Annotated in this window: 46 protein-coding genes, 2 pseudogenes and 1 riboswitch (1 of these 49 cut by a window edge); of the genes and pseudogenes, 28 read left to right on the forward strand and 20 right to left on the reverse strand. The window is 74.9% G+C overall.

What is annotated here, in order from left to right:
* Positions 1-10 precede the first annotated feature (10 nt).
* The 5 genes from AB0B20_RS15820 to AB0B20_RS15840 form a co-directional block, all read right to left on the reverse strand.
* Positions 11-1,468, reverse strand: coding sequence for a glycine hydroxymethyltransferase (locus tag AB0B20_RS15820; RefSeq protein ID WP_357471259.1), 1,458 nt, complete (start codon positions 1,466-1,468; stop codon positions 11-13).
* An 18-nt stretch (positions 1,469-1,486) separates the two neighbouring features.
* A riboswitch (ZMP/ZTP riboswitch) is annotated at positions 1,487-1,576 on the reverse strand.
* Positions 1,577-1,757: 181 nt separating this feature from the next.
* Positions 1,758-2,258 carry a hemerythrin domain-containing protein gene (locus AB0B20_RS15825; RefSeq protein WP_357387693.1) on the reverse strand — a complete coding sequence of 167 codons (501 nt, stop codon included), beginning with the start codon at positions 2,256-2,258 and terminating at the stop codon, positions 1,758-1,760.
* Positions 2,259-2,364: 106 nt separating this feature from the next.
* Positions 2,365-3,849: a S8 family serine peptidase gene (locus AB0B20_RS15830; protein ID WP_357387691.1), complete on the reverse strand. Its 1,485-nt coding sequence runs from the start codon at positions 3,847-3,849 to the stop codon at positions 2,365-2,367.
* A gap of 148 nt (positions 3,850-3,997) precedes the next feature.
* Complete coding sequence (locus tag AB0B20_RS15835; protein WP_357387689.1) at positions 3,998-4,861, reverse strand: NAD(P)H-hydrate dehydratase; 864 nt, start codon at positions 4,859-4,861, stop codon at positions 3,998-4,000.
* Entirely contained in the window at positions 4,845-5,576 is a 732-nt protein-coding gene (locus AB0B20_RS15840) for a histidine phosphatase family protein (protein WP_357387687.1), read from the reverse strand. The genes AB0B20_RS15835 and AB0B20_RS15840 overlap by 17 nt, the downstream gene beginning before the upstream one ends.
* 262 nt (positions 5,577-5,838) lie before the next feature.
* Between AB0B20_RS15840 and AB0B20_RS15845 the strand changes: the two genes are divergently transcribed.
* Genes AB0B20_RS15845 through AB0B20_RS15870 form a run of 6 tightly spaced genes read left to right on the forward strand, consistent with a single transcriptional unit; the run spans position 5,839 to position 17,110 of the window.
* Positions 5,839-9,513 carry a DUF4132 domain-containing protein gene (locus AB0B20_RS15845; RefSeq protein ID WP_357471263.1) on the forward strand — a complete coding sequence of 1,225 codons (3,675 nt, stop codon included), beginning with the start codon at positions 5,839-5,841 and terminating at the stop codon, positions 9,511-9,513.
* On the forward strand, positions 9,510-10,613 hold the full coding sequence (locus AB0B20_RS15850) for an AAA family ATPase (RefSeq protein WP_357471267.1): 1,104 nt from the start codon (positions 9,510-9,512) through the stop codon (positions 10,611-10,613). Before AB0B20_RS15845 ends, AB0B20_RS15850 begins: the two co-directional genes overlap by 4 nt.
* Positions 10,610-12,934, forward strand: coding sequence for a DUF5682 family protein (locus tag AB0B20_RS15855; RefSeq protein WP_357471270.1), 2,325 nt, complete (start codon positions 10,610-10,612; stop codon positions 12,932-12,934). Before AB0B20_RS15850 ends, AB0B20_RS15855 begins: the two co-directional genes overlap by 4 nt.
* Entirely contained in the window at positions 12,931-14,043 is a 1,113-nt protein-coding gene (locus AB0B20_RS15860) for a VWA domain-containing protein (RefSeq protein ID WP_357471273.1), read from the forward strand. Before AB0B20_RS15855 ends, AB0B20_RS15860 begins: the two co-directional genes overlap by 4 nt.
* Positions 14,044-14,052: 9 nt before the next feature.
* Entirely contained in the window at positions 14,053-16,095 is a 2,043-nt protein-coding gene (locus AB0B20_RS15865; protein ID WP_357471276.1) for an SWIM zinc finger family protein, read from the forward strand.
* A 34-nt stretch (positions 16,096-16,129) separates the two neighbouring features.
* Positions 16,130-17,110, forward strand: a complete 981-nt coding sequence (locus AB0B20_RS15870) for a DNA primase small subunit domain-containing protein (protein WP_357471278.1) — start codon at positions 16,130-16,132, stop codon at positions 17,108-17,110.
* A 5-nt stretch (positions 17,111-17,115) separates the two neighbouring features.
* On the opposite strand, the gene AB0B20_RS15875 is transcribed toward AB0B20_RS15870, so the two are convergent.
* Positions 17,116-17,622, reverse strand: a complete 507-nt coding sequence (locus tag AB0B20_RS15875) for an Lrp/AsnC family transcriptional regulator (RefSeq protein ID WP_013286599.1) — start codon at positions 17,620-17,622, stop codon at positions 17,116-17,118.
* Positions 17,623-17,694: 72 nt separating this feature from the next.
* Here AB0B20_RS15875 and pdhA point away from each other — a divergent pair, with 72 nt between their 5' ends.
* The 4 genes from pdhA (at position 17,695) to AB0B20_RS15895 (ending at position 23,034) form a co-directional block, all read left to right on the forward strand.
* Complete coding sequence (pdhA, locus tag AB0B20_RS15880; protein WP_357387838.1) at positions 17,695-18,894, forward strand: pyruvate dehydrogenase (acetyl-transferring) E1 component subunit alpha; 1,200 nt, start codon at positions 17,695-17,697, stop codon at positions 18,892-18,894.
* Positions 18,894-19,898, forward strand: a complete 1,005-nt coding sequence (locus tag AB0B20_RS15885; protein ID WP_357387673.1) for an alpha-ketoacid dehydrogenase subunit beta — start codon at positions 18,894-18,896, stop codon at positions 19,896-19,898. The genes pdhA and AB0B20_RS15885 overlap by 1 nt, the downstream gene beginning before the upstream one ends.
* A 53-nt stretch (positions 19,899-19,951) precedes the next feature.
* Positions 19,952-21,301 carry a dihydrolipoamide acetyltransferase family protein gene (locus AB0B20_RS15890; protein ID WP_357387836.1) on the forward strand — a complete coding sequence of 450 codons (1,350 nt, stop codon included), beginning with the start codon at positions 19,952-19,954 and terminating at the stop codon, positions 21,299-21,301.
* Positions 21,302-21,759: 458 nt separating this feature from the next.
* Positions 21,760-23,034: an Ig-like domain-containing protein gene (locus AB0B20_RS15895; RefSeq protein ID WP_357387671.1), complete on the forward strand. Its 1,275-nt coding sequence runs from the start codon at positions 21,760-21,762 to the stop codon at positions 23,032-23,034.
* Between the two features lie 61 nt (positions 23,035-23,095).
* Here the strand turns inward: AB0B20_RS15895 and AB0B20_RS15900 are convergent, their stop codons facing one another.
* Positions 23,096-24,115, reverse strand: a complete 1,020-nt coding sequence (locus tag AB0B20_RS15900) for an SMP-30/gluconolactonase/LRE family protein (protein ID WP_357471283.1) — start codon at positions 24,113-24,115, stop codon at positions 23,096-23,098.
* A gap of 184 nt (positions 24,116-24,299) precedes the next feature.
* On the opposite strand from AB0B20_RS15900, the gene AB0B20_RS15905 reads away from it, so the two are divergent.
* A complete protein-coding gene (locus tag AB0B20_RS15905) occupies positions 24,300-24,677 on the forward strand; it encodes an STAS domain-containing protein (protein WP_357387667.1) in 378 nt (125 codons plus the stop codon).
* 124 nt (positions 24,678-24,801) lie between these two features.
* On the opposite strand, the gene AB0B20_RS15910 is transcribed toward AB0B20_RS15905, so the two are convergent.
* Both AB0B20_RS15910 and AB0B20_RS15915 read right to left on the reverse strand, forming a co-directional pair.
* Positions 24,802-25,170: an FKBP-type peptidyl-prolyl cis-trans isomerase gene (locus AB0B20_RS15910; RefSeq protein ID WP_018784126.1), complete on the reverse strand. Its 369-nt coding sequence runs from the start codon at positions 25,168-25,170 to the stop codon at positions 24,802-24,804.
* Between the two features lie 154 nt (positions 25,171-25,324).
* A complete protein-coding gene (locus tag AB0B20_RS15915; protein ID WP_357390401.1) occupies positions 25,325-25,897 on the reverse strand; it encodes a hypothetical protein in 573 nt (190 codons plus the stop codon).
* Between the two features lie 227 nt (positions 25,898-26,124).
* On the opposite strand from AB0B20_RS15915, the gene AB0B20_RS15920 reads away from it, so the two are divergent.
* Positions 26,125-26,823: a CBS domain-containing protein gene (locus AB0B20_RS15920; RefSeq protein ID WP_357390398.1), complete on the forward strand. Its 699-nt coding sequence runs from the start codon at positions 26,125-26,127 to the stop codon at positions 26,821-26,823.
* Positions 26,824-26,848: 25 nt separating this feature from the next.
* Here AB0B20_RS15920 and AB0B20_RS15925 read toward each other — a convergent pair whose 3' ends face one another.
* Together AB0B20_RS15925 and AB0B20_RS15930 are read right to left on the reverse strand one after the other, a co-directional pair.
* Complete coding sequence (locus tag AB0B20_RS15925) at positions 26,849-27,577, reverse strand: helical backbone metal receptor (protein WP_357390396.1); 729 nt, start codon at positions 27,575-27,577, stop codon at positions 26,849-26,851.
* A gap of 21 nt (positions 27,578-27,598) precedes the next feature.
* Positions 27,599-28,690: a DICT sensory domain-containing protein gene (locus AB0B20_RS15930; RefSeq protein WP_357471287.1), complete on the reverse strand. Its 1,092-nt coding sequence runs from the start codon at positions 28,688-28,690 to the stop codon at positions 27,599-27,601.
* A 107-nt stretch (positions 28,691-28,797) separates the two neighbouring features.
* On the opposite strand from AB0B20_RS15930, the gene AB0B20_RS15935 reads away from it, so the two are divergent.
* Complete coding sequence (locus tag AB0B20_RS15935; protein ID WP_357471290.1) at positions 28,798-29,664, forward strand: DUF2726 domain-containing protein; 867 nt, start codon at positions 28,798-28,800, stop codon at positions 29,662-29,664.
* A gap of 258 nt (positions 29,665-29,922) precedes the next feature.
* Positions 29,923-31,215, forward strand: coding sequence for a hypothetical protein (locus AB0B20_RS15940; RefSeq protein ID WP_357471293.1), 1,293 nt, complete (start codon positions 29,923-29,925; stop codon positions 31,213-31,215).
* A 203-nt stretch (positions 31,216-31,418) separates the two neighbouring features.
* Here AB0B20_RS15940 and AB0B20_RS15945 read toward each other — a convergent pair whose 3' ends face one another.
* The gene (locus AB0B20_RS15945) at positions 31,419-31,766 is read right to left on the reverse strand and encodes an Lsr2 family protein (protein ID WP_357390387.1); all 348 of its coding nucleotides are present in this window, start codon (positions 31,764-31,766) and stop codon (positions 31,419-31,421) included.
* A gap of 234 nt (positions 31,767-32,000) precedes the next feature.
* Between AB0B20_RS15945 and lon the strand changes: the two genes are divergently transcribed.
* Positions 32,001-34,337 carry an endopeptidase La gene (gene lon / locus AB0B20_RS15950; RefSeq protein WP_357471296.1) on the forward strand — a complete coding sequence of 779 codons (2,337 nt, stop codon included), beginning with the start codon at positions 32,001-32,003 and terminating at the stop codon, positions 34,335-34,337.
* A gap of 67 nt (positions 34,338-34,404) precedes the next feature.
* Here the strand turns inward: lon and AB0B20_RS15955 are convergent, their stop codons facing one another.
* On the reverse strand, positions 34,405-36,162 hold the full coding sequence (locus tag AB0B20_RS15955) for a DEAD/DEAH box helicase (RefSeq protein ID WP_357390383.1): 1,758 nt from the start codon (positions 36,160-36,162) through the stop codon (positions 34,405-34,407).
* A 117-nt stretch (positions 36,163-36,279) separates the two neighbouring features.
* Positions 36,280-37,107 carry a DUF6010 family protein gene (locus AB0B20_RS15960; protein ID WP_357471299.1) on the reverse strand — a complete coding sequence of 276 codons (828 nt, stop codon included), beginning with the start codon at positions 37,105-37,107 and terminating at the stop codon, positions 36,280-36,282.
* Positions 37,108-37,239: 132 nt separating this feature from the next.
* Here AB0B20_RS15960 and AB0B20_RS15965 point away from each other — a divergent pair, with 132 nt between their 5' ends.
* The 3 genes from AB0B20_RS15965 to AB0B20_RS15975 are packed head-to-tail and all read left to right on the forward strand — an operon-like array spanning position 37,240 to position 39,595.
* Positions 37,240-38,385 carry a histidine kinase gene (locus tag AB0B20_RS15965; protein ID WP_357471301.1) on the forward strand — a complete coding sequence of 382 codons (1,146 nt, stop codon included), beginning with the start codon at positions 37,240-37,242 and terminating at the stop codon, positions 38,383-38,385.
* Complete coding sequence (locus AB0B20_RS15970; RefSeq protein WP_357471303.1) at positions 38,382-38,987, forward strand: response regulator transcription factor; 606 nt, start codon at positions 38,382-38,384, stop codon at positions 38,985-38,987. Before AB0B20_RS15965 ends, AB0B20_RS15970 begins: the two co-directional genes overlap by 4 nt.
* Before the next feature lie 44 nt (positions 38,988-39,031).
* Positions 39,032-39,595 (forward strand): 2'-5' RNA ligase family protein, encoded by a 564-nt coding sequence (locus AB0B20_RS15975; RefSeq protein WP_357471305.1) that lies wholly within the window; start codon positions 39,032-39,034, stop codon positions 39,593-39,595.
* On the opposite strand, the gene AB0B20_RS15980 is transcribed toward AB0B20_RS15975, so the two are convergent.
* Complete coding sequence (locus AB0B20_RS15980; protein WP_357471307.1) at positions 39,570-40,244, reverse strand: HAD family hydrolase; 675 nt, start codon at positions 40,242-40,244, stop codon at positions 39,570-39,572. The genes AB0B20_RS15975 and AB0B20_RS15980 overlap by 26 nt on opposite strands.
* Before the next feature lie 86 nt (positions 40,245-40,330).
* The gene (locus tag AB0B20_RS15985) at positions 40,331-42,526 is read right to left on the reverse strand and encodes a family 43 glycosylhydrolase (RefSeq protein WP_357471309.1); all 2,196 of its coding nucleotides are present in this window, start codon (positions 42,524-42,526) and stop codon (positions 40,331-40,333) included.
* A gap of 125 nt (positions 42,527-42,651) precedes the next feature.
* Between AB0B20_RS15985 and AB0B20_RS15990 the strand changes: the two genes are divergently transcribed.
* From AB0B20_RS15990 to AB0B20_RS16010, 5 genes are all read left to right on the forward strand, one after another.
* Entirely contained in the window at positions 42,652-43,395 is a 744-nt protein-coding gene (locus AB0B20_RS15990) for a winged helix-turn-helix domain-containing protein (protein WP_357471312.1), read from the forward strand.
* A 69-nt stretch (positions 43,396-43,464) separates the two neighbouring features.
* Positions 43,465-44,412, forward strand: coding sequence for a cytochrome P450 (locus AB0B20_RS15995; protein WP_357471315.1), 948 nt, complete (start codon positions 43,465-43,467; stop codon positions 44,410-44,412).
* Positions 44,409-45,203, forward strand: a complete 795-nt coding sequence (locus AB0B20_RS16000) for an isocitrate lyase/phosphoenolpyruvate mutase family protein (RefSeq protein ID WP_357471319.1) — start codon at positions 44,409-44,411, stop codon at positions 45,201-45,203. The genes AB0B20_RS15995 and AB0B20_RS16000 overlap by 4 nt, the downstream gene beginning before the upstream one ends.
* A gap of 103 nt (positions 45,204-45,306) precedes the next feature.
* Complete coding sequence (locus AB0B20_RS16005; RefSeq protein WP_357390362.1) at positions 45,307-46,266, forward strand: hypothetical protein; 960 nt, start codon at positions 45,307-45,309, stop codon at positions 46,264-46,266.
* Between the two features lie 3 nt (positions 46,267-46,269).
* Positions 46,270-47,880: an asparagine synthase-related protein gene (locus AB0B20_RS16010; protein WP_357390360.1), complete on the forward strand. Its 1,611-nt coding sequence runs from the start codon at positions 46,270-46,272 to the stop codon at positions 47,878-47,880.
* Between the two features lie 45 nt (positions 47,881-47,925).
* On the opposite strand, the gene AB0B20_RS16015 is transcribed toward AB0B20_RS16010, so the two are convergent.
* Positions 47,926-48,801: a transglutaminase domain-containing protein gene (locus AB0B20_RS16015; protein WP_357471323.1), complete on the reverse strand. Its 876-nt coding sequence runs from the start codon at positions 48,799-48,801 to the stop codon at positions 47,926-47,928.
* A 122-nt stretch (positions 48,802-48,923) separates the two neighbouring features.
* Here AB0B20_RS16015 and AB0B20_RS16020 point away from each other — a divergent pair, with 122 nt between their 5' ends.
* Both AB0B20_RS16020 and AB0B20_RS16025 read left to right on the forward strand, forming a co-directional pair.
* A complete protein-coding gene (locus tag AB0B20_RS16020; protein ID WP_357471326.1) occupies positions 48,924-49,397 on the forward strand; it encodes a DUF1203 domain-containing protein in 474 nt (157 codons plus the stop codon).
* A gap of 48 nt (positions 49,398-49,445) precedes the next feature.
* A complete protein-coding gene (locus tag AB0B20_RS16025; protein WP_357471329.1) occupies positions 49,446-50,438 on the forward strand; it encodes a carcinine hydrolase/isopenicillin-N N-acyltransferase family protein in 993 nt (330 codons plus the stop codon).
* A 4-nt stretch (positions 50,439-50,442) separates the two neighbouring features.
* On the opposite strand, the gene AB0B20_RS16030 is transcribed toward AB0B20_RS16025, so the two are convergent.
* The gene (locus tag AB0B20_RS16030; protein ID WP_357471332.1) at positions 50,443-51,810 is read right to left on the reverse strand and encodes a CoA transferase; all 1,368 of its coding nucleotides are present in this window, start codon (positions 51,808-51,810) and stop codon (positions 50,443-50,445) included.
* Between the two features lie 116 nt (positions 51,811-51,926).
* Complete coding sequence (locus tag AB0B20_RS16035; protein WP_357471335.1) at positions 51,927-53,378, reverse strand: hypothetical protein; 1,452 nt, start codon at positions 53,376-53,378, stop codon at positions 51,927-51,929.
* Between the two features lie 138 nt (positions 53,379-53,516).
* Between AB0B20_RS16035 and AB0B20_RS16040 the strand changes: the two genes are divergently transcribed.
* The 3 genes and pseudogenes from AB0B20_RS16040 to AB0B20_RS16050 all read left to right on the forward strand — a co-directional run.
* Positions 53,517-54,212, forward strand: coding sequence for a DUF305 domain-containing protein (locus AB0B20_RS16040; protein WP_357471338.1), 696 nt, complete (start codon positions 53,517-53,519; stop codon positions 54,210-54,212).
* A gap of 40 nt (positions 54,213-54,252) precedes the next feature.
* Positions 54,253-55,470, forward strand: a pseudogene (locus tag AB0B20_RS16045) (histidine kinase).
* A 32-nt stretch (positions 55,471-55,502) separates the two neighbouring features.
* Positions 55,503-56,520, forward strand: a pseudogene (locus AB0B20_RS16050) (FtsX-like permease family protein); the annotation flags it as partial.
* A gap of 67 nt (positions 56,521-56,587) precedes the next feature.
* Here the strand turns inward: AB0B20_RS16050 and AB0B20_RS16055 are convergent.
* Positions 56,588-57,487, reverse strand: partial view of a protein kinase gene (locus AB0B20_RS16055; RefSeq protein ID WP_357471340.1) — the 3' portion only. Its footprint extends 492 nt past the window's final position; 900 of the gene's 1,392 nt are visible here — the last part of the coding sequence; the start codon falls outside the window, past its right edge; its stop codon occupies positions 56,588-56,590.

Here is a 57,487-nt window from a genome sequence, read left to right on the forward strand (position 1 = left end):
CGACGGCCGGCTACTCGCGGGACCTGTTCCCGCACTGGATCACCATCACCGGCACCTGCAACACCCGGGAGCAGGTCCTCAAGCGTGACGGCACGACGGACTCGGCGACGGCCGGGTCCAGCACGTACTTCGCCTTCGACGCCGCGCCGTCCGGCCCGGTGCCCGGCGTGGTCTGGCTGAGCACGGTGTGGATCAGCTCGGCGGTGGCGTCCATCTCGGCGGCGCCGAGCCCTCGGGTGGTCAGCGCCGGGGTGCCGATGCGGATGCCGGAGGTGTACCAGGCGCCGTTCGGGTCCTGCGGCACCGAGTTGCGGTTGGTCACGATGCCCGAGTCCAGCAGCGCCTGCTCGGCCTGCCGGCCGGTCAGGCCGTACCCGGACACGTCGATGAGCACCAGGTGGTTGTCGGTGCCGCCGGTGACCAGCGTGGCGCCGCGCCGCAGCAACCCGTCGGCGAGCGCCTGCGCGTTGTCCACGATCCGCTGGGCGTAGTCGGCGAAGTCGGGGCGGCGTGCCTCGGCCAGCGCCACGGCCTTGGCGGCCATCACGTGCGGCAGCGGCCCGCCGAGCACCATCGGGCAGCCCCGGTCGACCTGGTCGGCGAGCTCCGGGCCGCAGAGCACCATGCCGCCGCGCGGGCCGCGCAGCGACTTGTGGGTGGTGGTGGTGACGATGTGCGCGTGCGGCACCGGGTCGAAGTCGCCGGTGAAGACCTTGCCGGCGACCAGCCCGGCGAAGTGGGCCATGTCGACCATGAAGGTGGCGCCGACCGAGTCGGCGATCTCCCGCATGATCCGGAAGTTGACCTTCCGCGGGTACGCGGAGTAACCGGCGACCAGGATCAGCGGCTTGAACTCGCGGGCCGCCTCGGCCACCCGGTCGTAGTCGATCAGGCCGGTGGCCGGGTCGGTGCCGTAGCTGCGCTGGTCGAACATCTTGCCGGAGATGTTCGGCCGGAAGCCGTGGGTGAGGTGCCCGCCGGCATCAAGCGACATGCCGAGCATCCGCTGGTTGCCCAGCTCGCGGCGCAGCGCGAACCAGTCCGCCTCGGTGAGGTCGTTCACCTGCCGGGCCTGCGCCTTGCGCAGCGCGGGGGACTCGACCCGGTCGGCCAGGATCGCCCAGAAGGCGACCAGGTTGGCGTCGATGCCCGAGTGCGGCTGCACGTACGCGTGGGACGCGCCGAACAGCTCCCGGGCGTGCTCCGCGGCGAGCGCCTCGACGGTGTCGACGTTCTGGCAGCCGGCGTAGAACCGGCGCCCGACGGTGCCCTCGGCGTACTTGTCGCTGAACCAGTTGCCCATGGCCAGCAGCGTCGCGGGGGAGGCGTAGTTCTCGCTGGCGATGAGCTTGAGCGACTCGCGCTGGTCGGCCAGTTCCGCGGCGATGGCGTCGGCCACACGCGGCTCGACGCCGCGGACGACCTCGAGCGCGCTGCGGAAGGCGGTGGACTCGGCGTTGCGCGACATGCGACCTCCAGATGACGTGCGGAAGGCCCAGGCGCTCGGCATGCGTCCTCATGACGAGGCCGCTCCCCGATGGTGCTCCATCTCCACGCGCCAGTCACGGCCCGTGCCGATCCTACCGGCCCGGCCGGGAGCTGCGGGGTTGGGCCGCCCGTCGGCCCCGGCCCGGCCCGGGGAGAGGAGACACGACCATGACCACACCGAGCACCGGACGGCCGCTCGCCGTGGTGACCGGCGCGTCCGGCGGCATCGGGTACGAGCTGGCGGTCCCGCTAGCCTCGCGGTGCCGGTGTCAGGCGACCACGGCGTCCAGCGACTTCTTCAGCGCCTTGGGGGCGGTCGGCGTCTTCGGGGCCTTCGGGCGCAGGTCCAGCATCCGCTGGCCGATCTCCTGGAGCTGGTTACGGCCGAGCGCCTCGCGGACCTTCGGGAACCACTCCTGCTCCTCCTCCTCGATGTGGTGCAGGACGTTCTCGATCAGCACCGTCGTCTTGGCGTTGTACCGCTCGTCGTCGGCGTCCATGGTGAACAGCTCGAAGCAGAGCACGTCGGCGACGTGGTGCTCCTCGTACGACTCCAGGACGTCGTCCTCGACCTCGGGCACCAGCTTGCGGACCTCCGGGTACATCACCTCGTTCTCCAGGTAGGTGTGCACCGTCAGGGCTTCGAGGATCTGCTTGACGATCTTCCCGCGCTTGCTCGCCGGTCCCTCCTCGGCCTCCTGGAAAGCCTTGAACAGACGGCGGATCTCCTTGTGGTCCTCCTTGAGCAGGACGATCGCGTCGGTGGACACCGGTTACCTCCTAAGTCGGCTGACGGTGCCCCCCTACCCGGCACCCGACCAGGACAAACGGACCGGGCCCGGCGTGCTCGCCGGGCCCGGTCCACGCGGGTTCGGGTTACTTGACCGCGTTGTACGCGTCGACGACGCCGGCGCCGTAGAAACCGTTGCGGTTCCCGCCGGAGCAGGTCGCGTCGTACGCGTTTGGGCCCGCCGGGATCAGCGGCACCGGGTTGTAGACGCCCGACGGGCAGGGCTTCGCCACCGCCGTGCGCTCCAGGAAGGAGGAGAGCTGACCCGGGGTCATGCCCGGGTGCGCGGACAGCGCCAGCGCCGCGACGCCGGTGGCGTGCGGGCCGGACATCGAGGTGCCCTGCTTGTAGCCCCACCCGTTGGTGCGGGTGACGGTGTTGAAGGTGGTGGACAGGATGCCGTCGGTGGACGTCGAGCGGGCGCCCTGGGTCCGGAACCGGGTGTCGCCACCCGGCGCGGTCACGTCGATCACGCCCTGGCCGTACGAGGAGTAGTAGCTCTTCTCACCGGTCGGGCCGACGGCGGCGACGGTCACCACGCCCGGGGCCTCGGCCGGCAGGTCGAGGCAGGCGTTCGTCAGGTTCTCCCGCTCCTCCGGCGTGCCGTTGTTCGGGCTGCCGGTGTCGGTGATCTTGTGGGCCAGGTCGTAGTTCGAGTTGCCGGCCGACGCGACGTGCAGCACACCCTGGGACTGCGAGTAGCGCAGGGCCCGCTGCACGGCCTTCCACACCGGGCGCTGACGCGCGTCGTTGCGGCAGTTCAGCTCCCACGGGTCGATGTAGTAGCTGTTGTTGGTGAGCCGCATGCCGTGCTCGGCGGCCCACATGAACCCGCAGACCGCCGCCTCCGGGAAGATGTAGCCGTCGTCGTTGACCACCTTGACGGCGGCCACCTTGACGCCCGGGGCGACACCGGTGACCCCGACGCCGTTCACGGCGGCGGCGATGGTGCCGGCGACGTGGGTGCCGTGGTCGCTGGTGGTGGGGTTCCACGCGGCCTCGGCGGTGTTCGGGACGCCGCCCACGCAGGAGGCGCTCTTGTCCCTGGCGATCTGGGTCGCCAGGTCCGGGTGGCTGCTGGAGATGCCGCTGTCCAGCACACCCACGACCACCGACGGGCTGCCGCCGGTGACCGAGTGCGCCTGCGGGACGCGGATCATGTCCATGTCCCACTGCTGGCCGTAGAGCGGCTCGGCGGTCGGGTCGCCGGTGGCCGCGGCGACGGCGGCGGCCGGCACCTCGACCGTCTCGCCCTCGTTCAGGGCGGTGCCCAGGCCGGCGGTGGAGGCGACCGACTCGACGCCGGCGCCCGCCACGCGGGTGGCGAAGTCCGGGGCGGACGAGCGCACGACCAGCACGCCGATCTTGTCGTACGCGGCCACCACGGTGCCGTCGGCGGCCGCCACGCGGGCGGCGGCCTTGGCGGTGCTGTTGCCCTGCGGGGCGAGCACCAGATAAGAGGTTTCCGGGCCGACGGCCGCGGCCGGTGCCGTGCCGCCCACGAGGGCGAGCCCGGCGCCGAGCGTCACTGCCGACGCCGCGGCGAGTGTCTTGCGACGGAGGTTGTTCACACAGACTCCCAGGGGTTCGTGCGGGTGGACCGCATCCCTCGGCGGGCTGCGGTCCGGGCGGAGGCACGGCGAAGTACCGGCCTCGCCCGGACCAGCGCCGCCACCCTCCGGGGTGTTACACGCCGCGCGAGCGGGGTGAAGTGGATCGTCAGACGGTGGCGATCGTGTAGGGGATCTCGTCCAGCAGCTCCCGGGCCAGGAAGCCGATCCGCCCGTACCGGGGAACCAGCCGCTGACCGCTCACCGCGTGCGCGAACGCCGCCCAGCAGGCCGCCTGCGCCGGGTCGGCGCCCCGGGAGAGCAGGCCCGCGAGCAGGCCGGACCGCACGTCGCCGCTGCCCGAGGTGCCCAGGCCGGCGTCCCCGCTCTCCTCCCGCCAGGCCCGGCCGTCCGGGGTCGCGATGTGGCCGTACAGCGAGACGACCGCGTCGTACCGGCCGGCCAGTTCCACCGCCTCGGCGTCGAGGTCGTCGCCCGGGTCGCGGCCCAGCAGGTGCCGGGCCTCGGTGAGGTTGGGGGTGAGCACCACCTTGCGGCCGGAGCCGGCCAGCAGGTCCGGCGCGTGGCTGAGCGCGCCGAGCGCGTACGCGTCGAGCACCAGCGCGGTCTCCCGGCCGGCCGCGTCCAGGACCAGGTGCAGCAGCTCTCCGGTGGCGTCGATGTCCCTCAGCCCGGGGCCGACAGCCACCACGTCCGCCTCGGCGACCAGGCCGCCGAGGCGGTCCCCCGGGTCACCGCGCACCGCGCCGTCGTCGGTCTCCGGCAGGCCGACCACCAGTGCCTCGGGCACCTGGATGCTCAGCGACGCCGCAGTGGACTCGGCCGCGGCGAGCTGGAGCACCCCGGCCCCGGCGCGCAGCGCGGCCACCCCGGCGAGCAGCACCGCGCCGGGGGTGAACCGGGAGCCGCCGACCACCAGCACGGTGCCGCGCGCCTCCTTGCCGCCGGTGGGCACCGGCAGCGCCCAGTCCCGCAGCAGCGCGGGGGTGATCACGTCAGACCGGCTCGGCATTTACCTCGTCCTCCCTGGTGGGCTTCGCCCCCTGCCGGTGCAGGTGGTCGATGTCGTTGAACACGTCCGGCACGAGCCGTCCCGCGTCGTCGGCGTGCCAGCCGGTGACCGAGCAGTTGGCGATCACGTGCTCGCGGGTCAGCGCCATCAGCTCCGCCTCGGTGAGCCCTTCCACCAGATAGCGCAGCAGGAAGACCAGCGCGTCGTGGCCGAACAGCAGCACCCGGCCCCCGTCGTGGTCGCGGCGCAGGTCGCCGAGCAGCGCCCGCAGCCGCAGCGCCACGTCGGTCCACGACTCGCCGCCGGGCGGTCGGTAGTAGAACTTGCCCAGCCGGGTACGCCGCTGCGCCTCCTCCGGGTGGCGCCGGGTCACGCCGTGGGCGGTGAGCCCGTCGAGGATGCCCAATTCCCGGTCGCGCAGCCGCTCGTCGACGCGGGCCGGGATCCCGGTGCCGTCGAGCGCCAGCTCGGCCGTGCGCACCGCCCGCAGGTACGGCGACACCACCGCCACTTCCGGCCGCCTCGATTCCGGCAGCCCGGCCAGCCAGCGGCCGGTCGCCCGCGCCTGCTCCTCGCCGGTCGTCGACAGCGGCACGTCCGCGTCCCGGTGGGTGAGGTCGATCAGCTCGGCGCCGGACGTCTCGGCCGCCGTGGCCGCCACGTTCGCCGTGCTCTCGCCGTGCCGGATGATCCAGAGCGATGCCAACTCCGCCATGCGGCACCCGGTACCCGGGCTCGACCGGGGATAACCGTGCCGGACGGGTGGCGCCGCCCGGCCGTTCAGTCCTCCGGCGAACCGGGACTCACGAGGCCCGCGGGCCGCTGACGGCAGTGCTGGGAGCACTGCTGCCGGCCGGGTGGGCGGCCCGGACCCGGACCGCGACGCCCAGCGCGGCGAGTAGCGCGCCCGGCGGCGTCACGGGTGTCGGTGGGGCCGGTTATGGTCCCCGCACACTGCGGGCGATCAAGGAGACGGTGTGCGCAGATTCGAGTTCGTGGGCGGCGGTTCGGCCAAGTTCTGGGCGGTCGGGCAGCGCGACGCGACGGTGACGGTCCGCTATGGATCCCTCGACGCGCAGGGCCGCACACAGGTCAAGGAGCTGGGTTCGCCGGCCGAGGCCGCCGCGCACGCCGACCGGCTGATCGCGGAGAAACTGCGCAAGGGGTACGCCGAGACGAGCGCCGCGCCCGCCGCCGGGCAGACCGGAGTGCCCGCCGCCGAACCGACCGAGCCGAGCCACGACCCGGAAGCGGCCGGTGTGGGTTCGACCGGTGGCGGCCCGGCCGGGGCGTCGCCGGCCACGTCGCCCGCAGGCGGGCTGCCGGACGAGGACGTGTTCGAGGTTCCGGCCGCCTGGCGGCGGATGCTGATCCCGCGCCGGGGCGGCACGCCCGGCCCGGCCCTCCCGTCCGCCGCGAAGGGTCGCGCCGCCGGCCGGAAGGTGCTGGACTCGGTGGCCGACCCGGTCGCCGTCACCGCGCGGGACACCGACGACCCGGAGCTGGGCCCGGCGCTGCGCCGCTACCTCGACGGCGAGCCCGGTCCGCTGGGCGGGGCCGCGCTGGTGGTGGCAGTGGTCGCGCGGCTCGGCTACCACGGCCGCAGCCAGCAGGGAGTGGCCCTCGCCGACCTGCTCGTCGCCGATCTCGGCCCGGCCGGCGCGGCGGTCGCCGCGACCGAGCAGATCACCGTGAGCATGGTGACAGGCGGGTCGACGCCCTCGCTTCCGCTGCGCCGCGCGGAGAAGAAGGATCCGGAACACTTCGGCCACTGGCACCTGCGCCAGGCCGTGCTGCGCCGGGTCCGCGCGCACCTCGCGGCGGCCGGCGACGCCGACTACGCCGCGGCCCGCGCCGCGCTCGCCCCGTACCGGTCCGGCTCGTTGCCGCAACGGGTGGTCACGTCCTTCCTGCTGCCCACCGAACGGGAGTGGGTGGCCGACGACGTCGCCGCCGTGTCCCGGGCTGGCGGGCAGACGCTGGCCGGGCTGCTGGTGTGCGCCGTCGACGACGCGGACGCGATCCACGCCCTCGCCGACTCGCTGTCGGTGTACCGGTTGACGCAGGACCACGCGTTCGCGGTCACCGCCACGGAAGCGGTCGGACCGCCGATAGCGCCTGTGCTGGGCGGGTGGTTCGACCACGAGCACACCCGCTCGGACGGGCACAGGATGCTCGTGTCGCTGCTCGCCGCCCTGCCCGGCGACGAGCCGATGACGGTGCTGCTCGACCGGCTGGACCGCAGATACGTCCCGCCCGCCGTACTGGAGATGGTGCGCCGCTTCCCGGTGCGCGGCGTACGCCTGCTGGCCGCCGCCGCCGAGGGGCGCAGCCCGGCCTCGCGGGAGGCCGCCACCCTGCTGCGTGCCCACGTGCTGGCCAATCCGGCCGCCGTCGAGGCGGCGCTGCCAGCGCTGGATCCGGCGCGGCGGGAACTCCTCAAGAGGGTCCGTGACGAGGCGTCCGCGCTGCCCGTGGCCGGGCCGGACCGGCTGCCGCCGGTGCTCGTGTCCCCGCCCTGGACGGTGCGGCGTTCACGAACCACCCCGCCGGTGGTGGACGGGCTGGGCCGGCCCGCCGGGTCCGCCACGGCCTGGCTGCCGGGCGAGCGGGAGCGGTGGGCCGCTGTCGTGCCCCGCTGGTCCGGCTGGTGGCGGGGCGACGACCTGAGCGTGCTGGCCGCCGAGGTCGCCGCCGGGCGAGCCGGAGGGCACGCGATGATCCACTTCTTCGTCCGGGCCACCGAGGAGCTGGCCCGGCCGCTGCTGCCGGCCTGGCGGCCCACCGAGTCCTGGGGCGCCGACGAGTGGATGTCCCGCCTCGCCGGGCGCTACGAGCTGGACGCGCTGCCCACCGCGCTGCACCTGGCCCGTACCGCGCCGAAGAGCGTCGGCGAGGTGCTGCTGCCGTACGCCGACGGTGAGGTGGCCGACCTGATGGCCGACTGGCTCGATCGGCTCAAGACGGCCCGCCCGGTCGCCCGGGCCTGGCTGCGGCGGCACCCGGAGTACGCCACGCGGGCGCTGCTGCCGGCCGCCCTGGGCACGCCCGGGCCGCGCCGTCGGGCCGCCGAGCGGGCGTTGCGCCTGGTCGCCGCGGAGCACCGCGACGTGCTCCTCGGCGTGGCCCGGGAGCACGGCGAGGAGGCGCTCGCCGCCGCCACCGCGATGCTCGACGCCGACCCGCTGGCCCAGCTCCCGGCCCGGATGCCGAGCCTGCCGGCGTGGCTGGACCCGGCGGTGCTGCCGCAGGTGCTGCTGCGGGACCGCTCGGCGGCGCTGCCCGCCGAGGCGGTACGCCATCTCTGCACCATGCTCGCCATCTCCGCGCCCGGCGAGCCGTACCCGGGAGTGGAGGTCGTCCGCGCGGTGTGCGACGCCGACTCCCTGGCCGAGCTCGTCTGGGGGCTGTTCGAGAGCTGGCAGGGCGCCGGCGCGCCGTCGAAGGACGGCTGGGTGTTCACCGCGCTGGGGCTGCTCGGCGACGACTCGACCGCCCGGCGGCTCGCGCCGCTGGTGCGGGCCTGGCCGGGCGAGAGCCAGCACGCGCGGGCGGTCACCGGCCTTGAGGTGCTGGCGCAGATCGGCACCGACGTGGCGCTGATGCACCTCTACAGCATTTCGCAGAAGGTGAAGTTCCGTGGCTTGCGGGAGCAGGCGGCGCGCAAGGTCGGCGAGGTCGCCGACGGGCTGGGCCTGACGCCCGAGCAGCTCGGCGACCGGCTGGTGCCCGACCTCGGGCTGGACGCCGACGGCAGCCTGGTCCTCGACTACGGGCCGCGCCGGTTCACCGTCGGCTTCGACGAGCAGCTCAAGCCGTACGTGGTGGACGGGGCGGGCGCCCGCCGCAAGGACCTGCCCAAGCCCGGCGCCCGGGACGACGCCACGCTGGCGCCCGCCGCGCACAAGCGTTTCGCCGGGCTGAAGAAGGACGTGCGCACGCTCGCCGCCGACCAGATCCGCCGGTTCGAGACGGCCATGGTGACCGGGCGGCGCTGGCCGGCCGCGGACTTCCGCCGCTACTTCCTGTCCCACCCGCTGCTGTGGCACGTCGTGCGCCGGCTGGTGTGGGCCACAGTGGACGGCGCCGGGCAGGTGGGCACCGCGTTCCGGGTGGCCGAGGACCGCACGCTCGCCGACGTCGACGACGAGACGTACGCGCTGCCGGACGACGCCACTGTCACCATCGCGCACCCGCTGCGCCTCGGCGCGGCGGTGCCGGCCTGGGCGGAGGTGTTCGCCGACTACGAGATCCTCCAGCCCTTCCCGCAGCTCGGCCGCGAGGTGTACCGGCTGGACGAGGCCGAGCGTAAGGAGAAGCTGCTGCACCGGCACATGGGCGTCACCGTCCCGGCCGGCCGGCTGCTCAGCCTGGAACGGCGGGGCTGGCGGCGCGGCTCACCGCAGGATGCCGGCATCCAGAGCTGGCTGGAACGCGAGGTCCCCGGCGGCCGGGCCGTGGTGATCGATCTCGACCCCGGCATCGCGGTCGGCCTGGTGGACATGTTCCCCGACCAGAAGATCGAGGCGATCTGGGTCAACGACGTGCCGTACGGCGACTGGTTCCAGCGCGGCGGCAAGGTCCGCCTCCGCGACCTGGACGACGTCACCGTCTCCGAGGTGCTGCGCGACCTGGCGGAGGTGACCCGGTGACCGCGCTCGACCCGGCCGTCGAGCGGGCGCAGCGGCCCCCGGCCGAGGTGCGGTACGCCGACGAGCTGGCCGCGCTGGCCGCCGCCGACGGCGATCCGCGCCCGCCGGGCTGGCGGCTGAGCCTGCGCGCCGCGCGCCGCTTCATCCTCGGCGACCCGGCGGCCGGGATCCGGCGCAAGTTCGTCGGGGACCCGTCGCTGATCGACCGGGCGCTGGTGGCGCTGGCGACCAGCCGCGGGCTGATGCTCGTCGGCGAGCCGGGCACCGCGAAGTCGCTGCTGTCGGAGCTGCTCGCGGCAGCGGTGAGCGGCGACTCCACGCTGACCATCCAGGGCGGCGCGGCGACCACCGAGGACCAGATCCGCTACTCGTGGAACTACGCGCTGCTGGTGGCGGACGGACCGTCGCCGCGCGCGCTGGTGCCGGCGCCGCTGCTGCGCGGCATGGCCGAGGGGCGGGTGGTCCGCTTCGAGGAGATCACCCGCTGTCCGCTGGAGGTGCAGGACTGCCTCCTCTCCCCGTTGTCCGACCGGGTGCTCGCCATCCCGGAGCTGCCGGGCGCCGACGCCATGGTCTTCGCCCGCGAGGGGTTCAACGTGATCGCCACCGCTAACACCAGGGACCGGGGCGTCAACGAGATGAGCGCCGCGCTGAAGCGGCGGTTCAACTTCGAGACCGTCTTCCCGATCCCCGATCTCGGCACCGAGCTGGAGCTGGTCGAGGCCGAGGCGGGCGAGTTGCTGCGGCGCTCCGGCGTGACGGTGCCGCCCCGGCGGGACCTGCTGGAGGTGCTGGTCACCACGTTCCGGGAGCTGCGGACCGGGATCACCGAGCGCGGCGACGCGATGGAACGGCTGTCCGCGGTGATGAGCACCGCCGAGGCGGTGTCGGTGGCGCACGCGGTCGGGCTGCGCGGCTGGTTCCTGCGCGGCGAGCCCGGTGACGCCGCCGACCTGGTCGCCTGCCTGGCCGGCACCGCCGCGAAGGACGACGCGGAGGACCTGGCCCGGCTGCGCCGCTACCTGGAGCAGCAGGTGTCCCGCCGCTCCGGGGCGCAGTGGCGGGCGGTGCACGACGCCCGGCACCTGCTGCCCGGGTGAGCGCCGTCGAGGCGCCCGGCGGCGTCACGTTCCTCGGCGTCCGGCACCACAGTCCGGCCTGCGCCCGGCTGGTCGCCGAAACCGTGGCCCGGCTGCGGCCGGCGTACGTGCTGGTGGAGGGGCCGGCGGACCTGAACGGGCGGATGGACGAGCTGCTGGGAGACCACGAGCTGCCGATCGCCGTGTTCACCGCGTACCGCGACGGCACCCGGCGGCACGCGTCCTGGAGCCCGTTCTGCGCGTACTCGCCGGAGTGGGTGGCGCTGACCGCCGGTCGGGAGGTGGGCGCGCGGGTGCGCTTCATCGACCTGCCCGCGTGGCATCCCGCGCTGAGCGACCGCGCCAACCGGTACGCCGACGCCGACCAGCGGTACGCCGAGGCGGTGCGCCGGCTCTGCGCCACCCTGGCCGTGGACAACGTGGACGCGCTCTGGGACCACCTGTTCGAGATCGGCCCCGACGACGGGCTGGCCGAGCGGCTGGACACGTACTTCGACGTGCTGCGCGGCGAGTCGGCGGCGGGGGAGGACGACACCGCCCGCGAGGCGTACATGGCCCGCTGGGTACGCGCCGCCCGCCGCCGGGCCGCCGGCCGTCCGGTGCTGGTGGTGACCGGCGGCTTCCACCGTCCCGCCCTGGTCCGGCTGACCGCCGGCCCGGACAGCGCCGGCCCGAACAGCGCTGGGCCGGAGGAGGACGACTGGCCGGAGGTGCCCGCCCCGGCGCCTGACGCGGTGGCGGGCAGCTACCTCGTGCCGTACTCGTTCCGGCGGCTCGACGCGTTCGTCGGCTACCAGTCCGGGATGCCGTCCCCGGCGTACTACCAGCGGGTCTGGGAGGACGGCCCGCGCCGGGCCGCCGAGGCGCTCACCGAGGTGGTGGCGGCCCGGCTGCGCGCCCGGCGGCAGCCCGTCTCCACCGCCGACCTGATCGCCGCCCGGACGATGGCCGGTGGTCTCGCCCGGCTGCGCGGCCACGCCCACCCGGGCCGCGTCGACGTGCTCGACGGGCTGGTCTCCGCGCTGGTCACCGACGCGCTCGACCAGCCGCTGCCGTGGGCGACCCGGGGCACCCTGACGCCCGGCGCGCACCCGGTGGTCGTGGAGATGGTGGCCGCGCTCAGCGGCGACCGGGTGGGCCGCCTGCATCCGGACACGCCGCTGCCGCCGCTCGTGCACGACGTCGACGCGGAACTGGAACGGCACCGCATCGATCCGCACGAGGCGGTCGAACTGGACCTGACAGTCGCCGACGACCTGGCCCGCAGCCGCCTGCTGCACCGGCTGCGGCTGCTGGACGTACCCGGCCACACGCGCGAGCACGGCCCACGCGTGGGCGCGGACGCGCTGCTCACCGAACGCTGGTCGCCCGCGCCGTCGGCGGACCGGCTGGCCCGGGTGATCGAGGCCGGCGGGTACGGGCCGACCGTCCTGGACGCCGTCACCGCCCGGATCGAGGAGCGGGTGACGCTGCTCGGCGCCGACGTCGACGCGCTCGCCACGACGCTGTTCGACACCGCGCTGGCGGGGCTGCCCGAGCACTCCACCCGGACGCTCACCGCGATCGCCCGCGCCACCGGCTCGGTCACCGACCTGCGGGCGCTGGGCCGGGCGCTGGCCGTGGCGCTGGCCCTGTGGCGGCACGACGGGCTGCTCGGCAGCGCCGGGACCGCCCCGCTGGGCGCGCTGATCACCGCCGCCGTACGCCGCGCGCTCTGGCTCGTCGAGGGCGTGCGGGCGGCTGCCGCACCGGCCGACCCGGGACGGCTGACCGCGCTCGTCGCGGTCCGCGACGCGGTCCGCCACGCCGGACCGGCGCTCGGGCTCGACCGGGACGGCGCGCTCGCAGTGGCGGGGCGGGTGGCGGCCGACGCGGCGGCCCCGCCGGACCTGCGCGGCGCGGCGCTGGGCCTGGCCTGGTCGTTGGGGGACGTGCCGGACGCGGCCCGCGCGGTCCGGGCCGTGGCCGCGCCGGACACGCTCGGGGACTGGCTGTCCGGGCTGTTCGCGCTGGCCCGGGAGGAGGTCGTGTCCGGTGACGCGGCGCTGCTGGCAGTGGTGGACGAGCTGCTCGCCGCGATGGGCGCGCACGACTTCCTGGTGGCGCTGCCCGCGTTGCGGCAGGCGTTCGGCTGGTTCCCGCCCCGGGAGCGGGCGGAGGTGGCCCGGCACGTGCAGGCGCTGCACGGCGGAGACGCGCCCTCCGGTGACCTGCTGCGGCTGGACGCCGACCCGCTGCTGGTGGCCGCCGCCCGCGCGGTGGAGGAGCGGGTCGACGCGGTGCTGACCCGGGAGGGGCTGTGGGAGGGGGACCGGACGTGACCGACCCGATGCGGGAACGCTGGCGGCTGGTGCTCGGCGACGCCGCGCAGGACAGCCTGGGCGGCCTGTCGGCCGAGGCGGCCGGCCGGGACGCCGCGCTGGACTGGCTCTACGGCCGGGACGCCGAACTCGGCCGCCGCGACGTGCGGCGCGGCGGGTCCGGCCCGTCCAGCCTGACCACAGTGGACTGGCTGGACGGCATCACCCGGCTGTTCCCGAAGGAGACGGTGCAGCGGCTGGAACGCGACGCGGTCGAGCGGTACGGCATCCACGAGGTCGTCACCGACCCGGCGGTGCTGGCCCGGGTCGAGCCGAACCCGACGCTGCTGCACGCGGTGCTGCGCACCAAGCACCTGATGGACCCGCAGGTGCTGCGGCTGGCCCGCAAGCTGGTCGAGACGGTGGTGCGGCAACTGGTGGAGCGGCTGGCCGCCGAGGTGCGGCAGTCGTTCGCCGGGCCGCGGGCGCGACGTCCCAGCCGGTTCCGCCAGGCCCGCAACTTCGACGTACGGCGCACCATCCGGGCGAACCTGGCGCACTGGCGGCCGGACGAGCGCCGGCTGCACGTACGGCAGCCGCACTTCTTCTCCCGCACCCGCCGCCACCTGGACCGCTGGCAGGTGATCCTGCTGGTGGACCAGTCCGGTTCGATGCTCGGCTCGGTGATCCACGCCGCGGTGACCGCCGCCTGCCTGTGGGGGCTGCCGGGCGTGCGGACCCACCTGGTCGCGTTCGACACCGACGTGGTCGACCTGACCTCCGACGTGGACGACCCGGTAAAGCTGCTGATGAAGGTGCAGCTCGGAGGCGGCACCGACATCGCCCGCGCGGTCGCGTACGGGGCGCAACTGGTGGAGAACCCGCGCCGGGCCATCGTCGCGCTGGTGTCCGACTTCTACGAGGGCGGCGACGCCGGGCGTCTGGTCCGGTCGGTGCGGCAGCTCGTGGAGCAGGGCACACACGTGCTGGCCCTCGCCGCGCTGGACGAGGAGGCCGACCCGGCGTACGACAGGGCCACCGCGCAACGGCTGGCCGACGTGGGTGCGGCGGTAGGCGCCATGACGCCGGGTGAGCTGGCCGCGTTCGTGGCCGAACACGTGGGCCGGTAGGGGGACCGGATGACCCGTGACGACCTGATCGCGCTCACCCCGGACGTGCTTGCCGCGCTGAGCAATCGTGGCCTGGTGAAACGCGCCATCCGGGAGGTCGACGCCGGTGAGCGGCCGGCGCTCACCGAGGACGCCGACGGCGCGGTGCGCGCCGCGTACCCGGACGGGGTGACGCTGACGCTGCCCGTGGGCGGTGGCCTGGCGGCCGGGACCTGCTCCTGCCCCGCGCCGGGCGTGTGCCGGCACCTGCTCGCCGTCGTGCTGACCTACCAGCGCACGCACGCCGACGCCCCGGGTCGCGGGGCCGCGCCCGACCGGGTTGCCGCGCCGGGCCACGACGCCGCGCCGGGCCGGGAGGTCGCACCGGGCCGGGAGGACGCCGGGGCCGGGAGCGAGCCGTGGCGCTGGTCGCCGGGCGATGTCACCGACGAGGAACTGGCCGCCGCGATCGGCGCCCCGGCGCTCACCGCCGCGAGACGACGGCTGCGGCGCGGCTACACCGCCGTGGTCCACCGGCCGGACGCCGCCGACCCGGTCCCGCGCGTGGAGCTGCCCGCCGGCACCGTCCGGTTCCTGGTGCCCGGCCAGATCGGGTACGCGCGCGGCGACGCGGCCGACGACGGCGGCGAGTCGATCGCGCTCGCGGTGTGGGCGTGCCGGGCGGCCGACCGGGAACACCCGGCCCGTCAGGAGGCCCAGGTACGTGTCGGCGGCACCGTCACCGTGACGGAGCATCCGGCGCTGGACGCGGCGGTGGCGCTCGCCTCGGATGTGCTGCTGACCGGGGCCGCGCACCTGGGCTCCGGCGTGGACGCCCGGCTCGCTGCGGTCCGGCGTGACCTCGACGCGGCCGGTCTGCGCTGGCCGCTGCTGGCGGTGGAGGACCTGGCGGGGCAGCTGGAGGCGTACGCGGCACGCGGCGCCCGGTACCGGCCGGAGACGTTCGCCGACCTGCTCGCCGAGCTGCCCGCCCGGCGGCGCGCGGTGGTGAACGCCGGCGCCACCCCGGCGGAGCGGGTGCTGGGCACCCACGAGCCGGCGGAGACGCCGCTGCGGCGGGTACGGCTGACCGGCCTCGGCGCCCGGGTCCGGTGCGGCGGCGGCGAGGTGGGCGTGGACGTGGTGCTCGCCCACCCGGCGGCCGTCTCGGTGCTGGTGCTGCGCCGCGCCTACCCGGTCACCGAGGACGGCCCGCCCACCGGGCACGAGCTGGCCGGGCGGCGGGTCACCGGCGCCACGCTCGGCGCGCTCGCCACCGGCAACGTGGTCTCCGAGTCGGCGGTGCGCAGCGCCGCGCACCGGCTCCGGTTCGCCGCCGGCCGGCTGTCCCGCACCACAGTCACGCCCGGCGCGGGGGAGTGGTCCGGCCTGCCGCCCGGCCTGGTCGCCCGCGACCCGGACGCGCTCGCCGCCGAGCTGGCCGGGCGGCCACCCCGGCTGCTGCGCCCCCGCACCGCCGCCGAGGCGGTGCGGGTGCTCGCGCTCGGTGAGGTGCGTGCCATCGGGTACGCGGCAGGTGAGCAGCGCCTCGACGCCACGGTGACCGGGGCCGACGGTGGCACGGCGACTGTCACCGCCACCCATCACGCCGCCGCCCCTGGCGCACTCGACGCGCTCGCGGCCGCGCTGGACGGCACACACGGACCGCCGCGCTATGTCAGCGGAACTGTGCGCCGGGGCGCGGACGGCCTCGTCGTCGAGCCACTGGCGGTGGTCGCCGACGCGGTGGTCGTACCCGATCTGGCACCCGGGGTGGGCGACGGGCGGCTGGCCGGCGCGGTCGACGCCCGGCCCGACCCGGTCGCCGCCGCGCTGGGTGCGGCGTCGGCGCTGCTCGCGCAGGCCGCGCACACCGGTCTGCGGCACCTGCCGGTGGCCTTCCCGGACCGGCTGCGCGCGACGGCGGCCGGGCTCGCCGGGGTCGGTCTGGACCGCTGCGGCTCGACGCTGGCCGGGCTGGCCGGAATGCTCGGCGCCGACCCCGGCGAATCGGCGGTACGGGCCTGGGTGGACGCCTGGATCCGGCTGTCGGTGACGGCGGAGTCCCGGTGAGCCGGCCCCCATCGTCCCGCCCGGTCGCTACGGTGTGACGGTGGCGACCACGGCGGCGCAGGAGATCCAGGTGGGGGAGCGGCTGGTCCGCGTCTCCAGCCCCGACAAGCCCTACTTCCCGGAGCGCGGGCTGACCAAGCTGGACGTGGTCAACTACTTCCTGTCCGTCGGCGACGGCATCCTGCGCGCGTTGCGGGACCGGCCGACCATGCTGGAACGCTGGCCGCGCGGCGTCTTCGAGGGTGCCAAGGTGGCCACCCGGCAGACAAACAAGGGCGACGCGTTCTACCAGAAGCGGCTCCCGGCCGGTGCGCCCGACTGGGTGCGCACCGCGCACATCACGTTCCCCAGTGGCCGTACCGCCGACGAGGTGGCACCGAGCGAGCTTGCGGTGGTGATCTGGGCGGCCAACCTGGGCACGCTGCGGTTCCACCCCTGGCCGGTGTCCAGGGACGACGTGGAACACCCCGACCAGCTGCGCATCGACCTCGACCCGATGCCGGGTGTCGACTTCGCGCAGGTGGTGCCGGTGGCCCACGAGGTGCGCGCGTTCCTGACCGAGCTGGGCCTGGAGGGCTTCCCGAAGACCACCGGCGGGCGCGGCATCCACGTCTACGTCTCCATCGAGCCGCGCTGGAGCTTCGGCGAGTGCCGGCGCGCGGTGCTGGCGCTGGGCCTGGAGATGCGGCGCCGCCTGCCCGACCTGGTCACCACCACCTGGTGGCGCGACCAGCGGGACCGGCCGGTCTTCGTCGACTACAACCAGATGGCACGCGACCACACCATGACGTCGGCGTACTCGATCCGGCCCACACCTGCGGCGCTGGTCTCGGCGCCGCTGGACTGGTCCGAGCTGGACGAGGCCCGCCCGGAGGACTTCGACGTGGTCAGCATGCCCGCGCGGTTCGCTGGGCGCGGCGACCCGCACGCCGGGCTGGACGGGCGGCGGTACTCGCTGGCACCCCTGCTGGAGCGGGCCGACGCCGAAGGGCTGGAGCCGCCGCCGGAACGCTGAGGCGGTCAGTCCCAGGGGCTCTGCGTGCCGTCGAACTCCTCGAACACGAGCCAGGTGCGGGTGGACAGCACCCCGGCGATGCTCTGCACCCGGTCCAGCACCACGTCCCGCAGCGTCGCGTTGTCCGGCGCGCGGACCAGCGCGAGGACGTCGTGTTCGCCGCTGAGCAGCGCCGCGTGCTCGATGTAGCGCACCCGGGCCAGCTCGGCGGAGACCTCCCGCCAGGTGTTCTGCTCGATGGTCAGCGCGATGTACGCCGAGGTGCCCAGCCCGGCCGGCTCCGGCGCGACCCGCGCGGTGAACCCGGTCAGCACCCCGTCGCGCAGCAGCCGCTCCACCCGGGCGTACGCGTTTGTGCGCGAGACGTGCACCCGTTCGGCGAGCGTACGGATGGAGGTGCGGGCGTCGCGGACCAGCTCGCGCAGGATCCGCCGATCCACCTCGTCCAGCGGCCCGGCCGAACGTCCCGTTCCGCCCGCCGCGCCCGGTGTGGCGCCGGTCTCCTGGCTCACCTCGGCCACCCTCCCATGCCATTCGTCCCGCGTTCATCCCGCATGTTGAGTCAATCATCCACGACCGGGAGCATAGGGCCACCACACGTCCAGGAGGTCCCCGCCGTGACGACCACACCCCAGGCGGTCCGCAGGGCATCCCCGCGCACCCGCCGGAAGTCCACCCCGGCCGCACCCGACCCGTCGGCGGGCTTCATGCCGCAGCGGGAGCCGGTCCGGCTGCTCGAACCCGACGGGACCCCGCTGCCGGCCCGCGACGACTACCCGGAGCCGCCGGTCGAGACGCTGCGCGAGATGTACCGGCGGATGGTCGTCGGCCGCCGCTTCGACGTGCAGGCCACCGCGCTCACCAAGCAGGGCCGCCTCGCCGTCTACCCGTCCGCGCGTGGCCAGGAGGCGTGCCAGATCGGCGGCGTCCTCGCGCTGCGCGACAGCGACTGGGTGTTCCCCACCTACCGCGAGTCGATGGCGCTCACCGCGCGCGGCCTCGACCCGGTCGAGGTGCTCACGCTGCTGCGCGGCGACTGGCACTGCGGGTACGACCCGGCTGCCACCCGTACCGCGCCGCAGTGCACGCCGCTTGCCACCCAGTGCGTGCACGCCGCCGGGCTGGCCTACGGCGAGTCGTACCAGGGCCGCGACACAGTGGCGCTGGCGTTCATCGGCGACGGCGCCACCAGCGAGGGCGACTTCCACGAGGGCATCAACTTCGCCGCCGTGTTCAAGGCGCCGGTGGTCTACCTGGTGCAGAACAACAAGTACGCGATCAGCGTGCCGCTGTCGCGGCAGACCGCCGCGCCGAGCCTCGCCTACAAGGGCGTCGGCTACGGCGTACCCAGCGAGCAGGTCGACGGCAACGACCCGGTGGCCGTCCTGGCCGTGCTGGAACGCGCCGTCGCGCACGCCCGCGCCGGCAAGGGCCCCTACCTGGTCGAGGCGCACACGTACCGGATGGAGCCGCACACAAACGCCGACGACCAGACCCGCTACCGCGACGCCGACGAGGTCGAGGCGTGGCGCGACCGCGACCCGATCGCCCGGCTCGAGGCGTACCTGCGGGCCAAGGGCGCGCTCGACGACGCCGCCGTCGCGGCCGTCGCGGCGGAGGCCGAGGAGTACGCCGCCGCGCTGCGCCGCCGGATGGACGACCAGCCCACAGTCGACCCGCTGAGCCTGTTCGACCACGTGTACGCCGAGCCGACGCCGCAACTCGTCGAGCAGCGCGAGATGGTCCGGGCCGAGCTGGCCGCCGACGCGGAGGGGGACGCCTGATGGCCACCATGACCATGGCGAAGGCGCTCAACGCGGCGCTCGCCGACGCGATGCTCGACGACGAGCGGGTCGTCGTGTTCGGCGAGGACGTCGGCCAGCTCGGCGGCGTCTTCCGGATCACCGACGGGCTGCAGGCCCGCTTCGGCGACAAGCGCTGCTTCGACACCCCGCTCGCCGAGGCCGGCATCGTCGGGTTCGCCGTCGGCCTGGCCATGTCCGGGCTGCGGCCGGTGGTGGAGATGCAGTTCGACGCGTTCGCGTACCCGGCGTTCGAGCAGATCGCCTCACACGTGGCGAAGCTGCGCAACCGCACCCGTGGCGCGCTCAGCGTGCCGATCGTCATCCGGGTGCCGTACGCCGGTGGCATCGGCGGCGTGGAGCACCACTGCGACTCGTCCGAGGCGTACTACGCGCACACCCCCGGCCTGAAGGTGGTCACGCCGGCCACCGTGGACGACGCGTACTCGCTGCTGCGCGCCGCCATCGACGACCCCGACCCGGTGGTGTTCCTGGAGCCCAAGAAGCTCTACTTCACCAGCGCCGAGGCGGAGCTGCCGGCCCGTACCGCGCCGCTCGGCACCGCCGTGGTGCGCCGCCCCGGAACCGACGCCACGCTCGTCGCGTACGGGCCGGCGGTGCCTGTCGCGCTCGCTGCCGCCGAGGCCGCCCGCGAGGAGGGCTGGGACCTGGAGGTCGTCGACGTCCGCAGCATCGTGCCGTTCGACGACGCGACAGTCACCGCCTCGGTACGCCGTACCGGCCGGTGCGTGGTGATCCAGGAGGCGCAGGGCTTCGCCGGGGTCGGCGCGGAGATCGCCGCCCGGGTGCAGGAACGCTGCTTCCACGCGCTGCACGCCCCGGTGCTGCGGGTGTCCGGGCTGGACATCCCGTACCCGGCGCCGATGCTGGAGCACACCCACCTGCCCTCGGTCGACCGGGTGCTGGACACCGTGGCCCGGCTCCAGTGGGACGACCAGCCCGACACGCGGTGGGTGGCGGCATGACCGAACGCACCGAGCGGAGCGAGGGCCGTGAGGGCATGCCCGGTCAGCACGGCATGACCACGGCTGTGGGGAACCGGGACTTCCTCCTGCCCGACCTCGGGGAAGGGCTGAGTGAGGCGGAGATCGTCGAGTGGCGGGTCGCCGTCGGCGACGTGGTGACGGTGGACCAGAGCGTGGTCGAGGTGGAGACCGCCAAGGCCGTCGTCGACGTGCCGTGCCCGTACGCCGGCCGGGTCGTGGCCCTGCACGGCGCGGCCGGTGAGGTGCGCCCGGTGGGCCAGCCGCTGATCACCATCGCCCCGCTCGACGACGCGCCCGACCCGCACGCCACCTACCGCGAGGAGGAGCGGGCCGGCTCCGGCAACGTCCTGATCGGCTACGGCACCGGCCACGGCGGCACGGGTCGGCGGCGGCGCCGTCCGCGCCTGGCGCTGGCCCCCGAGGCCGGCACGGTCGCCTCGGCGGACCGCGCGGCTGAGTCGCCGCAGACCGGCGGACCGGCGGTGGCGCCGCTCGTCATCTCGCCGATCGTGCGGCGGCTGGCCAAGGAGCACGGCATCGACCTGGCGTCGCTGCGCGGCACCGGGCCGGGCGGTGTGATCCGCCGGGCCGACCTGGACGCCGCCGTGGCCGCCCCCGCTCCGGCTGCCCGGCTGGCCGCGGTGCCGGACGCCCCGGCCGCCCACGTCGGGCTCGCCCCGGCCGGTGACGGCGACACGGTCATCCCGCTCACCGGCATCCGCAAGGTGATCGCTGACAAGCTCTCCCGCAGCCGGCGGGAGATCCCCGAGGTGACCATCTGGGTCGACGTGGACGCCACCGGCCTGTTGGAGACGCGCGCCGCGATCAACGCGGCCACGCCTGACACGCCGGTGAGCATCCTGGCGCTGCTGGCCCGGATCTGCCTCAGCGGCCTGCGGAAGTACCCGCAGCTCAACGCGCACGTCGACACCGAGGGCCAGCGGATCATCCAGTCCGCCGGTGTGCACCTGGGCATCGCCGCGCAGACCGACAGGGGCCTGGTCGTGCCGGTGCTGCGTGACGCGCAGCGGCTCACCACCCGGGAGCTGGCCGCCGCGCTCGCCGAGACCACCGCGGCGGCCCGGGCCGGCACGCTGCCGCCGGCCCGGCTGACCGGGGGGACGTTCACGCTCAACAACTACGGCGTGTTCGGCGTGGACGGCTCGACGCCGATCATCAACCACCCGGAGGCGGCGCTGCTCGGCGTCGGCCGGATCGTGGACAAGCCGTGGGTGGTGGACGGGCAGCTCGCCGTCCGCAAGGTGACCCAGATCAGCCTCACCTTCGACCACCGCGTCTGCGACGGCGGTGTGGCCGGCGGCTTCCTGCGCCACGTAGCCGACTGCGTCGAGCAGCCCGCCCTCCTGGTAGCCAACGTCTGACCGTCCGCCCCCCGGCCCCGGCCCCCTGAGGGCCGGGGCCGCGCGCGTCCCCCGCCCCGCCCTCGGCCCGCGATCGTGCACTTGCTGCCCACGATGTGCCCGACTCGCACCCTTCTCGAGGGCCGCAACTGCGAGATCGCAGTGGGGCGGGTCGGATCTTGGTAGGAAAGTGCCCCTATGGGGACCGTCTCGTACCAAGATCTCTCCGGCCCTCCCGCCCTCGCTCCGTCGATCATGAGGTTGACGGGGAGGAACCGGACACCGTGCGCCGGTAACTTCATGATCGACCGTCGGCGGCCGGACCGGGGCGGAGAGCGCGTGGGGCGCAACCGGGGACGGGTATCGCCTGTCCGGCATGATTCGCGCAGCCGTTTCCGAGCAATTCCGCCGAAGGTGCCACGGCGCGATCCCGGGCCTACAGAATGTGGGCGAGAGGGTTCGGAAATGGGGGGCGAAATATGTTTGCGAGGCGCCGACTGACGCTTTTCGCGATGACCGTCGCAGCCGCACCGCTGGCGGTCGGCGCGTGCACCGCCGGCCCGAAGTCGATGGCGAAGCGGGCCGAGGCGGCCCCGCCGCCGTCGGTCGCCGTGACGCCGGCCGATCGCACCCGGGACGTGCCGATCAGCGCGGAGGTGGGTGCCAGGGTGAGCAACGGCAAGGTGACAGCCGTCAAGCTGACCGACGACAAGGGCAACGCCGTGCCGGCTCAGCCCCGCGAGGACGGCTCCGGCTGGGTGCCGGACCGGCCGCTCGCCAATTCCCGGACGTACACGGCCGAGGTGACCGCGACCGGCGATTCCGGCAGGACCGCCACGCAGAAGACGACGTTCACGACGATGGCCAAATCCACCAAACCGGCAGTCACCAGTGAATTGTATTTCCGGCCGAATCAGACGTACGGGACGGCGATGCCCGTGGTGCTCGGATTCGACCCGCCGATTCCCAAGGAGGCCCGCGCGGATGTGCAGCGCCGGCTGTTCGTGAAGACCGACCCGCCGCAGCCCGGCACCTGGTCCTGGGTGGCCGACGGCAAGCAGGCCGAGTACCGGGCGCCGGACCGCTGGAAACCGGGCACCAAGATCAGTGTGCGCAGCGCACTGGAGGGGCTGCCCATCGGCAAGGAGACGGTCGGCGACGCCGACCGGGTCGCGAGCGCCAAGGTCGGCCGGCAGGTGACGCTCGACATCGACAACGGGACCAAGCAGATGACCGTCTACGAGGACGGCAAGGCGGTCAAGAAGATCCCGGTCAGTCTCGGCAAGGAGAGCACGCCGACGTCCAGCGGCACCATGGTGATCATGGAGAAGCACGAGCACACCACGTTCGACACGCGGGGCGAACCAAACGGCGGCTACGTGGTCGACGTGGACGACGCCCAGCGGCTGACCTGGGGTGGCGAGTTCATCCACTCGGCGCCGTGGTCGGAGGGGGAGCAGGGCTCCACGAACACCTCACACGGCTGCACGAACGTCTCGGCCACCGCCGCGGACTGGCTGATGGGTTTCACGCAGGTCGGTGACCTGGTGACGGTCAAGGGCACCGAGGTGAAGCTCGACCAGGGCAACGGCTTCACCGCCTGGAACGTCGGCTGGGACGAGTTCGCCAAGGGCAGCGCGCTGCCCGTACCGGCGGGGCTGAAGCCCACGCAGAGCCCGACGCCGCACCCGGGCGCGGTGGCCGGCGGGTCGTCACCGGCCCCGTCCCCCTCGCGGAGCAACAGCGGCGGCTGAACCTGGGGAGGAACGGCCCCGGGGCCGGCCCGCGTCCGCGCGGGCCGGTCCCGCGCCGCGCTCAGTCCAGGTCGACGCGGGCCACGCCGGTCGCGGTCAGGCTGCCCAGCCAGAGGTGGCGGCCGTGTTGCCGCACGCCGGTGACCATCGGGTACGCCCCGCTCGGGCCGTGCAGCGTACGCAGCACCCGGCCGGTGCCGTCGACAAGCGCGACCAGCCCGTAGCGGCGCGGCTGCGGCTGGACCGCGCCGGGCAGCAGGGCCACGATCTGCCGGACCCGGGGATGCGGCAGCAGCCGCTCCATGGCCCGCAGCCGAGGGCTGGGCAACGCGACCCAGTAGGTGCCGTCGCCGACGCCGGAGACGTTGTCCGGATACGCGGGCAGGTCGGTGAGCACTGTGGCCCGCCCGCCGGGCAGGTCCACCCGCAGCAGCCGGTGGGTGGCGGTCTCGGCGAGCATCAGCGCCGACTCGTCCGGCGTGAGCGCGAGCCCGTTGGGGAAGTAGAGCCCGTCCGCGACCACGTCGGTGCGGCCGGTGCGCCTGTCGTACGCGAGCACCCGCCCGTTGGGCCGGTGTTCCAGCAGGTCGCGCTTCCAGTGCGAGAGCGGGAACCGGTCAGAGGAGTCGGTGAAGTAGACGGTGCCGTCGCGGGCCACCGCCGCGTTGTCGGCCAGGTGCACCGGCGGCGCGGCCCCGGTCAGCTCGTGCACCCGGCCGGCCGGGTCGACCCGCAGCAGCCCCCGGTACGCGTCGCAGACCAGCAACCCGCCGTCGACCGGATCCCGTTCGATGCCCAACGGTCGTCCGCCGGTCTCGGCCAGCAGGTTGGGCGGCGCGCCGGGCGGGGAGTCGGCCGGCCACCACCAGAGCCGGCCGTCCTCGTCGCCGCTGACCACCCGGCCCTCGCCGTCGACCACGACGTCCTCCGGGCCGTGCCCGCCGGCCGGCAGCGGCAGCAGGTCGGCCCGGTCGAGCCGGGTGTCGGCGGGTGCCCAGGGGCCGGTGAGCGGTGGCGGCACGGTCGCCGGCTCGCGGACCGGCCGGATCAGCAGTGGGGCACGCGGGCGGGGGACGGCCATCGGCTCATTGTGGCCCGGCGGCGCCGCGTGCGGCAGCCCTCGACGGCGTTTCGCCCCGGCCAGGGGGCGTGGCGGGGGACTGCGGGATGACCCTGAGACGGCTCGGGGTCGGGTCCCGGACAGTACCCGGAACCACCGGCCGTGAGGTCGGGAAATGTCGGTGGGGGCGGGTAGGTTTGGCCGCATGGTACACAGCGTTGAGCGCCTCCACGTGGTGACTGACGTGCACGATCACATGGTCGAGCTGCGTCCGGTCGGCGAGATCGACATCGCCTCCGTGACGGCGTTCCGGGCCGCGCTCTGGGCGGCGCCCGCCCGGCCGGTGCTGCGGGTCGACCTGTCCGGTGTGCGGCTGCTCTCCGCCGCCGGGGTGCGCGCGCTGGTCGCCACCCACCTGCGGGTGCGGGCCCGCGGTGGCGAGCTGGTGCTCACCGACCCCGACCCGGTGGTGGCCCGGGTGCTGCGGGTGACCGGCCTGCACCGGGTGGTCCCGGTGCGCTGTTCCGACCGCACGCCGGATCTGCCCGGCCGCACCCGCGAGCTGGTGGCCTGCGCGGCCTGAACAGCCGGCGGCCCGGGCGCGCGCAGCCGGCCTGAGCACGGCGTCGGGCCGCTGGGTCTGAGCACGGCGTCGGGCCGCCGCCGGCGCGGAAGCCGGCGGCGGCCCGACGCCGAATGGGTCCCGCTCAGCGCACGCCGAGCAGGTCCACCACGAAGACGAGCGTCTCGTTCGGCTTGATGACGCCGCCCGCGCCCCGGGCGCCGTAGCCCAGGTGCGGCGGGATGGTGAGCTTGCGCCGGCCGCCCACCTTCATGCCCACGACGCCCTGGTCCCAGCCGGCGATGACCTGGCCCCCGCCGAGCGGGAACTCGAACGTCTCGCCCCGGTTCCACGAGGCGTCGAACTCACGGCCGTTCGAGTGGGCCACGCCCACGTAGTGCACGCTCACCAGTTGACCCGGGCGGGCCTCCGGGCCGTCGCCGACGGTGATGTCCTCGACCACCAGATCGGCGGGCGGGGCGCCCTCGATCGGGCCGACCTCGGGCTTGTCCATGAACGGTCTCCTCGGATGCTGACTGTGTGGTCACCGTCGATCCTGCCGGATCGCGACCGGCCGATACGCGCCGGTCCCCGCACACCGGCGTGGCGGGGACACGAGCCGGGGCGGGCGCCGCCTGTCGGCGACGCCCGCCCCGGGGCGAGCTGCTTCACTTCAGCCAGGGCAGACGCTGGACCAGGGGGAGCTTCGCCCAGATCCGGCCGAGGCCGAGGGTGTTGCCGGCGCCCACGAGGGCCAGGCCGGCCAGCAGGCCCGCGTAGATGAGGTGGTCGTCCATGAAGGGGTTGTTCGCCGGGGGCAGCACGGCCGTCCACATCAGGACCAGGAGCAGTCCACCGGCGACGGCGGCGAGCCGGATGCCGATGCCGAGCATCAGCGCGACACCGATGCCGAGCAGGCCGAGCATGAACAGCCAGTCCGCCCAGGCCGCGCCGGCGATGTTCTGGTAGAAGCCGGCGAACGGTCCCTCGACGGCGTGGCCGAGGAAGCCCTTGGTCGGGCTGCCGCCGTTGATCCAGGCGCCCTTCGCCGGGGTCTCGTGGCCGAGGCCGAACATCTTGTCGAGGAAGGCCCAGAGGAAGATCCAGCCCAGGGCAAGCCGCAGACCGGCCCACACGTACCGGGTGGCCTTCTGGCGGGTGGTCTCGGTGTGCGCCGCCGGAGCGGTGGTGACGGCGGGGGTCCGCTTGACGGCGGGGGTCCGCTCGATTGTCGCGGTCATGGTGTCCACGTCCCTTCCTGTGCCTCGCACCGCGCTTCCCGGTGGCACATTCATTCCACCGCCGCGCCGCGTCCGGGAGCAGGGCCGAGCGGTGCCCTCGTGACCGGGTCATTGGTCCCGTCCGTACCCGGTCCGGTCGGCCCCTCGCAGCCGGTCTGGTGCCCCTGACCAGGGCGTACGCCGGCCGCCTACCGTCGCAGGTGAAAGGCCGGCACGAGGAGGTCGTGATGAGGACGTGGCAGGTTACCGACGTGATGACCAGGGACGTCGCCACGGTGACGGAGGAGACCCCGTACCGCGAGGTCGTCGACGTGCTGGTGCGGCAGCGGATCAGCGGCGTGCCGGTGGTGGACTCGTTCCGCCGGGTGCTGGGGGTGATCTCCGAGGCGGACCTGCTGCACAAGGTGGAGCGGTCCGGCCACCCGGACGAGCGGCGGGTCTTCGAGGGGCGGCGCCGCCGTACCGCGCGGGAGAAGGCGGGCGCGCTGGTGGCCCGGGACCTGATGACCGCCCCCGCGGTCACCACCCACGAGCGGGCCTCGCTCGCGGCGACCGCCCGGCTGATGGACCACGAGGCGGTCAAGCGGCTCCCGGTGCTGGACGACCTGGGCCGGCTCGCCGGCATCGTCACCCGCGGTGACCTGCTGCGCGTGCACCTGCGCACCGACGCGGAGATCCGCGAGGACGTGGTGCACGAGGTGCTGCGCCGGGTGCTGTCGGTCCGCGACGGCCTGGTCACGGTGCAGGTCCGCGGCGGCGAGGTCACCATGGACGGACGGCTGGACCGGCGCAGCGCCGTCGAGCTGGCCGGCCGCCTCGCCGCTCAGGTCGCCGGCGTGGTCACGGTGCACAACACGATCGGGTACGACGTGGACGACACCACGCTGATGGAGCTGGACCCGGTGCACGCCACCCCTGTCGCCTGAGCGCCACCACCGCGGGCCCCGCCGGTCAGGTGGGGCCCCCGGTGGTGTGCGCGAGCTGGGCGGCGAGCAGTGCCGGGGCCTCGGCCAGCGACGGGCCGTACCAGGTGAGGTGCCGGCCGGACACCAGCGCCGCCGGCACCCCGGGGAACGCCTCCGGCCCGTCGTCGGCGGTGAACCGGTACGGCTCGTCGGGCAGCACCACCAGCTCCGGCGCGCGGGCGCGCAACTCGGCCAGGCTCGGCCGGGGATAGCGTTCCGGGTCGTCGGCCCAGCCGTTGCGGACGCCGAGCCGGGCCAGCACGTCCCCGGCGAACGTGTCCCGCCCCAGCACCACCCACGGACGCCGCCACACCGGCACCACGGCGGTGCGGACGAGCCCCGGCCCGGGCAGCGCGGCCCAGGCGCGGCGGGCCTCCCGCAGCCACCCCGGCTCGCCCGGCTCGCCCAGCGCGACGGCCAGCTCACCGAGCTGGTCGAGGGCCTCCGGCACGGTACGCGGGAAGGTGACCCGCACCGGCACCCCGGCCGCCCGCAGCGCCTCGGCGTCGGCCAGCCGGTTCTCCTCCTCGTTGAGCAGCACCAGATCCGGCGCCAGCGCGAGCACCCGGTCCAGGTCCGGGTACTTCGTGCCGCCGACCCGGGCGACGTCCAGCCCGGCCGGATGGGTGCACCAGTCGGTCGCACCGACCAGCACCTCCGGGCGGGTGGCCGCGACCGCCTCGGTCAGCGACGGCACCAGCGACACCACCCGCACCGCGCGTCCTCCCTCGTACCGTCAGCGGGCCGGCGCGGCCACGGCGTCGGCGTTCTCCGGCGGCAGACCCGCCACCGGCACGCCCTTGCGGACCGCCCAGTCCACCGCCGCGCGCAGGTCCGACGTGGGCAGCGGCCGCCGGGTGGTCACCCCGACCGCCGCGTGCACCGTGTACGCCATGAACGGGTACGACCGGGCCAGCGCGCCGATCGCGTCGTGCAGCCGGCGTACCACCTCCAGCGCTGCTGGTTCGTCGAGTCCCGGCAGGAGGAGCTGGAACTCGTTCTCGGTGACGCGCAGCGCGCGGTCGACCGGCCGCAGCGCGGCGGTGACCGCGGTGAGCACGGCATGTCCCTCCCGGGCGACGCCGCGGCGGCCGAAGCGTTCCGGTGAGCCGGGCGGCGCGTCCACCCGCAGGCCGACGAGCGCCACCGGCAGCGTGCCGGAGGCGGTCACCCCGTCGGCGCCGGACCAGCGGGCCAGGCCGGGCTCGTCCAGCATCGCCTCGGCCGGCTCGGCCGGCCGGCTGTTCCGGTCGCCGCGGCGGGCCAGCAGCCGCAGCGCCGCCTCGGCGCGTGGTTCGCCCGGGCCGGCCGGGATGTCCCGTACCCGGGCGATCGCCTCGTCCAGCGCCGTGCGTGCCGCGGCGGGCAGCCGCTCGGCGAGCTGTTCGCGCAGCCGGATCGCCTCGTGCAGCGCCTCGTCGCGGCGGAAACCCCAGCGCCCCTCGAACAGCCGGCCTGACTCCAGCGTCGGCGCGGGCGCCACCTCGGCCCGGTCGTGCGCGACGACTGCGGCGCCGAACCGGGGACTCAGCACCACCACCGTCCACTCCCGGGCCAGCGCCTCGGCCTCGTCCAGCGCCACGCCGTAGGCGCCCTCGGGCAGGTCGGGGGGCGGTCCGCCGACCATCGCCACCACCGTCGCGGCGGCGCGGCCGGCGATGCGCCGGTAGACCTCGCGCTCCCGGGCGAAGTACGGCAGCCGCTGGAACAGCGCGAGCACGACGAGCGGGCCGTCCTCGGCCTCGGCGAGCGCCGCGCGTTCGATGGCGTGGGAGACGGCGACGAGACTGCGTTTGGTGAACTGTTCCAGGGTCCGTCCGCTGTGCACGGGCAGAGCCTAGAGGGACGAGCGCGGCAGCGCACCGGTCGACCGGACCGGCCGCGCCGCACCCGCCTACACTCGGGCGTCGACCGGACGAGGGGGATCGGGGCGAGATGACGAGCACAGGCAGCGTGACCGCCTCCTGGCTGCGGCCGATCCCGCCCGGCGCCGCGCCCCACCTGGTCCGCGCGGGCCACCTCGGCCATGCCGGGCGGCGGCTCGGCGACCTGGTGCAGGGCCGCCCGCCGGGGGTCACCGGCAGCCAGTGGAGCGCCGCCGGGCGGGCATCGCTGGACCTGGTGGTCTGCGCCGCCGGCACCGGGCTGCCGCGCTTCGCCGTGCGGTTCACCGCGCCCGCCCCGGACGGATCGCCCGCCCGGCGGGCCGAACGGCTGACCGACGCGGTCTGCGCCGCCGTCGGCCTGCCGCTGTTGCGCGTCGAGTCGCCGACGCTGGGCGGCACGGAGCAGGTCCGCCGGTTCGTCGAGTACGTGCTCGACGCGCGCGCCTACGCCGACGGCACCGACCCGGACGGCGGCGACGCGGTCGGCTTCCGGGACATCATCGGCCGGCTGCCGGACGGCCGGCGCGGACCGGTGAACGACCTCGGCGCGCTGGCCCGGGCCGAGGCGGTCGAGGCGTACGTGGCGGGCCGGATCGCCGACCCGATTCTGCGCGGCCTGCACGTGCGCTGGACCGACGGTCCGGCGGAGGGCTGGGCCTGGGCCGAGGTGCGGCCCGGTCACTGCCTGCTGGAGCGGGTCCGGCTGACCGCGCGCGGCCTGGACTGCGGCGTCGACCCGGGCCGGCTCGCCGAGGATCTGGCCGTGGTGGCGCTGGGGGAGCGGCTGCGTGACCTCGGGGGCAACGCGCCGGCCCTGCTGGAGCGCGCCGAACTGCGGGGGCGGGTACGCGCGCTGGCCGCCCGGCGGGACTCCTTCGACGGCGGATTCGCCTTCGACCACCTCTGCGCCGACTGAAACCGTCCGCGCCCGCGCGGGCACGGCGACTTTCGATTTTTTTCCGATCTCCGGTTGAACCTTCGCCGACGGCGCTCCGTACCTCATCGGGAATGGACGCAGATCTTCCCCGCCGCGCCCGGACGGCGCGGAGACGGTGCGGAAAGGGCATCGTCGGCCATTGACGCGCGACTCAGCGTCGCAGTGATCTCACACCCCGAATTCGTCGGTCCGCCGGGATCACCAGTCAACTACCGGATCGAGAAGGAGAGCAATTCGATGCGCAGGTCCACACGGGCGCGCCGGTCATCCGGTAACGCGCGGAGCAAGCGGATGCTGGCGGTGGTCGGCACGCTCGCGGTCTTCGGCGGCATCGTCGCCGTCACCCAGATCTCGTCCGCCCAGGACCGGCGGACGACCACCCGCGCGGCCTCGGCGTCCTGCGTGCCCGCGAGCCCGGGGGCGACCGCCCCGGACGGTCAGGGCAGCACCACCCGTACCTGGCAGAACGGCCGTTGGGTCCGCAACCACTGGGGTGACGGTCAGATGTCGCCGGCCGAGTGCCAGCAGACCACAGCTGGTGGCGCCGGCGCCGGCACCCCGACGGTGGCCTGCCCGGACGTCCGGAGCCGGCTGCCGCAGGTGCCGGGCCAGGCCCGGGCCGAGGTGGACCGCACCCTGGCGCTGCTGGAGAGCCAGATCGCCGAGGCGAACCGGCGGCTCGCGGCGGAGGGCCGCAACGGCGGCGAGTTCATCAACAACGCGATCCTGGGCCCGCTGGCGGACAAGCGGACCGCGGCGCTCAACCGGATCGCCACCGCGATCGGCCGGGTGGCCCAGCGTCCGCAGGGTCTGGAGCAGTTCGCCCGGTGCGCGGTGAGCGACACCCCGCGTAACGGCGGCCAGAACGGTGGCGGCCAGAACGGCGGTGGCCAGAACGGCGGGAACAACGGTGCCGGCCAGAACGGTGGCGGCAACAACGGCGGGAACAACAATGGCGGCGGCCAGAACAACGGCGGCGGCAACGGCCTGAACGTGCTCGCCAAGGACTGCTCCGGCAGTCAGCTCCAGGCGCACGACGGTTTCCAGAACGGCAACCGCTGCGTGAGCACCGCGTTCGGTGAGGTGGGCGCCGCGGCGAACAACCCCTCGCTGCTGATCACGCAGTTCCCGAACCAGGTGCGGCGCAACCAGCCGTTCACGCTGCGGGTGACCACCAGGAACCTGGTGCGGGACCGCTTCCTCGCCGCCGGCCAGGGCGGCTACTACCTGGAGAGCTCGCTGCTCAACGGCCAGGGCCTGGTACGCGGCCACTTCCACACCGCCTGCCGGATGTTGGGCAGCACCCGGCAGCCTCCGAACCCCCAGGACGTGCCGGCGTTCTTCGTCGCCACCGAGGACGGCCGGGGCGGCAACCAGCCGGACGACGTGCTGATCCAGATTCCGGGCCTCGCGCAGTCGGGCCTGGCGCAGTGCGCGGTCTGGGCCGGTGACGGCTCGCACCGCATTCCGATGATGGAGCGGGCGAACCAGACCCCGGCCATCGACGTGGTGCGCATCCGGGTCAACTGAGCGGACGAACGGCCGCGGCCGTCCGGGGACTACTCCGGGCGGCCGCGGCCGTTCCCGCATAAGGCTCGATGGGAGATGCCCCGGAGGAAATTTCATGCCGGTGGTATCCGGCCGGATGAAGAACGTCGACGACAGAAAGCCGACCGGGGCCATGCCGATTTCTCAGCGTGACCCCGGGATGCCCGACGGTGAGCCGGTGGTGCTCAGCGGTTCTTGTACGCCTCGACCACCGACACCGGGATGCGCCCGCGCTCGGAAATCTCGAACCCGTTCTTGGCGGCCCATTCCCGGATGGCACGGTTCTGCTCGCGATCCATTCCCGAGGTGCTCGGCCGGGTCGCGCGACGGGCGCCCCGGGTGACCTCGGTCCCGCCCCGGCTGATTCGCCGGCCAGCGCTGATGTACGGATCCAGGGCCTTACGCAGGACGCCCGCGTTCTCGTCGGAGACGTCGATCGTGTACGCCACGCCGTCCAGGCTGAACTCGACGGTCCGATCGGCCTTTCCGCCGTCGAGGTCGTCGGTCAGAACAGTGATTACTTTCCTTGCCATCGCCATTACTCCCTGTGTCGGGCGGGGTGTGGCTAAGAGTTTGACCTACCGTGCGGTAATTCCGCAAGAATAGCCGGTCGTTTCCATTCGCCGGGTCGCGGTAAACGGTGCCGCGATTGGGTGCCCGGCCCGCGGGTGCGACCCTCGGGCGTGGCCTGGGTCACAACCCGGAACAAGGGACACGTTTTGTTACTTGAGCCAAACACGCTCAACCAACGTGATGGCAGGTGTTCGATGGCAACTCTTCCGGTACTTCCGCTGACCGACGCCGTCCTGCTGCCCGGGATGGTCATCCCGGTGACCCTCGACCCGACCACCCAGGCCGCCGTCGACGCGGCCCGCGCCACCGGCGACAAGGAACTCCTGGCCGTACCCCGCATCGACGGCGAGTACGGCTCCGTCGGCGTGGTCGCGACGATCGAGAAGGTGGGCCGGCTGCCCAGCGGCGAACCCGCAGCGGTCATCCGCGGCCTCGCCCGCGCCCGCATCGGCTCCGGCGTACCCGGCCCCGGCGCCGCGCTCTGGGTCGAGGCGACCGCACTCGACGAACCCGCCCCGGCGGGCCGCGCCCGGGAACTCGCCCGCGAGTACCGCGCGCTCATGACGTCGGTGCTCCAGCAGCGCGGCGCCTGGCAGGTGATCGACGCGATGGAGCGGATGACCGACCTGTCCGAGCTGGCCGACTCGGCCGGCTACGCGCCCTGGCTCAGCCTGACGCAGAAGACCGAACTGCTCGCCGCCCCGGACGTCACCGCCCGGCTGGAACTGCTCGTCGGCTGGGTGCGGGAGCACCTGGCCGAGCAGGAGGTCACCGAGCAGATCAACAGCGACGTCCGCGAGGGGCTGGAGAAGTCCCAGCGCGAGTTCCTGCTCCGCCAGCAGCTCGCCGCGATCCGCAAGGAACTCGGCGAGGACGAGCCGGACGGCTCCGCCGACTACCGATCCCGGGTGGAGGCCGCCGACCTGCCGGAGAAGGTACGCGAGGCGGCGCTGCGCGAGGTCGGCAAGCTGGAGCGGGCCAGCGACGCCTCACCCGAGGCGGGCTGGATCCGAACCTGGCTGGACACCGTCCTGGAGATGCCGTGGAACACGCGTACCCAGGACAACACGGACCTGGCCGCGGCGCGGGCCGTGCTCGACGCCGACCACGCCGGCCTGGCCGACGTGAAGGACCGCATCCTGGAGTACCTCGCGGTGCGCAACCGGCGCGCGGAGCGCAACCTCGGCGTGGTCGGCGGACGCGGCTCCGGCGCGGTGCTGGCCCTGGCCGGCCCGCCCGGTGTCGGCAAGACCAGCCTCGGTGAGTCGGTCGCCCGGGCGCTGGGCCGCACCTTCGTCCGTGTGTCCCTCGGCGGGGTCCGGGACGAGGCGGAGATCCGCGGTCACCGGCGCACCTACGTCGGCGCGCTGCCGGGCCGGATCGTGCGGGCGCTGCGCGAGGCGGGCTCGATGAACCCGGTCGTGCTGCTCGACGAGGTCGACAAGCTGGCCGCCGGCTACGCCGGCGACCCGGCGGCGGCCCTGCTGGAGGTGCTCGACCCGGCGCAGAACCACACGTTCCGGGACCACTACCTGGAGGTCGACCTCGACCTGTCCGACGTGCTGTTCCTGGCCACCGCCAACGTGGTCGAGGCGATCCCCGGCCCGCTGCTGGACCGGATGGAGCTGGTCGCGCTGGACGGCTACACCGAGGACGAGAAGGTCGCCATCGCCCGCGACCACCTGCTGCCCCGGCAGCGGGAACGGGCCGGGCTGACCGCCGAGGAGGTCACAGTCGCCGACGAGGCACTGGCGCTGATCGCGGGCGAGTACACCCGGGAGGCGGGCGTCCGGCAGCTCGAACGGGCCCTCGCGAAGATCCTGCGCAAGGTGGCCGTCGCGCTCGCCGACGACCCCGCGCCGGTGCGCGTGGACGCCGGGAACCTGGCCCGCTACCTGGGCCGGCCGAAGTTCACCCCGGAGTCGGCCGAACGCACCGCCGTGCCCGGCGTGGCGACCGGCCTGGCCGTCACCGGCGCCGGTGGCGACGTGCTGTTCGTCGAGGCCACCACCATGGAGGGCGAGCCCGGGCTCACGCTCACCGGCCAGCTCGGCGACGTGATGAAGGAGTCCGCGCACATCGCGTGGTCGTACCTGCGGTCGAACGGCCGGCGCTACGGCCTGGACCCGAACGCGCTGGCCGGGCGGCGGATCCACCTGCACGTCCCGGCGGGCGCGGTGCCCAAGGACGGCCCGAGCGCCGGTATCACCATGGTGACCGCGCTGGCCTCACTGGTGACCGGCCGGCCGGTGCGGCCCGAGTTCGGGATGACCGGCGAGGTGACGCTCTCCGGCCGGGTGCTGCCGATCGGCGGGGTCAAGCAGAAGCTGCTCGCCGCGCACCGGGCCGGTCTCACCGAGGTGATCATCCCGAAGCGCAACGAGCCGGACCTGGACGACCTGCCGGCCGAGGTGCGGGGGGCGCTGACCGTGCACACGCTGTCCGACGTGGCGGACGTGCTCGCGCTGGCGCTGCGCCCGGCCGAGATCGGCACGGAGCCGGTGGGCGGACCGGCGCTCGCCGCCGCCTGAGGCACCACCACCGCCCCGGCCACCGAACGGCGGCCGGGGCGGCGCCGTGCCGCCGGCCGGGGCGCGCTCAGTGGCGGTCGCGCCGCTCGTAGCCCCGGTCGCGGCGCTCGCCCGGACCGTCGCCGTCCCGGTCCCGGCGTACGGTCGCCTTGCGGCCCTTGATGGTGGTGCCGCGCAGCCCGGCGATGATCTCGTCAGCCACCCCCTGCGGCACCTCGACCAGGGAGAACCGGTCGGCGATCTCGATCGAGCCGATGTCCCGGCCACTGATCCGGGTCTCCCCGGTGATCGCGCCGACCAGGTCCTGCGGCCGTACCCCGGCCCGCCGGCCCAGCCCGATGAAGACCTGCGTGGTGCCACCGGTACGCGGGCGGCCCGGACCCCGGCGCTCGCCCCGCCCACCGGCCTCCGGCCGGCCCTCGCGCGGGCCCCGGACCGGAACCTGCGGGATCTCCTCCTCGTCGTCCGAGCCCGGCGAGGTCGCCTCGTGCGCCAGCTTCACCGCCGCCAGCGCCACCTCGACCAGGTCGAACTCGTCGGTCAGCGACTCCACGATCGCCCGGTACGGGTCGAGGTCGTCCTCCAGCAGGCTCTCCCGCAGCGCGGCCTGGGTCAGCTCCAGCCGCCGCGTACGCATGTCCGCCACCGTGGGGATCTTGTCGATGGTGATGCGCTGCCCGGTGACCCGCTCGATGGTCTTGAGCATCCGGTGCTCACGCGGCTCGGCGAGCGTGATCGCCACACCCTCCCGTCCGGCCCGGCCCACCCGGCCGATCCGGTGCACGTACGACTCCGGCGCCGACGGCACGTCGTAGTTGACCACGTGCGTGAGCTGCTCGACGTCCAGCCCGCGGGCGGCCACGTCGGTGGCGACCAGCAGGTCCGCCGTGCCGGAGCGCAGCCGGCCCATCACCCGGTCCCGCTGCTCCTGGCTCATCCCGCCGTGCAGCGCCTCGGCCCGGTAGCCCCGGCCGTTCATCGTCTCGGTGAGCCGGTCCACCTCCTCGCGGCTGCGGCAGAACACGATCGCCGCGGTGGGCGACTCGACGTCCAGCACCCGGCCCAGCGCGGCCGGCTTGTGCCCCCGGGCCACGATGTACGCGCTCTGCCGTACCCGGGGCGCCTCCCCGGCGACCTGCCGCTCCCGCTCGATCCGGATGCGGACCGGATCGGTCAGGTGCTTGCGGGCCAGCCCGTCGATGCGGGCCGGCATGGTGGCCGAGAACAGCACGGTCTGCCGGCCGGCCGGGGCGTGCTCCAGGATCGCCTCGATGTCCTCGGCGAAACCCATGTCGAGCATCTCGTCGGCCTCGTCCAGCACCACCGTGGCCAGCGCGCCCAGCCGCAGCGTGCCCCGGGCGATGTGGTCCAGCGCCCGGCCCGGCGTCGCGACCACCACGTCCACCCCGTGGTCCAGCGCGCGCAACTGCCGCCCGATCGGCTGCCCGCCGTAGATCGGCAGCACCCGGGCGCCCAGGTCCTTGCCGTAGCGGTGGAACGCCTCGGAGACCTGCACGGCCAGCTCCCGGGTCGGCACCAGCACCAGCGACACCGGGTCGCCCTCGGCCCGTCCCACAGGCATCCGCTGCAACAGCGGCAGCGCGAACGCGGCGGTCTTGCCCGTACCGGTGGCCGCCTGGCCCAGCAGATCCTGACCGGCCAGCAACGGGGGGATGGCCTCCCGCTGGATCGGCGTCGGTTCCTCGTAGCCGAGCGCGGACAGCGCGCCGAGCAACTCGGTGCGCAGCCCGAGATCGGCGAAGGCGAAGGTGTCCTCGGCGTCGGCGGTAACGGCGGGGTCGGTCGGGGTCGGTGCGGCGCTCATGCGACAAGCTTTTCATCACCGCCGCGCGCCGGTCGCGGCGACCGGGCAAACGTTCGCCGCGCCACCCGGCCGCCGCCCGATCCCGGTGACCCGGCGTGACCCCGTGCCCCCGCCGGGTCACCGGGCCAGGGCGGCCAGCAGCGTGGTGAGGCCCACCCCGACGTCGATCACGGCGCACCACAGCGCGTACCCGCGCGGCACCACCGTGCCGGTGCGGTGGTGCCAGGCGTCCCAGGCCGCGTGGACGAGCCAGCCCACCCCGACGATCACTCCGGCGAGGCCGGCGGACGCGACTGTGGCCACGACCGCCAGGCCGCTCCACACGCCCGCGCCGGCGAGCTGCGCCACCAGCGCGCGCCGGTCTCCCCACTGCCGCCGCCCGGTGCCGATCAGCAGGTAGCCGGCCGGCAGGACCAGCAGCGTCCACGGCGCGAAGACGGTGGGCGCGAACCACATGTCCACCGTCATGAGCAGCGCCACCACGGCCGGCCACCCGCGCGCCACGGCCGCCGTGACCGGATTGCGGCGGGGCGGCGCGGCGGGCGTGTGCCGGTGCCGCAGCGCCACCAGCAGCATCGCCGGCACCATCAGCAGGTGGCCGCCGAGCAGCAGCGTGTCGTCCCCGGCCCACCCGGCCCACCAGGGCGGGAGCAGCAGCAGGAACGGCACGTACATGGCGGCCGACATCTCCGCGGTGGCGGCCCGGCCGTCCCCCCGGTACCACATCCACGCGGCCATGCCCGCCGCCATGTTCGTCGCCATGACCAGCGCGCCCACGTTCGGCCGCGCCAGCACCGCCGCGCCGCCCAGCAGGTCCGCGCCCACCCGCCACAACGGCCCGAGCAGCAGCATCCCGGCCACCATCGCCACCACCATCCCGGCGAGGTGCCGGGTCCGCGCCCACCCGGCCCACCGCCGGGGTACGACCACAGTCATCTCCGTCATGCCCCGACCCTGCCGCCGCCCGGCGCACCGGAGAAGGCACGTCAGTCATCGGGAAACCGTGCGGACCGCACGGTCCGGCCGTGACATCTCCTCCGGGTGGGCGGGCCGGTGCACGCCCTAGGATCGGCGGGCATGAGCGTCGATCCGGCGGACCACCGGCTGCGCCGGGCCCGGCGGGTCACGCTGCTGTCGCTGGCCACCAACGCGTGGACCACGGTGTTGCTGCCCGCCGTCGGCCTGGCCCGCGAACCCGACCCGGTACGCGTCGCGCTCGGCGTGGCCGGGCTGCTCGGGTTCACCGCCGCCCAGATCGCGGTGCTGCACGCCGCCGTCACGCCGTGGCTGCCCGTACCGGCCCGTCGCCGCCGGCACGCCGCGCTCACCGTGGCGGCGCTGCTCAGCCTGCCGCTGCTCGGCCCGGTCGCGGCCGGAACCTGGCCCACCTGGGCGTGGCTGGGGGCGTCCCTGGTCGGCATGACGCCGCTGCTGTTCCGGCCCGCGGTCGCGGCGGTGGCGGCGGCTGGTGTGCTCGCGCTCTCCGCCGCCGTCACCTGGGCGGCGGGTGGGTCGGTGCTCACGGCGCTGCCGGTCACCGGCGTGGTGGGCGCCGGGATCGCCGCGCTCACCTGGGTCCAGGTCTGGTTCTGGGACCTGCTCGTCGAGGCCCGGCAGGGGCAGGCCGCCCAGGCGCGGCTCGCCGCCGCCGAGGAACGGCTGCGCTTCGCCCGGGACGTACACGATCTGCTCGGCCACGACCTCACAGTGATCGCGCTCAAGGCCGAGCTGGCGGAGCGGCTGGCGCCGCGCGACGCCGCCCGGGCCGCCCGGGAGGCGGCGGAGGCGCGGCGGCTCGCCGCGACGGCGCTGACCCGGGTACGCGCGGCGGTGCACGGCTACCGCGCCGTCGACCTGGCCGAGCAGGCCGCGGCGGTGGGGGAGGTGCTGCGCTCCAGTGGCGTACGCACGACAGTGGTGCCGCCGGACGGTGCGGTGCCCGCGCCGGTCGCCGCCGACCTGGCGGCCGTGCTGCGCGAAGCCGGGACCAACGTGCTGCGGCACAGCCGGGCCGGCTGGTGCCGGATCGAGATCATCCGGGAGGACGGCGTGGTGACACTCACCGTACGCAATGACGGCGTCCGTGCCGACGACGGCCCGGACCGGCTCAGCGGCGGCCTGCGCGGGCTGGCCGACCGGCTCGCCCCGGCCGGCGGCCGGGTCCGGGCCGAGGCCGCCGACGGCGTGTTCAGCCTGGTGGCGACAGTGCCGGTGACGCCGTGATCCGGGTGCTGCTGGCCGACGACGAGGAGCTGATCCGGCTCGCCCTGGCCGCGCTGCTCGACCTGGAACCGGACATCGAGGTGGTCGCGCACGCCCGCGACGGGCGCGGCGCCCTGGACGCCGCGCTGGCCCACCGCCCGGACGTCGCCGTGCTCGACCTGGAGATGCCGCCGCCCGGCGGTGTGGAGGTCGCCGCCGAGCTGACCCGGGCGCTGCCCGGCTGCGCCCCGGTGATCCTCACCGGACACGGCCGCCCCGCTCAGCTCCGCCCGGCGCTCGCCGCCGGGGTACGCGGGTTCCTCGCCAAGGGCGCCCCCGGCGGCGCGCTGGCCGACGTGATCCGCCGGGTGCACGCCGGCGCCCGCTACGTCGACCCCGCGCTCGCGGCCGACGCGCTCACCCTGCCCGAGTGCCCGCTGACGCCGCGTGAGCTGGAGACCCTCCGGCTGGCCGAGCTGGGCACCCCGGTCGCGGTGATCGCCCGGCGGACCCACCTGGCCGCCGGCACTGTCCGCAACCACCTGAGCGCCTGCGTGCAGAAGCTCGGCGCGGCCGACCGGGCCGAGGCGGTACGGCGGGCGCGCGAGGCCGGCTGGCTCTGACGTACGGGGCGTCGCGCGCGGTCGCCGGCGACTAGCCTGATCACGTGCGGACGGTCGAACTGCTCTGCGCTCCCCAACTGGAAGCGGCGGTTCGCGCTGCCTGGGACCGGCTCGCCGCCGCCGGGCTGCCCAGCCTGGCCCGCAACACGCACCAGACGAACCGGCCGCACCTGACGCTCGCCTCGGTCGAGGAGTTCCCGCCCGGCGCCGAGCAGCGCCTGGCCGACCTGTGCGACGCGGCGCTGCCGCTGCCGGTGCGGCTGGGCCGGGTGACGGTGCTCGACGGCAGCGCGCCGCTGGTGTGGCTGGTCCGGCCGACGCCGCAGCTCGTCGCGTTGCACGGTGCGGTCTGGGACGTGCTCGCCGAGGCGCCCGGCGGGCACTCGTGGCACCGTCCCGGCCGGTGGGTGCCGCACCTGAGCCTGGCGCTGCGGTTCGGCGCGGCGGACCGGCGCCGCGCCCGGGCGGTCGCCGGGGCCCACCCGCCGGCCGGTGCGTTCGTGGCGGCGCGCAGCTACGACGGCGACACCCGCACGGTCAGCGAGCTGAGCACTGCCTCCCCGCGTGCCGGCGACGGACCTGTCAGGACGGAACCTGGGCAAGTCTGAGCACGTATTCGAAGCCGCGTTTTCGCGCGGGCGAATCCACCATCGGCAGGATCAGCGCTGGTATGCCGGCGGAAACCGATCCGCCGTCGCCGACGGGATGGTCACCGACCATCAGGGTCTGGCCCGGTGCGGCATCGAGCGCTTCGAGGGCGGCGCCCCAGATCCGAGGGTCCGGTTTGACGAAGCCGACCTCGTAGGAGAGGACGAACACATCGACGTGGCCGTCGAGTCCGTGCCGCGCGAAGCATGTGCGGATGTCCCAGCCGACGTTGCTGACGACGCCGATGCGAACACCGCTGTCGCGCAATGCGGACAGGGTGGCGACGGTGTCGGCGTACGGCTCGATCGCGTCGGCGTGTGTTTCGTGCAAGACCGATGCCAGCGCCTGGTCCACCCCAGGAATCTGTTCCAGCACGGTGAGGATCGCCCGATCCCAGACTCGCGGGTCCAGATCTCGGGCGATGTGGGCCGGATCGGTGGCCGTCTCCCGCAACAGTTCCGCGAAGTCGCCGGCAATACGGTGCGCCTCGCCGGCAGCCAATGTCCGGTCGATCGATGCCGCCGCGTTGCCCACCCAGCGCTCCGAGTCTCTGGCGAACAGAGTCCAGGCGAAGTCGAACAGTACCGTCGTCACGCGCGTGGCGATCATCGCATCACCCTAGATCGACACGACGAGTTCTGGTGGGTCGCGACGCAGTGAGCTGTTCCGAGCGGCGGCCTTCGGCTACGGCTCTGTCAGCTGTGGAAGCGCAGGTAGTCGAACTGCGCCGTCACCGCCGGTGTCGCGCCTCCGTGCGCCACCAGCCCGATCCGCGGCGTCGTGCCGGCCGGGAACGCCCACACCGCGCCCCACGTCCAGCGCCTGCCGTCGCGGCTGGACCCGGCCCGGAACTCGTGCTCGCCGTTGACCGGGTCGACCCGGTGGACCAGCCGCAGCCAGGTCGTGGCGCCGGGGGTGCCGACGATGCTGCCGCCGTACACGGGTTGGCCGGCGAAGGGCAGCTCGTAGCCGTACTCGACCTGCCGGGTGTTCCAGATCGCCACCTGGGTCAGCCGGGCGAACCGGTCGTCGTCGACGTACGCGACCAGGCCCGCCTGCTGGTAGTTGCGCACGCTGTCCTCGCCCAGGTCGAGCGTCACCTTGGTCTCGGCGACGTAGTTGCCGGCCGGCGCGTCCCGCAGCAGCACCGCGGCGGTGTTGCCGGTGCCGGACAGGTCGGCGTCCTGCACCGGCCAGCGCAGCGCGCCGCCGGACACGGTGGCGGCCGGGTCCTGGCGTACCCACCGCCAGGCCGGGTCGAGGCCGCCGGTGAACTCGTCGGAGTAGCCGCGCAGCACCGGGCCGACCCGGGGGTCGGGGACGGTGTGCCGGGCCGGGCGGTACAGCCGGACGGCGCTGACGTTGTCGAACTCGGCCGGCCCGCCCTCGGCGCGCACGGACAGCTCACCGGCGCCGGGGCGGGGGAGCCGCGCGGTCACCTGGGCCACCGGGTCGCCGAGGCGGGACGGGCTGAGCGTGGCGACGAGCTGCCGCCCGCGTACCTCGATGGCGAGATTGTGCCGGTCGCGCAGGTCGAGGCCGGCGGGCAGCGCGGTGGACGCGCCGCCCGCGCTCAACCGGCCGCGCCCGACGCGGACGTCCACGCCGCGCAGCCGCAGCCCGGCGGTGGCCGCGCCGGTCAGCCGCAGGTCGGTCTCCACCCGCAGGTCACCGCCGATGCGGGTACGCCAGGTGAGCGTGCCGCTGCCGGTCAGCACCCCGCCGGTGGCCTGCCAGCGGCCGCGCTCGGCCCGCCAGCCGCGCAGGTCTCCGGTGGCGAACCGGGCGTCGACCGGCCCGGTGGTGACCGGCGCGGGCCGGGCGGCGACGGAGGGACCGGCGCCCGCGTTCACGGTGGGCCATCCGTCGACCCAGTCGAGGCGGTCCAGCAGCATCGGCCGCTCGTTGACGCCGAACGGCTCGTCCAGGTACGGGTCGGCGCGGTCGATCGCGTGGTAGGCGATCCAGTCCTGCCCGGACAGGTCGGTGAGCACCGCGTTGTGCCCGGTGCCGATCCAGCGGTTGCCGTTCTGGGTGAGCACGGGCGTGCCGCCGGCCCGGGACACGTCGAGGCGCTGCCCGTCCCGGTCGGCGAACGGGCCGCGCGGGTCACGGGACCGGCCGACCTGGACGGAGTAGCCGGTGGCCGGGCCGGCGCAGCAGTTCGCGGTGGACGCGAACAGGTAGTACCAGCCGTCGCGGCGCAGCACGTACGCGCCCTCGAACTTGTTGTCGATCGCGACCGGTGTCGGCGTGCCGACCGCGCGCAGCCCGTCCGGCGACAGCTCGGTGACCGAGACGCCGCCGTAGTAGCTGCCGTAGTAGAGCCAGTGCCGGCCGTCGGCGCCGGTGAGCTGGCTCGGGTCGATCGTCCACAGGTAACCGCCGCCCGCGCCGGGTCGCGGCGCGACCACTGGCGTGTCGGCGAAGGTCCACGGTCCCGCCGGGCTCGGCGCGGTGGCCACGCCGACGGCGGTGTCGAACGTGTCGTCGGAGACGCCTGTGTCGGTGACAGTCACGTACATGACCCAGCGGCCGGCCACCCGCCGCACGTCCGGCGCCCAGAACGCGGCACCGGGCGCGGCGTAGGCGGGCCGCTGGTCCGGGGCGAACGCGTCGCCCACGAAGGACCAGTCGACCAGGTCGGCCGAACGCGCGATCGGCACCCGGTGCGCCCGGCCTTCGCCCTCGCGCAGCGGGTCGGAGGTGCCGAAGGCGTACCAGAGCCCGTCGTCGCCGCGCACCACGACCGGGTCGGCGAAGGTGTCGGCGAACCCGGCGGAGACCGGGTTGCGGTAGCGGCCGGGCTCGGCGGCGGACGCGGGGGCCGCGCCGGCGAGCAGGAGCGTGAGTACGGCGGCGAGCGCGCCACCGCGGCGGAGGTGTCCCATCGGGCCTGCCCTCGGGGATAGACGGAGGTGCCGGTGCCACCGTTTCTACAACGTTGGAGAGACTGCTGTAAAGAACCCCGGACCGTTCGGCGCGGCCCGAACCGTGCCCGTGTCAGCATGGGCCGATGACCACCGGTGCCGACGGACGCGGACTCGCCGGGTTCGCCGCGCTGCTCGCCGACCCCACCCGGGCCGGCTTCTGCCTCGCCCTGCTCGACGGCCGGGCCTGGACCGCCGGGGAACTGGCCCGCGCCGCCGGGGTCGCCGCGTCCACCGCGAGCGACCACCTCACCCGGCTGGTCGCCGGCGGCCTGCTGGTCGAGCAGCGGCAGGGCCGCCACCGGTACGTCCGCCTCGCCGACCCGGCCGTCGCGCAGCTCGTCGAGGACCTGGCCGCGCGGGCGCCCGCACCGGCGACCCCGCCCCGCACGTTGCGCGCCGCGTCGGCCGGGATCGCCCTGGCGTACGCCCGCACCTGCTACGACCACCTGGCCGGGCGGCTCGGCGTGCTGCTGCACGACGCCCTGCTCGCCCGTGGCGTGCTCGACCGCTCCGGCGGGCTGGCGCTCACCGGCGCGGGAGTGGCCTGGTTGGCCGGCCTCGGCGTACCTGTCGAACCGCTGCGCGCGACCCGGCGTCCGCTGGTCCGCGACTGCCTGGACTGGACCGAACGGCGCCCGCACCTGGCCGGCGCGGTCGGCGCGGCGCTGTGCGGGCGTTTCCTCGACCTCGGCTGGACCGCGCGCGGCGCCGGCCGGGCGGTACGGCTCACCCCGATCGGGCGCGACGCGCTGGCCGACACGCTCGGGCTCGACCCGGCGCTGCTGGCCCCGCCCGCCTCCCGCGACACCGGCCCGGCGCGCGCCTGACCTGGGCCCGGTCGCGCCCGCGCGGATCGTTCGGTCCGGACCGAACCGTTCCCGCCCTACGGTCGGGCGATGGATCTACCGACCATCCCTGCTGCCCCGGGGACCCCGCCCTGCGGACCCCCGACGCTCGGCGACGACGGCTGGGTGGTCACCCGGCACGCCGACGTCCTCGCCGCCCTGACCGACAGCCGCTGCGTGGTGCCGCCCGTCCCGGACGGGCCGGCGGGCACCCTCGCGTGGCTGCGCGCCTCGGTGAGCCGGTTCAGCCCGCCGGGCCGGCACGCCGCGCGACGAGCCGTCGGGGTGGCGGCACTTGATGCCCCGGACCCCGGGGAACTCCGCCGCGCCGCCGAGCGGCTGACCGAGCGGATCCTCGACCGTCCGAGCGAGGAGAACATGACCCCGGCTCGGCGCGTACCCCTGCTGGTGCTCGCCGAACGGCTCGGCCTGGCCGACCCGGCGGCGGCCGCCACGGAGGTGGTGGCGGTGGCGGCCGCATACCACCCGGGCGCCGATCCGGCGGCCGCGCGGCGGGCGGACCGGGCGGTGGCGGCGCTGCTCGCCCTGTCGCCGCAGGCACCTGCGGAGGTGACCGCGAACCGACTCGGCCTGCTCGTGCAGGCCGCCGACGCCACCGCCGGGCTGATCGACGCCGCCGTCCGGCACGGACGGGCCGCGCCGGACGGGCTCGCCACGGCCATGCTGCTCGCCGAGGTGCTGCGGCTGGACCCACCGGTACGGCTCACCCGCCGGGTCGCCGCCGACGCGCTGAGCCTGGGCGGCCGGGCGGTGCGGGCGGGCGACCGGCTGCTGCTGCGGTTCGACGCGGCGAACCGTGATCCAGCTGTCTTCCCGGACCCGGACCGGTTCCGGGCCGGCCCGGCCGGCCCGGTACTGACCTTCGGCGCCGGTCCGCGCGGCTGCCCGGGGGAGCGGCACGCGCTCGCCCTGGCGACCGGCGTGGTCGACGTGCTGCGCCGTGCCTCCGGCGCGCTGAGCGAGGGGAGCCGGCGATGACCGACAGGTACCGCGCGTTCCGGGAGCTGCACCGGCCCGGTGACCCGCTGCTGCTGCCGAACGCCTGGGACCACGCCTCCGCCGCGGCGCTCGCCGCCAGAGGGCATCAGGCGATCGGCACGACCAGCCTGGGCGTCGCGGCGGCGGCCGGCCGCCCGGACGCCCTCCGGGCCACCCGCGCCGAGACGCTGGAGCTGGCGTACCGGCTGCGGGGCCTGCCGGCGCTGCTGACTGTGGACGTCGAGGACGGCTTCCACGACGACCCGGCCGAGGTGGCGCGCTTCGTCGGCGAGTTGGCCGCCCTCGGCGTGGTCGGCGTGAACCTGGAGGACGGCCGCCCGGACGGGCACCTGGCCCCGGCGGAGCACGTGGCCGCCGTGATCGCGGCGGTCCGCGCCGCCGTGCCGGAGATGGTCGTCAACGCCCGCACCGACGCCTGGTGGCTGGACGTGCCGTCACCGCTGGACGAGGCACTCCGGCGGGCGGCGGTGTTCCGGGCGGCCGGCGCGGACTGCCTGTTCGTACCGGGCGCACCCGACGACCTGGTCGGTGTGCTCGCCGCCGGGGCCGGGTTGCCGCTGAATGTGCTGTACCGGCCGGGCGGCCCGGACCTGGCCGCCCTCGGACGGCTCGGCGTGGCCCGGGTCAGCACCGGCTCGCTGCTGTTCCGGGCCGCCCTCGGCGCGGCGCTGCACCTGGCCGACGCGATCGGCGCCGGGCGCGACCCGCGCCTGCCCGCTCCGCCCGGGTACGAGGAGGTGCAGGCCTTGGCCCGGCCATTCGCCACCTGATCGGGCACCTTCGGGACAGATGCGAGGATTGCCACCCTCTCGCCTGATTACGGTGTGTGCAGGCCCAATCACGCCGTGTCCTGACCGAGAGGGGACGGAGACCATGCGAGTGCCCAGCCGCAGCCCAGGTCGCCAGCCCGGTCCCGCAGTCACACCCACCGCCCCCGCCCGGCGGGTGCCCGCCGCCGGGTGGCACGGCGGCGCCGCGCCGGACCTGGCCGCGTACCGGGCGGCGGTCGCGGACCTCCTGGTCGAGGTGGGCGCCCTCGCCGACGGGCCGTCGGCCACCGCCCGTCAGGTGCTGCTCGACCAGCGGCTGCGCGAACCGGCCATCGCCGCCGTCCTCGACGCCACCCCGCAGGGCCTGATCGGCGCCCGGGAGACGCTGCTGCTGGAGATGGCCCGCTACCAGCCCAACGCGCGCAGCTCCGCGCAGGACCTCACCGCGCTGGTGCGGATCTACCTGCTCTCCCGCGTGGACGTGCTCTGGTGGCGGGACAGCCCGACGTTCCTCACCGACGACCAGGTGCGCACCAGCACCGAACTGGTCGACCTGGAGTGGCTGCGCCGCCGCGGCCTGCTCGAATTCCGCTACCAGGAGCAGCCCGCCACAGTGGTGGGACGCGGACTGCGGGCCCTCCGGCGGCGGCTGCGCCCGGACGCCACACCGCGTACCGCCGGGCTGCTGTTCCGCCGGGCCCGCCGCGAGATGATCGCGTTCCTCAACGACCTGGCCCGGGAGTTCACCGCCATCGCGCCCGACGGCACGCCACCGCTCTGGGTGACCAGCCTGGCCCGCAGCGCCGAACACCAGTACCGGCTGCGCCGCCTCGGGTACGCGGCGATGGTGCCCAGCGGCCACTGCCTCGGCTGGGCCGCCGACGTCGAACTGGAGTGGTACGACCGCTTCGGCGCCCGCCCCGCGCTCGCCGGGCTGCTGCTGGCCCGCCAGGACGCGGGCGAGGTGAACGTGGTCGACGAGGGCCAGGCGTGGCACGTCTGCCTCGCCCCGGCCGCCCGCCGCCGGTACCGGCGCGCGTACGAGGCCGAGATGGGGGTGTGACAGGTGTGCGGCATCGCGCTGAGCATCGGCCCCGACGCCGACCCGGCCACCTTCCGGCGGATGCTCGCCGCGCTCGCGCCGCGCGGTGAGGTCACCGAGACCCGGCAGGAGAACGGCCTGCTCGCCGGCGTACGACGGCTGAAGATCGTGGACCGGGACCGGTCCGTCCAGCCGTGGATGTCACCCGACGAGCGGCACCTGCTCTGCTTCAACGGCGAGATCTTCAACCACCACGAGCTGCGCGCCGAGCTGACCCGGCTCGGCCACGGGTTCCGCACCTGTGGCGACACCGAGGTGGTGCTCGCCGCGTTCCGCCAGTGGGGCGGGAACGCGGTACGCCGGCTGCGCGGCGAGTACGCGTTCGTGATCGTCGAGCGGGACAGCGGCCGGGCGTACCTGGCCCGCGACCCGCTCGGCGTCAAGCCGCTGTACTGGTCCCGCCTGCCCGGGTGCCTGCACCTCGCCTCCGAGGTCAAGGCGCTGGTCGGGCACGGGGCGCCGATCGGCGAGGTGGCGCCCGGCCACCACGGCTGGGTCGAGCCCGGCCGCCCGGTCCGGCTGGGCCCGCACGTCGACCTGCTCACCCTCGGCGACGGCCTGCCGGTGATCGACGACCCGGAGGAGGCGGCCCTGCTGGTCCGCGTCGCGCTCACCGACGCGATGCGCGCCCGGCTGGACACCGACCTCACCGTCGGCGTGGTGCTCTCCGGCGGCCTGGACAGCTCGCTGGCACTGCTGCACGCCCGGGAACTGCACCCGGATTGCGTGGCCGTCACCATCGGTGTGCCGGAGAGCCCGGACGTCGCGTACGCCCGGCGGCTCGCCGCCGACCTCGGCGTACCGCACGAGGTGATCGAGCTGCGCCCGCGCGACATCCGGCTCGCCGACGTCCGCGAGGCGATCCGGATCTCCGAGCTGACCGAGTACGGCGACATCATCAACGCGGTCGTCTCGGTGCCGATCTTCCGGCGGCTGCGCGAGATGGGCGTCCGGGTGGTGCTCACCGGCGACGGCTCGGACGAGCTGTTCGGCGGCTACCCGATGTACCACCGGGTCGGACCGGAGCGGTCCCGGCGGCTGTTCCTGCACAAGATCCGCAACCTCTGCCGGACCGAGCTGCAACGGGTGGACCGGGCCAGCATGGCGCACGGCGTGGAGGCGCGGGTCCCGTTCCTCGACCTCAGCGTCGTCGAGCTGGCCATGCGGCTGCCGCTGGACGTGAAACTGCGCGACGGGCAGGAGAAGTGGATCGTCCGGCGGGCCTTCGCGGACCTGCTGCCCTCCTACGTCCGGCAGCGGCCGAAGAACCCGATGTCGTACTCGTCCGGGCTGCACGAACGCGCCCGCCTCTACAAGCCGCTGTTCGCCCGGCTGCACCGCTCGTTCGGCTACGACCTGCTGGAACCGGTCCGCCGGGACTTCGACAGCGTGCTCACCCGCTGTGGCAACGACCTCGACCGGGCCATCGCCGAGGGCATCGCCCGGCCCGACTACACGGTGCTGGAACACGCCCGCGACCTGGTCGGCGCGGCCCGCTGGAACGCCGCCCCGATGGTCCGCCGGCTGGTCAACCCGCGCCGCACCCGAGGCGACGAGGCGCCGCTGCCCGGGTGAGCCGGCTCGTCGCCGGGCCGTCCGGCCGGTGCGCGGCGTGCCGGATCAGCGTCGCAGGTCCACGTCGGCGGCGACCCCGGAGACCGGGTCGAGGCAGTGGACCGTACGGCCCGGACGCAACCGGGCGTCCGAGGCGTACCGGCGGGTCAGCTCCCGCTCGGCGGCGGCGTCGCCGCGGTCGGCGGCCACCAGCAGCGCGGCGAGCTCGTCGACCAGCGTGAGGTCGGCGCCGGTCAGGTCCTCGGTCATGGCCCCGAACTCGTCCCAGAGCAGCACCTCGTCCTTGTGCCGGTGGGCCAGCTCCAGCAGCACGTAGTCGTGGACGAGCCAGTCGCCCCGGATCGGCAGCGACGGGTCGACGCCGTAGGTGTCCGGGTCGATCCGGCCCGCCCGGTACGCCAGCCACACCCGGGCCGCCGACTCGAAGTGCCCCGCCTCCGGGTCGATGTCGTAGCCGTCGAACCCCCGGTCGCCGGCCGGGTCCAGCTCCGGGTCGGACCAGACCCAGCGCGCACCGTCCCACCACTCCGCCAGCACGTGGTCGTAGTGCCAGTCCGGGGAGAAGTAGCTAGCGAACCCGACCCGGCTGCGGGCCGGGATCCCGTGCCGGCGCAGCGCCGCGACGGTGAACAGCGTGTGGTCCCGGCAGCAGCCGGCGACCCGCTCGGCGGCCGGGCGCGCGGCGGTCAGCGGCAGCGGGAACCGGGACTGGTCGGTGTCGAGGATGCGGTCCAGCCAGCGCAGGTTGACCTCGGCCCGGCGGACGTCCGGCAGCTCCACGCCACCGGCGCGGTAGTGGATGATCACGTTGCGGGCGGTCGCCGCGACGGTCGGCAGGTCGGCGGGCACGGCGTCGAGCAGCGCCGCGTGATGGCGAGGATCGCTGTAGGGGGAGTGGGCGCGGTAGTCATCGATGTCCATCCGGCAATTCTCGGCGCGGGATGCGGCCGACGGGTGCCCGCTCGGCGCTCAATCTCACGACATCCGAATGCCAAGTCCGATCACCGCCAGCGCCGCGGTCCGGGCCGCGCCAGGCTGGGACCGTGACGACCACCCGTACCGCGTTCCGGATCCGCCCGCTGCCCGCCGGGACGCTCGCCGAGCTGCGCCGCACCGGCCGCGACGCCAGCGGGCAGCCGCCCGAGCACCGGCGCGCCACCGGCGGCGAGCCGCTGCGCTGTTGCCTGCGCGACGCCCGGCCCGACGAGGCGCTGCTGCTGTTCGGGTACGCCCCGCCGCTGCCGCCGAGCCCGTACCGCGAGGTGGGGCCGGTGTTCGCGCACGCCGCCGCCTGCGCCGGCCCGGACGACGTGACGGCGTACCCGTCCCAGTGGCGCGGACGGGAGCAGGTGCTGCGCGCGTACGACAGCAGGGGCCGCATCGTGGGCGGACGGCGACACGACGGCGGCGACCCGGAGGCGGTGATCGCGGAGCTGTTCGCCGACCCGGCGGTGAACCAGCTGCACAGCCGCAACGTGGTGTACGGCTGCTGGATGTTCGCTGTCGTGCGGAGCTGACCGGGTCCCGGATGGACATCGGCGCACGCCTCTTCTAGCGTCGCTGTCATGCGGAGGACCCTCATCGCCGGCGGGCTCGCGCTGCTTCTGCTCGCCACGGCCTGCGGGGAGGACAGCCCGCCCGGCCCGCCGGCCACGGCCGGCTCGCCGACCGCCTCACGGCAGGACCCGGGGCAGGTCGAGCGGACCCTGGCCAGCCTCCGCAAGATCGACGATCTGCCGATGTACGAGATGACGTACGACGGCGACTACGACCCCACCGCCGGGCTGGCCGGGTCGACGCCGCCGAGCCCGTTCGGCTGCTCGCTGTTCGCCGCGCTCGCCGACCGGGAGCGCCCGCTGTTCGCCCGCAACTTCGACTGGGAGCCGAACCCCGCGCTGGTGCTGCGCACCGACCCGCCGGACGGGTACGCCTCGATCTCCCTCGTCGACATCTCCTACCTGGGTGTCTCCGCCGACCCGACGGGGGACCGGCGGCTGCTGGACGCGCCGCTGCTGCCGTTCGACGGCATGAACGAGCGGGGTCTCGCGGTGGGGCTGGCCGCCGACGACGGGGCACGCGCCGAGCCGGTGCCCGGACTCCCGAAGGTCGGCTCGGTGCGCATCCTGCGCCTGGTGCTCGACTCCGCTGCCACAGTGGACGAGGCGGTCGCCGTGTTCCGGCGCTACAACCTCGACTTCGACGGCGGGCCGCCGCTGCACTACCTGCTCGCCGACGCGACGGGCGCGTCGGCGGTGGTGGAGTTCGTCGACGGGAAGATGACGGTGGACCGGCGACAGGGCCCGTGGCAGGCGCTCACCAACGTGCCCGCCGTCGGGGTGCCGGACCGGGAACTGCGTCAGGACCGCAGGTACGGGGTGCTGGCGAAGGAACTGGACCGCACCGGCGGGGTGGTCGACGCGGCCGGCGCGCTGCGGCTGCTGAACGCGGTACGCCAGTCGCACACCCGCTGGTCGGTGACGTACGGGTTGCGCAGCGGCGAGGTGCGGGTGGTGACTGCCGGTGGCGGCACCCGCGACTACCGGCTGCCGATGAGCTGACGGGTCAGCTCCAGACGGGTGGCGCCTGGCCGTAGGCGGGTGGCAGGTGCGGCCAGCTCAGTGGGTGGCCGTCGAGCCGCCCCGGTGGGCTGATCGCGGTCCAGCCGTTCCCGAGCGCCGTCCGGTAGGTGTCGGCCCGGCGCTCCGGGTCGTCGTCACCGCTCGACCGGGCCGGCCGGCTGCCCTGGTCGAGCAGCCACCGCGCGGTCCTGGCGAGGGACACCGAGACGTGGGTGGCCTCACCGGTGCGGGCGCGTCGCCCGAGCGCGGCCAGCGCACCGGCGGCGAGGAGGTAGCCGGTGGCGTGGTCGAGCAACTGGCAGGGCAGGGCACCCGGCCGGACGCCGTCGGTGCTCGTGGCCCAGCCGATGCCGGTGGCGATCTGCACTAGGCTGTCGAAACCGCGCCGGGTGCCCCACGCTCCGGTCGTACCCCACGCGGACAGCGTGACGACCACGGTGCCGGGGTGCCGGTCGGCGACCTGGTCCGGGTCCAGCCCGAGCCGGCGCAGCGCACCCGGCCGGTAGCCGGTCACGAGGACGTCGGCCTGGTCGAGCAGGCGGTGCAGCGCCGCGCGGCCGCTGTCCGTGCCGGCGTCCAGGAACGCGCTCGCCTTGCCGACCACGCCGTCGACGGCGTGCAGCGCCGGCTCCGGACGACGCGGATCGTCGACCCGCAGCACCTCGGCGCCGAGCGCGCCGAGCATCCGCGTGCCCACGGGGCCCGCGATGACCCGGGTCAGGTCGAGCACCCTCACCCCGGACGCCGGCAGCGGGCCCGGACCGGCCGGCGCGAGCGGGCCACGGCGCAGCGGCGTCATGGTCACCAGCGGCGGCGTCTCCGGGGTGCTCTCCGCCTGCCACTGCTCGGGGGTGCGGGCCGCCACGGCGAGCCCGCCGGCGGCGTACACGACACGTTCGACCTCCCGCGCCGGGCGGCCGGCGATCACGTCGGCCAGCCGCGTCCGCACCTCGGCGTCCGGACCGTCGGGCACGCCGAGGGACGCCAGCAGGGCGCTCCGGTGCCACGGGTAGTTCGCGTGGGTGCGCACCCAGCCGTCCGCGGCCCGCCACAGCCGGGACAGGGGAGCGAAGCCGTCGATGCCCCGCCCGTCGGCGTCGCGTAGCCAGACCTCGCCGCGTACCGCCGCCGCCACGTGTTCGCTGTCGAGCGCGATGTCGGGCCGCCGGCCGGTGCGCGCGGCGGCCAGCTCGGCGGCGGCGGTGAGGCAGGCGGCCACGGACGCGGTGGCGCAGTCGGCGACCGCCAGCGGCGACGCCAGCACCGAGGGCCGCGGATCGCCGGTCGGCGTGGGCCCGGCGGCGCCCGCCAGCCCGAGGTCCGCCAGCACACCCTCCAGCAGAGTTCCCACCCGGACATCTTCGCCGACTCGGGGGCGTCCGAGGCGGCTCACGCGGGGTGCCGCTGGTCACGCGCCGGGCCCGGTGCCCCCTCTCGGAGGCGCCGGGCCTGGCGACGGTCAGCGGGTCACCAGCTCAGGTAACCGGCCTGGGTCTGCACGTTCAGCTCGGGCACCAGCAGGAACTGCGCCAGCCAGGTACGAGGGTCACGCAGCTCCAGCACGTCCAGTCCCTTCTGGATGTCGCTGGAGTAGATGTGGCCGTTGTACCAGTAGGCCGACCAGGACCCGCCGGTACGCAGCTGCGTGGCGTCCAGCGGCCCGCGCTCCCAGTAGGCGATCTCGGTGGGCTTGCGGGAGTCGGTGAAGTCCCACACCGAGATGCCGCCCTGGTACCACGCCTGGACCATGATGTCGCGGCCGGGCACCGGGATCAGCGAGCCGTTGTGGGCCACGCAGTTCTCGGTGTCCGCGTTGGCCCGGGGGATCTTGTAGTAGCTGCGGAACTCCAGCTTGCGGGCGTCACCGCGGCCGGTGATGTCGTAGACGGCGTCCGCGCCCCGGTTCGGGCCGACCTCCTCGTTGCAGGTGGCCGCGCCGCCGCCGCCCAGCTCGTCGGTGAAGACGACCTTGGTGCCGGCGTTGTTGAACGTGGCGGAGTGCCAGAACGCGAAGTTCACCGCGTCGGTGACCCGCTCGATCACCCGGGGCGCCTCGCGGTCGGAGATGTCCAGCAGGATGCCGTCACCCATGCACGCACCGGCGGCCAGGTCCTTCGCCGGGTACGCGGTGATGTCGTGACAGCCGGTGGTGGCCGACGACTGGCCGGGGATGCCCGGGTATCCGCCGTCCGGGAACAGGTTCGGCGTGGCGATGACGGAGGCCGTGGTGGGGTCCTTCACCGGCACCTTGACGATGGAGATGGAGTCGTGCGGCGGCTGGCAGTCCGGGAACTCGGCCCGCGGGCTGTACGAGGAGACGTACAGGTAGACGTTCCGCTTGTCCTTGCCGGGCACCAGCGTGTGGGTGTGCGAGCCGCACGCGGTCTCCACCGACTTGATGTAGCGAGGGTTGCGCTTGTCCCGGATGTCGAAGATCTTGATGCCCTCCCAGGACTCCTTCACCGACGCCGGCTGGCTGGTGCTGGCGCAGGAGTCGTCGCTGCGGGAGGAGTCGGTCGATAGGAACAGCAGGTTGCCGTGGACCGAGATGTCGTTCTGCGAGCCGGGGCAGAGCACCTGGGACACGATCGCCGGGCGGCTGGGGCGGGAGACGTCGTAGACGACGAACCCGTCGTAGTTGCCGACGAAGGCGTACCGGCCCTGGAAGGCGATGTCGGTGCCCAGTGCGGCAGTGGTGTCGAACGGCGCCTGCTTCGGCAGGTTCGCCACCTGACGCAGGTTGGGGCTGCTGGAGATCTCGTCGACACCGGGGACGGCGTCGTCCACGGTGGCCGGCGCGGCCTCGGCCCGGGGGACCTCCTGCGCGCTGCTCGGCGGTGCGGTGAAGACACCGGCGAGCAGCAGGCCGGCGGCGGCGAGGCTGACGGTCCGGACTCGGGACGTGCGGATGTTGATCATCGGCAACACCCTTCGAAAGGGGGTCATGATTCGCCACACCCTACCTATTTGAGACGGCCATCAATGTGATCCGGGTCACACTTGGGAACTTTCGTCTATGGATAGGATCGCTGTCACCTTGACCGGAGGAGCCGTCGTATGACCAGCCGGCAGGCGCGTGTGTGGGTGGGCGTCACAGCACTTGTGACCCTCGTGGTGGCCGGCGCGTTCGCGCTGGCCGGGCGCGAGGACACCCGTACCCCGGAGGCGGCCGCGACCACGGCGGTGGCCGCGCCGAGCGCGAGCACCGCCGTGCCGGCGCCGCCGGTGGTGGTCCCCGGCCGGCCGGGGGAGCCCGCCGCCACCCGCCCCGCCGAGCAGGTCCGGGGCGCCACCACCCCGCGATGGAACAGCCTCGACGTCTGGTACGTCCGGATGATGATCCCGCACCACCAGCAGGCCTTGGAGATGGCGGCCCTCGCGCCCGAGCGCGCCGCCGACGCGCGGATCCGCGCCGTGGCGATGCGGATCCGTGCCGCACAGGGGCCGGAGGTCGGCCTGCTGCGCGCCTGGCTCAGCGAACGCGACCTGCCCGCCGACGTGCCCGGGCACGACCACGGCAGCATGCGCGGGATGCAGTCCGCCGAGGCGATGCGGCGGCTCGGCGACGCGCGCGGGGCGGCGTTCGACAGGCTGTTCGTGCGGATGATGTCCGACCACCACCGGGGCGCGATCGTCATGTCCACCGATCTGCTGAAGGTCGGTGTCGACCAGCCGATGCAGGAGTTCGCCACAGCGGTGGCCGTCGAGCAGTCCGCCGAGATCACCCGCATGCGGGCGCTGCTGACCCCCTGACCTGGGGGAGGGTGAGCGGGCGGCCCTAGGCTCTCGGGTCGTGAACCGCCTGATCCTCGGTTGTCCGCTGCGTGCTGTCGCGTTCGACGCGGCCGTGTGCGGGTTCGTCGTGTTCTTCGCGCTGTCCGGCTACCTCGCCGGGCACACCGGGATCCCGGCGACGGTGGTCGGCCTGGCGATGGCGGTGGCGCTGTTCCTCCGGCGTACCCACCCGTCGGCCGTGGGCGCCCTGGTGGCCGCGCTGGCGCTGGTCCAGGTGATCGCCGGCTGGGGTCCGCTCAGCTACGACATCGCCGTGCTGATCGCCCTCTACAGCGTGGTCAAGTACGCCGGCCGGCTGCGTGACGGCATCGTCGCCGGGGTCGTCGCCGTGCTCGGCGGGGTGCTCGCCGCGCTCCAGTCGCCCGGCGTCGGGCCCTGGTGGATGGGCGCGTTCTTCTACGCCCTCATCGTCGGCGCGGTCTTCCTGGCCGGGCTGAACCTGCGCACCCGCCGGCTATACGTGCTCAGCCTGGAGGAACGCGCCGCCACGCTGGAGCGGGAACGGGAGGCGGAGACGCGCGCCGCCGTCGCCGAGGAACGCACCCGCATCGCCCGCGAGCTGCACGACGTGGTCGCCCACAGCATGGCCGTGATGATCGTGCAGGCGGACGGGGTGCGGTTCACGCTGGACCGGGACCCGGCCACGGCCCGGGAGGCGGCCAAGGTGGTCGCGGACACCGGGCGGCAGGCGCTGGAGGAGATGCGGCGGCTGGTCGGCGTACTCCGGGAACCGGACCGCCCGGAGTCGCCGCCGGCGGCGGACGAGCCGGCCGCCGAGCCGGCGCACCGGTGACCCGCGCTGGTGGAACTGCCCGCGTTGCTCGACCGCTTCCGCGCCGCCGGGCTGCGGATCACCTGCGGCGGCGCCGGCCCGCCGCGGGCGCTGCCACCCGGCCTCGAGCTGACCGTCTACCGGGTGGTGCAGGAGAGCCTGACGAACGCGCTCAAGCACGCCGGTGTCGGCGCGTCGGTGGAGCTGACGCTGGACTGGGGCGCCGACGCCGTCGTGGTCCGCGCGGTGGACGACGGCGGCGGCGCTCCGGTGGTCCGGCCGGCGCCGTCCGGCGGGCACGGCCTGGTCGGCATGCGGGAACGGGTGGGGGTGTACGACGGCAGCCTCGCCGCCGGCCCCACACTCGCCGGTGGCTGGCGGGTCCAGGCGCGGCTGCCACTGCCGGCGGCGGCCGGCACTGAGGAAGGGAGCGCGGCGGCGTGACCGTGCGGGTGATGATCGCCGTGGTGGTGGCCGGCTTCGTGATCGCCAACACCTTCGCCATCGTGCTCGCCCAGCGCTCCCGGCGTACCGCGCTGCTGCGCCTGGTCGGCGCCACCCGGGGGCAGATCTACCGGGCCACGCTGTCCGAGGCGGCGGTGACCGGCCTGCTCGCCTCGGTGGCCGGCGGCCTCGGCGTGCTGCTCGCCGGAAGCGGCGCGCCGCTGGGCAGCGGGCTCACCCTCACCCCGCGTACCCTGCTGCTGTCGGCGGTGGACGCCGGTGACCCGGCGGACCTGGGGCCGGGGTCGGTGCTGGTGCACCGTGAGCTGGCCGCCGCGCGGGGCTGGACGGCCGGCGCCACGATCACGCTCGCCGGCCGCCCGTTCCGGGTCGCCGCGGTGGTGGCCGACGAGGAGCCGGTCCTGGCCGGCAGCCCGGTCCCCGCCGGTCACCTGGTGGACGTGCTGGACGCCGACGTCACCGCCATGTTCCCCGCCGAGCGCGGCTACCTGGCCGAGGTGGACCCGGCCGCCGGGGTGAGCGCCGACGCGGCCCGGACCGCTGTCGAGTCGGTGCTGGCCCGCTACCCGACGGTGAACGTGATGGACCAGGCCGCGTACAAGAAGATGCTCACCGGCACCGTCGACCTGGTGCTCGGGTTCGTCACCGCGCTGCTCGGCCTCGCCGTGGTGATCTCGCTGGTGGGCGTCGCCAACACGCTCAGCCTGTCGGTGGTGGAACGGACCCGGGAGACCGCCGTGCTGCGCGCGGTCGGGCTGAGCCGGGCCGGGATGCGGGGGGTGCTCGCGGTCGAGGCGGTGCTCACCGCGCTCGTCGGCACGATGCTGGGCGTCGCGCTCGGCACCGGCGTGGCGGCCGGGGCGATGGCCGTGGTGGCCCGCATCGGCGGTGACTTCACGCTGGTGCTGCCGTGGGCGCGGATCGGGCTGATCGTCGCGGTGGCGGTGGTGGCCGCGCTGCTCGCCTCGGTCCTGCCGGCCCGCCGGGCGCTGTCCCGCCCGGGTGGTGGCGTCGCTCGGCGCGGACTGAGCGCCGCCGCCCGGACACGGACGAGCCGGCTCCGCGGTGGGCGGGGCCGGCTCGTCGCTGCCGTGCGTCAGGGCTGGGTGGCCGGCTGCCCGCCGGTGTCACCGCCGCCACCGGGACCGGTGCCCGGGTCGGCGGTGGTCGGGTCGGGCGCGGGCGGCGTGGTGGGCGCCGTCGTCGTCGGTGCGCTGGACGGCGTGCTGCTCGGCTCGCGGGTCGGTGCCGGCGCCTCCGTCACGCTCGGCTGGGCCGACGGGGTCGGCGAGGCGCTCGGCGTCACCGAGGGCGTGGCCGACGGCCGGCCACCCGGGCCGACCGGACGGTAGGTGTACTCGTCGCTCGCCGACGGCTCGTCGGCGACCGGCTCCGCGGCCGGGTCGCTCGGCGCGACGGCGGGCGCCGTCGAGTCGATCTTCGTGGCCGGCTCGGTGGTGTCGTTCGCGGCGGCCACCAGCGCGCCCAGCGCGCCCATCGCCACCAGCACCGCGCCCAGCGCACCGACGAGCGTGCCGCGCCGGCCCCGCCGCCGCGAGGTCGCCACCGCGGCGCCCGGGCGGACCGCCGGCTGGTCGTCGCGGGACCGCGCCGAGCCCGCCGCGCCGCGTAGCGCCGTCGTCGCGGCCGGCGAGTCGGTCCGCGCGGCCCGGGCCGCGTCGGCCATCGCCGCGGCGCTCGGATAGCGGTCGGCCGGATCCTTGGCCAGCGCCCGGGACACCAGCTCCCGCACCGCCGGCGGGATCTCCGCCGGCAGCTCCGGCGGCTCGTCGTCGAGATGGCGTACGGCCACCTGGAGCGGGTTGTCGCCGGTGAACGGCGGGCTGCCGGTGAGGCAGCAGTACGCGACGGCACCGAGCGCGTACACGTCGGTGGCGCCCGAGACGGGCCGGCCGGCGGCCTGCTCCGGCGCCATGTAGAGGGCGGTGCCGGGCACCGCGTTCGTGCTGGTGATGCTCGTGACGTTGGTCGAGCG

Source organism: Micromonospora sp. NPDC049151 (assembly GCF_040648395.1).
Classification (GTDB): domain Bacteria; phylum Actinomycetota; class Actinomycetes; order Mycobacteriales; family Micromonosporaceae; genus Micromonospora.

Bases quoted from the DNA above. Each gene is read 5' to 3' on its own strand.
- AB0B20_RS15820 (WP_357471259.1), bottom strand. From the start codon at position 1,468: ATGTCGCGCAACGCCGAGTCCACCGCCTTCCGCAGCGCGCTCGAGGTC.
- AB0B20_RS15835 (WP_357387689.1), bottom strand. From the start codon at position 4,861: ATGCCGAGCCGGTCTGACGTGATCACCCCCGCGCTGCTGCGGGACTGG.
- AB0B20_RS15840 (WP_357387687.1), bottom strand. From the start codon at position 5,576: ATGGCGGAGTTGGCATCGCTCTGGATCATCCGGCACGGCGAGAGCACG.
- AB0B20_RS15865 (WP_357471276.1), top strand. From the start codon at position 14,053: ATGACCCGTGACGACCTGATCGCGCTCACCCCGGACGTGCTTGCCGCG.
- AB0B20_RS15885 (WP_357387673.1), top strand. From the start codon at position 18,894: ATGGCCACCATGACCATGGCGAAGGCGCTCAACGCGGCGCTCGCCGAC.
- AB0B20_RS15890 (WP_357387836.1), top strand. From the start codon at position 19,952: ATGACCACGGCTGTGGGGAACCGGGACTTCCTCCTGCCCGACCTCGGG.
- AB0B20_RS15895 (WP_357387671.1), top strand. From the start codon at position 21,760: ATGTTTGCGAGGCGCCGACTGACGCTTTTCGCGATGACCGTCGCAGCC.
- AB0B20_RS15900 (WP_357471283.1), bottom strand. From the start codon at position 24,115: ATGGCCGTCCCCCGCCCGCGTGCCCCACTGCTGATCCGGCCGGTCCGC.
- AB0B20_RS15905 (WP_357387667.1), top strand. From the start codon at position 24,300: ATGGTACACAGCGTTGAGCGCCTCCACGTGGTGACTGACGTGCACGAT.
- AB0B20_RS15910 (WP_018784126.1), bottom strand. From the start codon at position 25,170: ATGGACAAGCCCGAGGTCGGCCCGATCGAGGGCGCCCCGCCCGCCGAT.
- AB0B20_RS15915 (WP_357390401.1), bottom strand. From the start codon at position 25,897: ATGACCGCGACAATCGAGCGGACCCCCGCCGTCAAGCGGACCCCCGCC.
- AB0B20_RS15920 (WP_357390398.1), top strand. From the start codon at position 26,125: ATGAGGACGTGGCAGGTTACCGACGTGATGACCAGGGACGTCGCCACG.
- AB0B20_RS15935 (WP_357471290.1), top strand. From the start codon at position 28,798: ATGACGAGCACAGGCAGCGTGACCGCCTCCTGGCTGCGGCCGATCCCG.
- AB0B20_RS15940 (WP_357471293.1), top strand. From the start codon at position 29,923: ATGCGCAGGTCCACACGGGCGCGCCGGTCATCCGGTAACGCGCGGAGC.
- AB0B20_RS15945 (WP_357390387.1), bottom strand. From the start codon at position 31,766: ATGGCAAGGAAAGTAATCACTGTTCTGACCGACGACCTCGACGGCGGA.
- lon (WP_357471296.1), top strand. From the start codon at position 32,001: ATGGCAACTCTTCCGGTACTTCCGCTGACCGACGCCGTCCTGCTGCCC.
- AB0B20_RS15955 (WP_357390383.1), bottom strand. From the start codon at position 36,162: ATGAGCGCCGCACCGACCCCGACCGACCCCGCCGTTACCGCCGACGCC.
- AB0B20_RS15960 (WP_357471299.1), bottom strand. From the start codon at position 37,107: ATGACGGAGATGACTGTGGTCGTACCCCGGCGGTGGGCCGGGTGGGCG.
- AB0B20_RS15965 (WP_357471301.1), top strand. From the start codon at position 37,240: ATGAGCGTCGATCCGGCGGACCACCGGCTGCGCCGGGCCCGGCGGGTC.
- AB0B20_RS15980 (WP_357471307.1), bottom strand. From the start codon at position 40,244: ATGATCGCCACGCGCGTGACGACGGTACTGTTCGACTTCGCCTGGACT.
- AB0B20_RS15985 (WP_357471309.1), bottom strand. From the start codon at position 42,526: ATGGGACACCTCCGCCGCGGTGGCGCGCTCGCCGCCGTACTCACGCTC.
- AB0B20_RS15990 (WP_357471312.1), top strand. From the start codon at position 42,652: ATGACCACCGGTGCCGACGGACGCGGACTCGCCGGGTTCGCCGCGCTG.
- AB0B20_RS15995 (WP_357471315.1), top strand. From the start codon at position 43,465: ATGGATCTACCGACCATCCCTGCTGCCCCGGGGACCCCGCCCTGCGGA.
- AB0B20_RS16000 (WP_357471319.1), top strand. From the start codon at position 44,409: ATGACCGACAGGTACCGCGCGTTCCGGGAGCTGCACCGGCCCGGTGAC.
- AB0B20_RS16005 (WP_357390362.1), top strand. From the start codon at position 45,307: ATGCGAGTGCCCAGCCGCAGCCCAGGTCGCCAGCCCGGTCCCGCAGTC.
- AB0B20_RS16015 (WP_357471323.1), bottom strand. From the start codon at position 48,801: ATGGACATCGATGACTACCGCGCCCACTCCCCCTACAGCGATCCTCGC.
- AB0B20_RS16025 (WP_357471329.1), top strand. From the start codon at position 49,446: ATGCGGAGGACCCTCATCGCCGGCGGGCTCGCGCTGCTTCTGCTCGCC.
- AB0B20_RS16035 (WP_357471335.1), bottom strand. From the start codon at position 53,378: ATGATCAACATCCGCACGTCCCGAGTCCGGACCGTCAGCCTCGCCGCC.
- AB0B20_RS16040 (WP_357471338.1), top strand. From the start codon at position 53,517: ATGACCAGCCGGCAGGCGCGTGTGTGGGTGGGCGTCACAGCACTTGTG.